Source organism: Paenibacillus sp. FSL P4-0176 (genome assembly GCF_037975265.1).
GTDB classification, from domain to species: Bacteria; Bacillota; Bacilli; order Paenibacillales; family Paenibacillaceae; genus Paenibacillus; species Paenibacillus amylolyticus.
Genome location: NZ_CP150242.1, coordinates 2,191,520 through 2,249,190 on the forward strand (window position 1 = coordinate 2,191,520; position 57,671 = coordinate 2,249,190).

At 44.3% G+C, this 57,671-nt stretch carries 54 protein-coding genes and 1 pseudogene (2 of these 55 running past the window's edge); 41 read left to right on the top strand and 14 right to left on the bottom strand.

Annotated features, from left to right (window positions below; genetic code table 11):
• The 10 genes from MKY95_RS10225 to MKY95_RS10270 all read left to right on the top strand — a co-directional run.
• On the top strand, positions 1–2,222 hold the 3' portion of the coding sequence (locus MKY95_RS10225) for a hypothetical protein (protein ID WP_339198622.1). The gene continues 733 nt to the left of window position 1, outside the view; only the last 2,222 of its 2,955 coding nucleotides appear in the window; the start codon falls outside the window, past its left edge; the stop codon is at positions 2,220–2,222.
• A 17-nt stretch (positions 2,223–2,239) separates the two neighbouring features.
• Positions 2,240–3,196: a hypothetical protein gene (locus MKY95_RS10230; RefSeq protein WP_339198624.1), complete on the top strand. Its 957-nt coding sequence runs from the start codon at positions 2,240–2,242 to the stop codon at positions 3,194–3,196.
• Positions 3,196–6,537: a hypothetical protein gene (locus MKY95_RS10235; protein WP_339198626.1), complete on the top strand. Its 3,342-nt coding sequence runs from the start codon at positions 3,196–3,198 to the stop codon at positions 6,535–6,537. Before MKY95_RS10230 ends, MKY95_RS10235 begins: the two co-directional genes overlap by 1 nt.
• The gene (locus MKY95_RS10240) at positions 6,537–6,695 is read left to right on the top strand and encodes a hypothetical protein (RefSeq protein ID WP_339198628.1); all 159 of its coding nucleotides are present in this window, start codon (positions 6,537–6,539) and stop codon (positions 6,693–6,695) included. Before MKY95_RS10235 ends, MKY95_RS10240 begins: the two co-directional genes overlap by 1 nt.
• A 2-nt stretch (positions 6,696–6,697) precedes the next feature.
• Positions 6,698–6,832: a hypothetical protein gene (locus MKY95_RS10245; protein WP_339198631.1), complete on the top strand. Its 135-nt coding sequence runs from the start codon at positions 6,698–6,700 to the stop codon at positions 6,830–6,832.
• Positions 6,833–6,900: 68 nt separating this feature from the next.
• The gene (locus MKY95_RS10250) at positions 6,901–7,362 is read left to right on the top strand and encodes a phage holin family protein (RefSeq protein ID WP_339198633.1); all 462 of its coding nucleotides are present in this window, start codon (positions 6,901–6,903) and stop codon (positions 7,360–7,362) included.
• A 4-nt stretch (positions 7,363–7,366) separates the two neighbouring features.
• The gene (locus MKY95_RS10255; protein ID WP_339198636.1) at positions 7,367–8,185 is read left to right on the top strand and encodes an N-acetylmuramoyl-L-alanine amidase; all 819 of its coding nucleotides are present in this window, start codon (positions 7,367–7,369) and stop codon (positions 8,183–8,185) included.
• A 28-nt stretch (positions 8,186–8,213) separates the two neighbouring features.
• On the top strand, positions 8,214–8,585 hold the full coding sequence (locus MKY95_RS10260; RefSeq protein ID WP_339198639.1) for a hypothetical protein: 372 nt from the start codon (positions 8,214–8,216) through the stop codon (positions 8,583–8,585).
• A 166-nt stretch (positions 8,586–8,751) separates the two neighbouring features.
• Positions 8,752–9,246 carry a type II toxin-antitoxin system PemK/MazF family toxin gene (locus MKY95_RS10265; RefSeq protein ID WP_339198642.1) on the top strand — a complete coding sequence of 165 codons (495 nt, stop codon included), beginning with the start codon at positions 8,752–8,754 and terminating at the stop codon, positions 9,244–9,246.
• 336 nt (positions 9,247–9,582) lie between these two features.
• Positions 9,583–9,891, top strand: a complete 309-nt coding sequence (locus MKY95_RS10270; RefSeq protein ID WP_339198645.1) for a hypothetical protein — start codon at positions 9,583–9,585, stop codon at positions 9,889–9,891.
• Between the two features lie 232 nt (positions 9,892–10,123).
• On the opposite strand, the gene MKY95_RS10275 is transcribed toward MKY95_RS10270, so the two are convergent.
• Positions 10,124–10,480, bottom strand: a complete 357-nt coding sequence (locus MKY95_RS10275) for a hypothetical protein (protein WP_339198648.1) — start codon at positions 10,478–10,480, stop codon at positions 10,124–10,126.
• A gap of 171 nt (positions 10,481–10,651) precedes the next feature.
• Between MKY95_RS10275 and MKY95_RS10280 the strand changes: the two genes are divergently transcribed.
• The 4 genes and pseudogenes from MKY95_RS10280 to MKY95_RS10295 all read left to right on the top strand — a co-directional run.
• Complete coding sequence (locus tag MKY95_RS10280; RefSeq protein ID WP_339198651.1) at positions 10,652–10,954, top strand: hypothetical protein; 303 nt, start codon at positions 10,652–10,654, stop codon at positions 10,952–10,954.
• A 3-nt stretch (positions 10,955–10,957) separates the two neighbouring features.
• Entirely contained in the window at positions 10,958–11,467 is a 510-nt protein-coding gene (locus tag MKY95_RS10285; protein ID WP_339198654.1) for a phage antirepressor KilAC domain-containing protein, read from the top strand.
• A gap of 386 nt (positions 11,468–11,853) precedes the next feature.
• Positions 11,854–12,969, top strand: a complete 1,116-nt coding sequence (locus tag MKY95_RS10290) for a tyrosine-type recombinase/integrase (RefSeq protein ID WP_339198657.1) — start codon at positions 11,854–11,856, stop codon at positions 12,967–12,969.
• 69 nt (positions 12,970–13,038) lie between these two features.
• Positions 13,039–13,236 (top strand): annotated as a pseudogene (locus MKY95_RS10295) (YunC family protein); the annotation flags it as partial.
• Positions 13,237–13,344: 108 nt separating this feature from the next.
• Here the strand turns inward: MKY95_RS10295 and mtnA are convergent.
• Both mtnA and mtnK read right to left on the bottom strand, forming a co-directional pair.
• Positions 13,345–14,418, bottom strand: a complete 1,074-nt coding sequence (mtnA, locus tag MKY95_RS10300; RefSeq protein ID WP_036609936.1) for an S-methyl-5-thioribose-1-phosphate isomerase — start codon at positions 14,416–14,418, stop codon at positions 13,345–13,347.
• A gap of 23 nt (positions 14,419–14,441) precedes the next feature.
• Complete coding sequence (mtnK, locus tag MKY95_RS10305; protein WP_076318348.1) at positions 14,442–15,659, bottom strand: S-methyl-5-thioribose kinase; 1,218 nt, start codon at positions 15,657–15,659, stop codon at positions 14,442–14,444.
• A 296-nt stretch (positions 15,660–15,955) separates the two neighbouring features.
• Between mtnK and MKY95_RS10310 the strand changes: the two genes are divergently transcribed.
• The 10 genes from MKY95_RS10310 to MKY95_RS10355 all read left to right on the top strand — a co-directional run bounded on the left by MKY95_RS10310 (position 15,956) and on the right by MKY95_RS10355 (position 25,536).
• The gene (locus tag MKY95_RS10310; RefSeq protein ID WP_017689542.1) at positions 15,956–16,417 is read left to right on the top strand and encodes a Dps family protein; all 462 of its coding nucleotides are present in this window, start codon (positions 15,956–15,958) and stop codon (positions 16,415–16,417) included.
• A gap of 124 nt (positions 16,418–16,541) precedes the next feature.
• Positions 16,542–17,117 carry a DUF1802 family protein gene (locus MKY95_RS10315; RefSeq protein ID WP_076318349.1) on the top strand — a complete coding sequence of 192 codons (576 nt, stop codon included), beginning with the start codon at positions 16,542–16,544 and terminating at the stop codon, positions 17,115–17,117.
• A 378-nt stretch (positions 17,118–17,495) separates the two neighbouring features.
• The gene (sufC, locus tag MKY95_RS10320) at positions 17,496–18,278 is read left to right on the top strand and encodes a Fe-S cluster assembly ATPase SufC (protein WP_036609931.1); all 783 of its coding nucleotides are present in this window, start codon (positions 17,496–17,498) and stop codon (positions 18,276–18,278) included.
• A gap of 25 nt (positions 18,279–18,303) precedes the next feature.
• Positions 18,304–19,608, top strand: coding sequence for a Fe-S cluster assembly protein SufD (gene sufD, locus MKY95_RS10325; RefSeq protein ID WP_036609929.1), 1,305 nt, complete (start codon positions 18,304–18,306; stop codon positions 19,606–19,608).
• Complete coding sequence (locus tag MKY95_RS10330) at positions 19,605–20,825, top strand: cysteine desulfurase (protein ID WP_076318350.1); 1,221 nt, start codon at positions 19,605–19,607, stop codon at positions 20,823–20,825. The genes sufD and MKY95_RS10330 overlap by 4 nt, the downstream gene beginning before the upstream one ends.
• Positions 20,815–21,246 (top strand): Fe-S cluster assembly sulfur transfer protein SufU, encoded by a 432-nt coding sequence (gene sufU, locus MKY95_RS10335; protein ID WP_017689537.1) that lies wholly within the window; start codon positions 20,815–20,817, stop codon positions 21,244–21,246. Before MKY95_RS10330 ends, sufU begins: the two co-directional genes overlap by 11 nt.
• Before the next feature lie 20 nt (positions 21,247–21,266).
• Entirely contained in the window at positions 21,267–22,664 is a 1,398-nt protein-coding gene (gene sufB / locus MKY95_RS10340) for a Fe-S cluster assembly protein SufB (protein ID WP_036669904.1), read from the top strand.
• A gap of 299 nt (positions 22,665–22,963) precedes the next feature.
• Positions 22,964–24,316 carry a jacalin-like lectin gene (locus MKY95_RS10345; protein ID WP_339198663.1) on the top strand — a complete coding sequence of 451 codons (1,353 nt, stop codon included), beginning with the start codon at positions 22,964–22,966 and terminating at the stop codon, positions 24,314–24,316.
• Positions 24,317–24,525: 209 nt separating this feature from the next.
• A complete protein-coding gene (locus MKY95_RS10350; protein WP_076318351.1) occupies positions 24,526–25,245 on the top strand; it encodes a M23 family metallopeptidase in 720 nt (239 codons plus the stop codon).
• A 150-nt stretch (positions 25,246–25,395) separates the two neighbouring features.
• On the top strand, positions 25,396–25,536 hold the full coding sequence (locus MKY95_RS10355; RefSeq protein WP_017689533.1) for a hypothetical protein: 141 nt from the start codon (positions 25,396–25,398) through the stop codon (positions 25,534–25,536).
• A gap of 132 nt (positions 25,537–25,668) precedes the next feature.
• Here MKY95_RS10355 and MKY95_RS10360 read toward each other — a convergent pair whose 3' ends face one another.
• The gene (locus MKY95_RS10360) at positions 25,669–26,718 is read right to left on the bottom strand and encodes an HD-GYP domain-containing protein (protein ID WP_076318352.1); all 1,050 of its coding nucleotides are present in this window, start codon (positions 26,716–26,718) and stop codon (positions 25,669–25,671) included.
• Positions 26,719–26,841: 123 nt separating this feature from the next.
• The gene (locus tag MKY95_RS10365; RefSeq protein ID WP_076318353.1) at positions 26,842–27,588 is read right to left on the bottom strand and encodes a molybdenum cofactor biosynthesis protein MoaE; all 747 of its coding nucleotides are present in this window, start codon (positions 27,586–27,588) and stop codon (positions 26,842–26,844) included.
• 120 nt (positions 27,589–27,708) lie between these two features.
• Between MKY95_RS10365 and MKY95_RS10370 the strand changes: the two genes are divergently transcribed.
• The 8 genes from MKY95_RS10370 (at position 27,709) to MKY95_RS10405 (ending at position 35,042) form a co-directional block, all read left to right on the top strand.
• Positions 27,709–29,139, top strand: a complete 1,431-nt coding sequence (locus MKY95_RS10370) for a 5'-nucleotidase C-terminal domain-containing protein (protein ID WP_076318354.1) — start codon at positions 27,709–27,711, stop codon at positions 29,137–29,139.
• A 73-nt stretch (positions 29,140–29,212) separates the two neighbouring features.
• Complete coding sequence (locus MKY95_RS10375; RefSeq protein ID WP_036609917.1) at positions 29,213–30,334, top strand: HD-GYP domain-containing protein; 1,122 nt, start codon at positions 29,213–29,215, stop codon at positions 30,332–30,334.
• A 220-nt stretch (positions 30,335–30,554) separates the two neighbouring features.
• On the top strand, positions 30,555–31,691 hold the full coding sequence (yfkAB, locus tag MKY95_RS10380; protein ID WP_143781025.1) for a radical SAM/CxCxxxxC motif protein YfkAB: 1,137 nt from the start codon (positions 30,555–30,557) through the stop codon (positions 31,689–31,691).
• Between the two features lie 46 nt (positions 31,692–31,737).
• Positions 31,738–33,090, top strand: coding sequence for a hemolysin family protein (locus MKY95_RS10385; RefSeq protein WP_076318355.1), 1,353 nt, complete (start codon positions 31,738–31,740; stop codon positions 33,088–33,090).
• Between the two features lie 277 nt (positions 33,091–33,367).
• Positions 33,368–33,607 carry a spore coat associated protein CotJA gene (locus tag MKY95_RS10390; protein ID WP_036609912.1) on the top strand — a complete coding sequence of 80 codons (240 nt, stop codon included), beginning with the start codon at positions 33,368–33,370 and terminating at the stop codon, positions 33,605–33,607.
• Positions 33,597–33,872, top strand: coding sequence for a spore coat protein CotJB (locus MKY95_RS10395; RefSeq protein WP_076318356.1), 276 nt, complete (start codon positions 33,597–33,599; stop codon positions 33,870–33,872). The genes MKY95_RS10390 and MKY95_RS10395 overlap by 11 nt, the downstream gene beginning before the upstream one ends.
• A 98-nt stretch (positions 33,873–33,970) precedes the next feature.
• Positions 33,971–34,540, top strand: a complete 570-nt coding sequence (locus MKY95_RS10400) for a manganese catalase family protein (protein WP_339198668.1) — start codon at positions 33,971–33,973, stop codon at positions 34,538–34,540.
• Between the two features lie 193 nt (positions 34,541–34,733).
• A complete protein-coding gene (locus tag MKY95_RS10405; protein WP_036609906.1) occupies positions 34,734–35,042 on the top strand; it encodes a hypothetical protein in 309 nt (102 codons plus the stop codon).
• 263 nt (positions 35,043–35,305) lie between these two features.
• Here the strand turns inward: MKY95_RS10405 and MKY95_RS10410 are convergent, their stop codons facing one another.
• The 4 genes from MKY95_RS10410 to MKY95_RS10425 all read right to left on the bottom strand — a co-directional run bounded on the left by MKY95_RS10410 (position 35,306) and on the right by MKY95_RS10425 (position 38,902).
• Positions 35,306–36,298, bottom strand: a complete 993-nt coding sequence (locus MKY95_RS10410; protein ID WP_076318357.1) for a 3-oxoacyl-[acyl-carrier-protein] synthase III C-terminal domain-containing protein — start codon at positions 36,296–36,298, stop codon at positions 35,306–35,308.
• 54 nt (positions 36,299–36,352) lie between these two features.
• Positions 36,353–36,703, bottom strand: coding sequence for a hypothetical protein (locus MKY95_RS10415; protein ID WP_036609902.1), 351 nt, complete (start codon positions 36,701–36,703; stop codon positions 36,353–36,355).
• Positions 36,704–36,889: 186 nt separating this feature from the next.
• Positions 36,890–37,258 carry a carboxymuconolactone decarboxylase family protein gene (locus MKY95_RS10420; protein WP_076318358.1) on the bottom strand — a complete coding sequence of 123 codons (369 nt, stop codon included), beginning with the start codon at positions 37,256–37,258 and terminating at the stop codon, positions 36,890–36,892.
• 12 nt (positions 37,259–37,270) lie between these two features.
• Positions 37,271–38,902, bottom strand: a complete 1,632-nt coding sequence (locus MKY95_RS10425; RefSeq protein ID WP_076318359.1) for a thiamine pyrophosphate-binding protein — start codon at positions 38,900–38,902, stop codon at positions 37,271–37,273.
• Between the two features lie 411 nt (positions 38,903–39,313).
• Between MKY95_RS10425 and MKY95_RS10430 the strand changes: the two genes are divergently transcribed.
• Positions 39,314–40,285 (top strand): Gfo/Idh/MocA family oxidoreductase, encoded by a 972-nt coding sequence (locus tag MKY95_RS10430; protein ID WP_076318360.1) that lies wholly within the window; start codon positions 39,314–39,316, stop codon positions 40,283–40,285.
• A 179-nt stretch (positions 40,286–40,464) separates the two neighbouring features.
• Here MKY95_RS10430 and MKY95_RS10435 read toward each other — a convergent pair whose 3' ends face one another.
• Positions 40,465–42,183 carry a methyl-accepting chemotaxis protein gene (locus MKY95_RS10435; RefSeq protein ID WP_076318361.1) on the bottom strand — a complete coding sequence of 573 codons (1,719 nt, stop codon included), beginning with the start codon at positions 42,181–42,183 and terminating at the stop codon, positions 40,465–40,467.
• 315 nt (positions 42,184–42,498) lie between these two features.
• Here MKY95_RS10435 and MKY95_RS10440 point away from each other — a divergent pair, with 315 nt between their 5' ends.
• The 8 genes from MKY95_RS10440 to MKY95_RS10475 all read left to right on the top strand — a co-directional run bounded on the left by MKY95_RS10440 (position 42,499) and on the right by MKY95_RS10475 (position 52,681).
• Positions 42,499–43,185 carry an HAD hydrolase-like protein gene (locus MKY95_RS10440; RefSeq protein WP_047844222.1) on the top strand — a complete coding sequence of 229 codons (687 nt, stop codon included), beginning with the start codon at positions 42,499–42,501 and terminating at the stop codon, positions 43,183–43,185.
• 205 nt (positions 43,186–43,390) lie between these two features.
• On the top strand, positions 43,391–44,281 hold the full coding sequence (locus tag MKY95_RS10445; RefSeq protein WP_076318362.1) for a sugar ABC transporter permease: 891 nt from the start codon (positions 43,391–43,393) through the stop codon (positions 44,279–44,281).
• A 202-nt stretch (positions 44,282–44,483) separates the two neighbouring features.
• Complete coding sequence (locus MKY95_RS10450) at positions 44,484–45,353, top strand: carbohydrate ABC transporter permease (RefSeq protein WP_051447142.1); 870 nt, start codon at positions 44,484–44,486, stop codon at positions 45,351–45,353.
• A gap of 104 nt (positions 45,354–45,457) precedes the next feature.
• A complete protein-coding gene (locus tag MKY95_RS10455; RefSeq protein ID WP_339198674.1) occupies positions 45,458–47,209 on the top strand; it encodes a sensor histidine kinase in 1,752 nt (583 codons plus the stop codon).
• Positions 47,210–47,220: 11 nt separating this feature from the next.
• Positions 47,221–48,825 (top strand): helix-turn-helix domain-containing protein, encoded by a 1,605-nt coding sequence (locus MKY95_RS10460; RefSeq protein ID WP_076318364.1) that lies wholly within the window; start codon positions 47,221–47,223, stop codon positions 48,823–48,825.
• Positions 48,826–48,960: 135 nt separating this feature from the next.
• Positions 48,961–50,358 (top strand): sugar ABC transporter substrate-binding protein, encoded by a 1,398-nt coding sequence (locus MKY95_RS10465; protein WP_076318365.1) that lies wholly within the window; start codon positions 48,961–48,963, stop codon positions 50,356–50,358.
• 68 nt (positions 50,359–50,426) lie between these two features.
• Positions 50,427–50,762: a cupin domain-containing protein gene (locus MKY95_RS10470; RefSeq protein WP_036669940.1), complete on the top strand. Its 336-nt coding sequence runs from the start codon at positions 50,427–50,429 to the stop codon at positions 50,760–50,762.
• Complete coding sequence (locus MKY95_RS10475; RefSeq protein ID WP_076318366.1) at positions 50,759–52,681, top strand: alginate lyase family protein; 1,923 nt, start codon at positions 50,759–50,761, stop codon at positions 52,679–52,681. The genes MKY95_RS10470 and MKY95_RS10475 overlap by 4 nt, the downstream gene beginning before the upstream one ends.
• 62 nt (positions 52,682–52,743) lie before the next feature.
• On the opposite strand, the gene MKY95_RS10480 is transcribed toward MKY95_RS10475, so the two are convergent.
• The 4 genes in view from MKY95_RS10480 to MKY95_RS10495 are tightly spaced (at most 60 nt apart) and all read right to left on the bottom strand, a layout consistent with a single transcriptional unit that may run on beyond the window.
• Positions 52,744–53,922 carry a YheC/YheD family protein gene (locus MKY95_RS10480; protein WP_143781026.1) on the bottom strand — a complete coding sequence of 393 codons (1,179 nt, stop codon included), beginning with the start codon at positions 53,920–53,922 and terminating at the stop codon, positions 52,744–52,746.
• A gap of 35 nt (positions 53,923–53,957) precedes the next feature.
• Positions 53,958–55,064, bottom strand: a complete 1,107-nt coding sequence (locus MKY95_RS10485; RefSeq protein WP_036669946.1) for a YheC/YheD family protein — start codon at positions 55,062–55,064, stop codon at positions 53,958–53,960.
• On the bottom strand, positions 55,064–56,437 hold the full coding sequence (locus tag MKY95_RS10490) for a YheC/YheD family protein (protein WP_036609869.1): 1,374 nt from the start codon (positions 56,435–56,437) through the stop codon (positions 55,064–55,066). Before MKY95_RS10490 ends, MKY95_RS10485 begins: the two co-directional genes overlap by 1 nt.
• A gap of 60 nt (positions 56,438–56,497) precedes the next feature.
• On the bottom strand, positions 56,498–57,671 hold the 3' portion of the coding sequence (locus tag MKY95_RS10495; protein ID WP_076318367.1) for a YheC/YheD family protein. Its footprint extends 17 nt past the window's final position; only the last 1,174 of its 1,191 coding nucleotides appear in the window; its start codon lies off the right edge, out of view; the stop codon is at positions 56,498–56,500.

Sequence of the window (57,671 nt, forward strand, 5' to 3'; positions counted from 1 at the left end):
CCAGACTAGTTGCTTTAGATGCAACCGAAAATGCCAACACACAAGCAGATAGAGCAAAGACAGCAGCGGAACATGCTACCTCTCAAGGAAATTATGCTAAAGAACAGGGCGATTTTGCCAAAGGGGAAGTTGAGGCTACAAGAAACTTTCTTACTGAAGTGAATCTTAAAGTTGAAGAATTAGAGGAAGTTCTAGGTAAGGCAAGCGATACAATCGGTGAAACTGAAGGGGCTATTAAGGAAGCACATGAAAGTGCTGAATACGCAAAATCTCAGGGCGATTATGCTAAGGAACAAGGTGAATTCTCAAAAGGTATAGCAGAATCTCTCGTACATAAAGGAAACTATTCTGATACAGCTTCCTACAAGACTAGAAATATTGTTTATTTCAATGGAGCAACATTTATGAGCATTAAAGATTCCATTGGTGAGACTCCTACAAATACAGAGTTCTGGAAAAAGATTACGAATACGACATGGCAAGGTACATATACACCTGTAAATACGTATCACTTCGGAGATATTGTTACAGATACAGTGAACGAAAATATATATATGTGTGTCGCAGATGACACGTTGAATGTAGATTTTACAAATGAAAACCATTGGACGCTAATGATAAGTATTAGTACTGTTCTTTCTTCGGCAAAAGTAGCCACTGAGGAAGCAATTGAAGCAATAGTTCAGACTGTTAATGCAACAGCAACCGCTATTGCAGCAGCTACAAATGCAGATGAGAAAGCTGGTCAAGCTGAAGCGCAGGCTTCATATGCAGAAATACAAGGCGATTACGCTAAAGCTCAAGGTGAATTAGCTTATGATCGTGGTACTTCATTAGCCAATAAGGGGATGTACAATTCTACAATTACATACAAACCACTAAACATTGTAGTGTACGAGAGTGGTGTATATCAGAACATTAAAGAATCCATTGATATTTTACCTACGGATACTACACACTGGTCGTTGCTTTTACAGACAAACACCTCTGTCACATGGGATTCCATAGCGGGTAAACCGAATGTCGAAACTGTTGAAGGATCACAAGAGAAAGCTACCTTAGCAGAAGAAAACTCTAAGAAATATGCGGATACTAAACAAACTGTAATCAAACTTGCAAACAACTTCGCTGACCCGAATGGAGTAATAGCACTTTATCCAGAGGGTTATTCGGTATTTTACGTTGGTGGAGGAACTGGAGGGCAGGGATCTGCTTGGAGAGTAGCATCAGGTGCAAGCGAAGCTTTTGGATATGTTGAAACAGTTAGAATAGGTGCTGGGGGCTATCAAACCTTTACAGAAATGTACTCTGGAACAGATTCAACGAACCAAACCAACAACAAACAATATAAACGAAACAAGCGTGACTCCAATAATTTCTGGCAGCCATTTAAACGAGTACTTGATATAAATGATTACAATATCATTGAGACGAATGTGAAAGCATACACAGACTCTAAATTTAGCGAAATTGAGGATACTGTCCAGTTAATAGACGGAGATGTTAAAGGCTTAAATGTATCGCTTAACGAACTGGCTGATTCTATAAATGACATCACATCAGATATTAACCAACACGTTAATAACGAAGATATACATATTACAAAAGAAGAGAAAACTGCTTGGAACAATAAGCAAGATGCTCTCTCTTATTTGCCCGAGTCAATCGAACACAAAGGTAAACCTAGTGGATATGCTTCATTAGATGAAGAGGGTAAAGTTCCATTGGAACAGCTACCATCCATTACTTCATCTGGTAGTGAACCAGCGAAAGTATTCAATAACCAATATAAAATGCCATCAGGTGGCACATTGCAACTAGGTCAGAGATATGGTTTCAACAACAGTATTAAAGCAATCGTAACAGGGATCACGATCTTTATTCCTGACGATGATGTCATTAATGACGGAAACGAAATAAAGCTAGATAAATTAAAAGACATACTTGATACTAATGACGAATTCACTCTAACATGGTTCGATAACACTCCATTAGGCAGAAAAGTGGCACGTGCCATAGCGATACTGGACGAAAGTGGGACAGTACAATTGACTGATCTAAGCTATGAAATGAATAACAACTACTGCTCAGTTTATGTAGATGGAGTGAGATTCTTTGAAGGAAGTGGAAATTTCACCTTCCAAGAACTGACGAGTACATCTATCAAGGTCAATGGTGATTTTTCAGGATCAGAAGTCCAAATTGAAGTTCTGACTAATTAAGAATGGAGAATCGAAAAATGAACAAATTGAATAAGAAGTTTTTGCCTCCTGTAACAACAGACATGATAGGTGAAGACTTATATGCGTTGATCAATCAGGAAAAGGGATATGACTTACTCGCCCTGTTGGTTAACAAATCGGTCATGGAGGGGTTCGAGATTAACTCGAACTATTTACTAGACGAGAGCAATAACCCAGCTCTAAGCATTGGAGAAGGAAAGTACATATATCTTGGTGCGTATTTTGACAGTCAGGACACAGAGACGAAAACAGTCAATGGTGATACGAGTTATCAAGTAACTAGTGGATTGGTCACAGAAACGAAATTTGGTAGACGAGATTATATGGTCGCGATCCAATGTACAACGAATTCAATTGTTGTGTTGGGTGGAGAACTTGCCAAACAAGGTGAGTCGCCTAAACGCATTCAACCTGATGAATTGCCAAGTGATCACATTGCCCTTTATTACTTTACAATTGATAAGACGGTAGTCAGTTCATCAAGAATTTTCGACTATACTCAATCTAACTCGAAGATTTGGGAAGAGTTGAATAACAAAGTCGATAAGGATTTTGTACAGCAATTCATTCTCCAATTGAACGAAATCAAGTCTACGTTGGACGAACAGGGAATTGCTGATTTCATCAACCAATATGAGAACGGGTACTACAATACTTTTAAAAACTCAACAGAGGTTGATACGGCTAAAACCACAGGATTTACCATCTCAGGCAGCTTAGCTAAGCTAGTAAGTACTCAAGGGAGTTTGAAGATTAAGGATATGATCATCAATGGTGGGTTTAAGGACTTGGATTTCTACGTGTACTTGAATTCCAACCTGACAGCATTGTCCAATGATGGCACAGTGGAAGATCAACCTGATGTGATAAAGTTGGCAAACATTACACTGACGAATGGAGATGTGATCTTCATAGACAATAAACCATTTAAGATAACGGAGGTACTGAATTAATGGCAACAAAATACGCAATTAAAAAATCGACGTTCATGACAACGAATTGGAAATACGAAGTGGGAGGGTGTTTTGCCCCAAGTGATTTACTAATGCAGCCGCTTCTGAGTGCTATTGATGATGATGTGTATTACGCGCTAACAAAAGGCGCAGAGGGGTCATTCTTTGTCGAGTATGAAGTAGACAAGCAGCAGCAAGGGTTTAAGATCAGAAAGATTTACCCCAACTTTGTTCCGAGTTCCGTAGGGTTGAATGATGTAAACACCTTTGGTGGATCAGTGTATATGCAAATAAACAGAAAGCATCTAGTGACGTATTTACTAGAGAGTAAAACTGTCATCGTTCTGAATCTGATTACGGGTGAGATAGACCAGAATATCGATCTATCTGCTATCTCAAACAATAATGAAATCGACTTTGTGGGTTATGACGACGAAGGAAAGTGGTTGATTTACAGAAAGAGTGACGCGATATTCAGATATGGAATCTCTGCAAAATCGGAATTTTCCGTTAAGACCTTTACGAGTACGACTTCGCTCAGTTATGGATCGTCGTATGCATACGTGCCCAAATCTTCTATCGTATTGTATGACTCTGCCAGAAGAATAATTATCTCCACTGTAAATTTCGCTACACTGAACAGTGCGACTTCCTCTTCGTTTTTGAGGTGGGTCACAGGAACAAGGCTTTATAGCCTTTCTACGAATGGAGTAGTTGGCGAAAAGAGTTTTAATACGAATAGCGCTTCCGAAGAGAGAGTTGTGAATCAAATCGGCAATTATAACAGCAGTGGCTCTTACTATTACTATGCCTCATATGTTACAAGGGGAACAATGTTAGGAACATTTGACGAGAAGAAGGGGATTTACTCTTCGACAACGTCCTTTTGTGCTAACAGGTATAATTACAGCTATTTGCCGAACGGAACAGGAAGTTATGGAACAGGGACATACCAAGAGGCAACTGCCGCTACAGTTATCTTAAACTATTCAAGGGAAGGGGTTTATAAGCAGAAGGTTTATTCGTCAACAGGCACACCTAATAACGCTGGAAACTTTTACGGCGGTACGCACATGCTCATACTTGGGTCAAATAAAGACAAGGTTATTGCCTTCATGAACAAATCGTGGGCAAACACAACCAATTATAACGTTAACACCTTAACAGAGGGGAACAGTCCAATCGTTACTCTTCAAGAAGTTAATTCTTCATCGTTTATAACGGGATATACAGAAATCGACAGTTTTACAATTTTCTCTAATCAAAAAATAGCCTCCACAGAGTTGATAGATGTAAAGTTCTCAGAAATAGAGGCTTGGGGAAGACAGTTGATGTACACAAGAAATGATTCAGACTTTCTGCTAACGACTTATATTGCAGGGTTACAGGGTGGCTATTCCACCTTATACAATATCGTGGGAGTTTCCACCCCTACGTCAGACACAACATATCCTGCAAGTGGTAACAATTTGGACGTGTACGAGAGCAGACACATCAACAAATTTAAAATCGGAAATCCTCTAAACGGAAAACTTCGAATTTTAGGGTTTGATTCAAGCAAGGCTTTGTATCACGACTACTATGAAACTTTGAACTCTGACCTCTATCTTTGGTACGATTCAAATAAGTTTATCAATGTATCTCTGTACAACAGAACAGAAGACACAGTCAAATCCATCAAAACCACGCTGTTGTATGATGCTGCCAGTTATGCATACGATGTTGGGATCGCGAGAGACGGAAGTAAGATTGTTTTGATTAGACATGTTATGGCTACAGCGAAATCAATTGAGTACTATGTGACAAACAAAGACATGACAGAATTCCAAACGGCTTACTACACACAATCGCAATACACAAGTACCAAACCCGTGGCAAATCCAGAATATTGGAATCGCTCCTGTCATGTTTTGGTTACCGACATTGGAGTTGCTGGAATGACCTCCATTAACGGGACAACTCCTGCTAATACTGGCATGTATGTGTATCACAGAGGTACGGATAACTATGGATACACTAGAGCGTATTTGGTCTTTGATTCCAACCAAGAGGTTCTGACCCCAAGCCTTTGCAGCATATATGCAAGCAGCAATCCAGTCTCGACTTGGTCTAGAAATAGCGTGATTGACGCCCTGTATGTTGAGAATAAATATAAGCTAAAGGAAAAGCCGACATATGGAGTTGTTGCAGGGTTCAGCACCGCTTCAACCGTTCCTGACGTTATTCGGAATGTCCCAGTGATTAACGGTGTGGGGACATCTTCATCAATTGATGTGACACTAAAGGTGGTTCACAACGCAAGTGTATGGGCTAGGTTGGGATTCTCCAACTATTACAACACTTATGACAAAACGTATACCTATACAAAGAGAATGGGTATGCGCCAGTATAGCGTGGTAGTGCGTGGCGAAACACATACGTTATTTGAAGATCACACAGACAACGCAGGCTCTTCCAGCTTTCAGCAGTCGGACATCAGGTTCTCTGGAATCACCATTCTGAACGAGGATAGAAACTATTATTTGTTGAAAGGGACGATTTATGGTCAAAACCCTCACCTGACAAATAATCAGCCGTTAAATGATGAAATGAACTTTGTTTTCCATAAGCATGCGACGGGAACGACAGTGTATTATGGTATTGGCATGGAAGCTGATCCGTTCGATGTAGCCGCAAACAAGATCAGGTACACCAACCTAGGAGGGACGTCAGCGGACACAGGGGTTCAAATTTACTCTTATCTAGCGCCTCCAGTTCAATTATCTCTGGACAGCAAGTACCCTAACAAGGAAACGTTCTACGTTCCTGACAACGTAAACTACGCACTCAAGATTCTTGATACGGACAACACTGGTGGAGCACTAACATCTCTTAAAATGTCTATTAATGGAACTGAGATTGTCAACAAAACTACAGGGTTGAAGGTCAATGAAGTAATAAATTTCTTGGTTGACTTACCCAACCTCTATGATACGAACAGATTGAATGATGGGCTGAATTCAGTTCAATTCAGGCTTGATGCTGGTGGAGACGTTACGTTCTTGGATGTTCCCCTATACAAAGGGAAAAGGTACAAGCTTGACGCGATCCCTGACATCATACCAACAACAGTCATTACCAAGGCGCACATCAAAGCCTACAATGGACAAGATGAATTGGTGCCAGTATCAGGCGTGAAGACACAAAGTAGTTCTGGTGAAGTTGAGTATGTCTATCATTACTCGAAGGATTATGCAAGTTCTATCAGGGATCTAATCCTGCAAATGGATGCCACGAAGAGTGCTGGAGACACAGTTGAGATTAAGAAAATTATTGCTGTCTTTGAAGGAGGAGATAATTAATGCCAATACTCAAAAACGAGTCAAAAATTAAAGAAAGACAAAAACAAGAAGAGATTCAAGCTCTGAAGTCAGACAATGAGATGTTGAAACTTGCTGACTTGGATAACAAAGAGATGATTGCATCTCTATATACTCTTCTGATGGCAGGAGGAGAATAAAAATGGCGATTAATAAAGAATTATTTGCAAAAGCGTTCTACGAATTGGTCAAAGCTAATCGTAAAACAGAAGATCAAGTTCCAAAAGAACTTCTCGAAGAATTTAACAAATTAAAAATGCAGGATATTGATAAATAGATTTACAAAGAATCTCTCTGAACACTTTGGAGAGGTTCTTTTCTATTTCTTAGTATGAAGAAAGAAGGATGAAGGAACTTTTGGATAAATATTTGAATTTCACCGTTGGTGTTGCTGGGTCTATTACGTCTTATGCTTTCGGTGGATGGAATAGTGCTCTCGAATTGTTGGCAGTACTCACAGTCTTAGATTTTATAACAGGTATGACGGCTTCTGCGTATGAGGGATATAAAAATCCCACTCGTAATGATAAAGGATTAAGTTCTAGAAAAGGATCATTTGGAATTGCTAAGAAAGCTTTGATGTTCACTGTCATATTCGTAATGTATCGTATTGATGCAATTCTTGGGTTGAATGGAGTACTAAGTTTGGCTGTAGGAACTACATATTTTTACATAGCTAATGAATTGTTAAGTTTGGCTGAAAATTACGGTCGGCTTCAGTTACCTATGCCAACGCAGATGAAAAGGGCTATCTCGATTTTAAAGGAGAAGAGCCAAACAGAAGACAGAGAAAAGAATAAGGAGTGATTAAATGATTCAAAAAGGGAATTTCCTTCTACTTGAAAAGGTTGAGTTTCGTCCATGGCTGAAGAAACAAGTTATTACTCGTAACATTGATCGACTACAAGTACACCACACAGCCTCTCCTAATTACACCACTCGTCAGATGATTAGTGGATTAGCTAAACAGGATGTTTGGAAGTGTCTTGAAGGCATGAGGACATATCATATATCTCAAGGATGGTCTGGTACTGGACAAAATATCACTGTGTTAGAGGACGGACGAATTGCAATTAGTCTCGATAGAGATCTTAACAAAACACCAGCAGGAATTGCAGGATCAAACACTGGTGCGATTTGTGTTGAGATTATTGGCAACTTTGATAAAGGTGGAGATACAATGACCGCTGTTCAAAAAGAGTCGGTAATCCATCTATATGCTTGCTTGGCTGAGAAGCAAAACCTATCCATTAATACAGACACCATTGTATATCACGCATGGTATGCGCCGAAAACAGGAATAAGACTCTCAGATTATATTCCCGGCAAATCAAGTAAGACATGCCCGGGTACAGCATTTTGGGGAGATGGTAACACTATAGCTGCTGCCCAAAAGAACTTTTTACCTCAGATTCAGGCTGAATTAAATAAATTAAAAGGAGTTAAGAATGTGAGTGATACTAAAACAACGACAACTAAGATAAATCTTATTACTGAAGGTAAGACGGAGACAGTGGACGGATTGATTGTAGATGGACTTTCATATGTCCCATTACGTAAAGCAGGAGATTTCTTCGGAGCAACAGTTGGTTATGACACTAAAACTAAAACGCCTAGCTTGACTAAGTAGGAATAATATAAACTTTAGGAGGTCTTGCGTGAGTGCCTACTATATACAACTGATCATCCTTGTTACAGTCGTAGGAGGGATGTTTGCAATTCCCCTTGCGAGGGACAGAGGTTGGATTAACATAGACAAAACTAAAGAAATGCAACAAAAACTGTTCATATTTCGATTCGTACTAGAAGTTATCAATGTCAAAAGGTTCGATAAAAACAGCACCACATTCGCATTGGATATAGCAGATGTTGTAACTGATTATGTAGATACAATGATGAATGACAGCATTGATAAGAAAGCTGTATCTCTCAAGATTATTGAAGACCTGCTAGTTAACAAGGAATTAACAATAACAGTATCTGAGTGGAGATTGATTGAGATAATCATTGACGAAACAATTAAGCGCTGATTTAAAAGAGTTATCATACTTCAAGAAGTTATAGTTCATAGTTGTTGATAAATAGGGATTGGTATATACAAATATATCAGTCCCTTATTTTTTCGTTTTTCCAAATGTCAAGAATTTTTAGTAGGGGGGTAAAATGTTGTAAGTTGTACTGATTTTATATTGACTTTTGAAATATCATTCTGAAAAAGAACAAGCGTTCGGTTGTGTAGTGATTTGTATAGTGTATAATAATATTATAAGAATAAAAATAAAATTTATATTGGATAAGGGGATGATTGTTATTGGTATGATGATAGAACGTAAAGGGGTTGGAGCAAAAACAGTTAAAAGACTTGAAGTTTGGGCCGTTGATTTAGGCAAGAGAGAAGGTTCTGTTCAAAGTGGAATCAGACCATTGTTAATTGTTTCAAATAATATTGGAAACCATCACGCACCAGTCGTAATGGGAGCGCCACTTACTACTAAACTTAAGAAAAGAACCATGCCCACGCATGTTTTTGTAAATGCAGATGATTGCGAAGTTTTCGAAGACAGTGTTGTAATGTTTGAGCAAATCTTTACTGTGGACAAAAGAAATCTAAGAGATAAACTATTTGAATTACCATCTACGTATATAGAGAAGGTCAACAAAGCAATGATGGTAAGTCTGGAATTAGCGTAATAACGTTTATTAAGAATAAAAATATGTATTGTAATTACAATAAAAATAAAATATAATGTGAATATCACATAAATCAAAGGAGAACTTAATGAGCATACAGTTGGAAATAACCACTAAATACGAAGAAGCAAAGTACGCAACTTTCAGAGGTAGGTTTATGAAACAACTTAATTTGACTGAAAATAAACTATACGAACTACATAAGAATAATACTACAGTAGGACTACCTGAAGACCTGTATGTTCATAACGACCAAGGTGGTATTTCCTTTAGCAGTGTAACACTATCAAAATGCACGTTCTATAGAATGGAATCTAATTGAAAAGAGGAGTAAACATGAAACCATGGCAAATTATCTTGGCACATTTTTATCTTGATGACTCTAAGCGCATCAATAGACAGCCTCGCCATTTTAATACGGAAGTCTTTGAATATGATAATAAAAATGAAGCAATACGGGAGTATACTAGGATCTTAAATGAATATGATGAAAAATCGTATGATATGAAAGGGCACTCCATGGCAGCACACAAAGCATATCATGAACTTGATGGAGACGGCATACTGACTAATATCCTTTTACATTTCAATGGTGAGGAATATGATCAGCTTTCTGACGAAGAAATAGGGGAAGCTACGAAGTAAATAAATTAGTACTTGGAAGGGAGGTGAAGAGTAGTCAGTGTTACTATTTTAAAGTGTAAAAATAATAGTATACACTTTTTTATGAATAAACCAAACAAAGAAGAGATACATAAGTTGATGACGAAGTTAAGCGATAAGTTTGAGCATATCAAGACAGAAAGATCACTATGAGACATTATGTCCTAGAGTGAAAAAAATAAGGTCGCTACCGTAACAGTAACGACCAGAATGACTACATTATCTCTACGTATTCTTGTTTAAGAGTATCTAAGAAAAATTCACAATCATATGGTGTAGGTGCAGTCTTGTATTTAAAAATAGTTCCATCTGAAGAAGTCATGGTGGTCTCAGGCCAAGGAACATCAGCATACATACGATTAATCACGTTTGCTTTAGCAGACCCAAGAAGTATCTTAGCAACGCCATTGGGTGTGGTGTGGAGAACATAGTTCATACTTTTATGAACAGTGCCTTGAGCAGTAAATACAGTACATTTCATTTGTGTAGCCATAATAGAAAGATTGGCGGGGTAATAGATTACCTCACCTAAAATACCACCATCAGCCAAACTTAAATCTGTAATTTCCATAGAAATTAGTTCCTCCTAGATATGAATTTGTCTATCTACCTACATTGTATACGGTATGGGGACAGATTATGACAAGCATTATTAAATTTTGATTTTTTTCGATAGTAAAGTTTGACAGAGACAAAATTACAGGGTGAGATAACCTGAACAATAAAAAGGAGATTAATATTATTGAATAAAGATTTGGAGCTAGTGTTTGATGGTCACGAAGTAGTGCTACTTACTAAGAAGTGTGTAAATTTTGAGTTTAAAGGTGATTTTATTATCGCAGCCAAAGACGTTGCAAGTGTATTGGAATATCGAGGGGATCGAGCAACGAACCATGTATTGAAGTTTTGCAAAGAGAATCATGTTTATCAAGTCAAGAATTCAGACATTCTGAATCGGAATGTCCGAAAGTTAAATAATGCAGGTGAGAAATTCATCTCTAATCTATCACTGAATAGAGTTATGGGACAGTCTGCTCAGCCCTAAGCAATGAAGTTTCAAGATTGGCTATACGAAGACATTGTTCCTTCAATTCAAAAGCATGGAATGTATGCAATTGACGACCTGCTAGACAATCCCGATTTGCTTATCTTAACAGCAACTAAATTAAAAGAAGAACGTGAATTGCGAATTGCAGCAGAAAATGAAAAGCGAAAACTAGAAGTACATATAGAAGAAAGTAAACCTAAAGTAGATTTTGCAGATACCATCCTAAAATCAGATGATAACATTCTTGTCCGAGAGATGTCTAAACTAATTCAGCAAAAAGGGATCAATATTGGAGAGAAGAAGTTGTACAAGTTTTTACGTGATTGGAACTATATCTTACGACACAAGAATGAGCCAACTCAGTATGCGATGAATCAGGGATTATTTGTAGTAGATGAACGAGTAGTAAGGACAGAGCATGGTAATAAAATCACTACAACACCAAAAGTGACACCTAAAGGTCAAATTAGAATTGTGAAGAAGATCAAGAAAGAATTAGCATTGGTATAGCAGTATTAGTAGTGTAGAGAGTTCATACATATAGGATGTTATTGTTCCGAAACAGATCTGAGTAATAAGACAAGATTTTAATTACATAAAAGTTAACGAGGTGATGAGTGTGAACGCACTTACAGAAAAGGAACTACTGTGTACGAAAGATATTATGCTTAGATTGAGATTAGGAAGAAATGCAGCAAGAGAAGTAATGGAAAAATTGAACCCTATTCAGATTGGAAAACGGTTGTATGTTCCTAGTCAAGTCCTAGAGGAATGGATCAAAACAGCAAAAGTTAATTAACTGAAAATGGAGCAAGTAATGTGATAAAATTGAGGTACAGTCACTTGCTTGGCTCCATTTTCTTATAAGTCACGATAAGAAAATAGGAGGATTTACAATGGCATCAGTAAAAAGGGATAAAAACACAAAGAAATGGTATTTCGTTTTTGATTACTATGAACCTACAGGTAAAAGAAAACAAATTAAGCGTGAAGGGTTTGAGTCAAAGCGCGAAGCCGACTTAGTTATGTCTAAATTACAACAAGAGGTCGAGAACGATGAATTCATAAAGAATGATAACTCAACCCTAGGTAGTTTTATTGCGTACTGGTTGGAGAATATCCGCAAGTTAGAATGTAGTGAAATAACACTTTATAATGATCGTCTGTATTATAAAAATCACATCAAAGATTCGATAGGTCTGATTAAACTACAAAGACTTGATATGAAAACTTGTCAGCAGTTTGTTACCAATTTACATTCCAAAGGATTCGCAAGAAATACAATTGAAAGAATAACTACGTTGGTTAAACGAGTTCTGGATAAAGCTATTGAATATGGGTTATGTAAATCAAATCCAATGAGGAAGTCCACCTTACCTAAAAAGATTAAAAATGAAGTCAACATTTGGTCAATCGATCAGGTGAATCAATTCCTAGAAGCAAATAGGAACCGAAGATACTTTTGTGTTTATGCATTGGCGCTTTTGACTGGCATGAGACAAGGAGAAATTTTAGGACTCAGATGGAAAGACATTGATTATGACAACAAGGTATTATACGTCAATCAAACTTTATCCAATTACGGAAAAACACTAAAGTCGGGAGCAAAGACATATGCAGGTGTTCGAAGAATATCTATTCCCAACCAATTGATTGAAGTACTCAAAGAGCAACAAGAAAAATATGAAGTGTTGAGAAATTCAGTGGGAAAAGGGTTCCTTGATCTCGATTTGGTTATATTCAATTTGAAAAATGGCGGTACTGTTTTTCCGAGTAATATGATGAAAATCTACCCAAAGGATGTTAAAAGAGCAAATTTACCACACATAAGATTTCATGATTTGCGACATACACATGCTACGTTGCTACTATCTAAAGATATCAACGTTAAAGTAATTTCCGAACGATTAGGGCACAGCAAGATTTCCGTTACACTGGATACGTACAGTCATGTGATACCGAGTATGCAACAAGAAGTAACAAACACTTTAGAAGAAATCGTATTTCTGTGACGCTTTTGTTACGCTTGGTATATTGAGAGCTTGAAAACGTTGATACACCAAGGTTTTTTGAGGAATAATATCATGTGCGGAGCACTCGACGTGGGATTACTTAATGAGAAGCTCGGGGATCGCAAAATTATTGCAGCTCGGGCGGTTGGTGTGCGTACACTGGAGCAATTGTTGCATGCACCTATGGAGTCGGTGACAACAGAAGCCGAGGCCATGGGCATTACGGTTGGCATGACGGGTGTAGAGGCTTTGTTGAAAATGATCTAATTACTAACAGAAGGGCTCCCCATTTGGGAAGCCCTTATTTAACGCCGTAATACAGAGCCTGGCACATCGTAGCTCCCACCTCTATACACACGAACGCTTTCTATTAAATTAAGCTTCTTCCTTCGCGAACAAGGCAGCCAGATTTTCTTGGAAAGGTGCGCGAACAACGCCTTTTTCCGTGATAATAGCTGTTACATATTCGTTAGGCGTTACGTCAAATGCTGGATTGTATACTTTAACACCTTGCGGTGCTGTACGTTTACCAAATCCTTCGGTCACTTCTTCCGCAGCACGTTCTTCAATCGGAATCAGGTCCCCGGATGGAGTGGACAAGTCGATGGTCGACAATGGGCTGGCTACATAGAACGGAATATTGTGAGCTTTGGCAAGCACAGCCACGCTGTATGTTCCGATTTTGTTAGCTACATCGCCATTGGCAGCAACACGATCTGTTCCGACGATAACGGCTTGAATCCAGCCTTTGGACATCACCATGCCTGCCATGTTATCACAGAGCAGCGTAACGTCAATGCCGGCTTGCTGTAACTCAAATGCAGTCAGGCGTGCACCCTGAAGTACAGGACGAGTTTCGTCTGCAAATACTTTCAGGTGAATGCCACGTTCCTGTGCGAGATACATTGGAGCAGTTGCCGTACCGTATTTCGCCGTAGCCAGTCCGCCTGCGTTGCAGTGAGTGAGTACACCCATACCATCTTCGAATAAAGGCAGTGCATTCTCGCCGATCATGCGGCATACTTCTTCGTCTTCCTTCTGAATCAACAGAGCTTCTACTTCAAGAGCATCATTGCCCTCATCTAGGCTAAGGCCGGATTCAACGACCTCATTTGCTTTTTGCATCATGCGATCCAGTGCCCAGAAAAGGTTCACCGCTGTTGGTCGGGAAGTAGCCAGATGAGCACATATGGATTTCACGTGGTCCAACCAACCTTGAACGGTTGTTCCGTCATATGATTTGGCACCCAATACAACACCAAATGCAGCAGCAATACCAATCGCCGGAGCACCGCGTACTTTCATGGAGTGGATGGATTCCCATACTTCCTCAGGAGTGTACAATTTCAGCATGAGGATGGTTTCGGGCAGCAGACGCTGGTCAAGCATTTCAAGCTTGTCCTTTTTCCAGATGAGAGAGGACAGAGGCTGATATTCAGGGGTTGTCATGGATGGTTCCTCCGTTCCTTATGTTAAGCCTTATTAGTTGAGACAGCTGTAGATACAATATCCAACACTTCACCGATGGTATTCAAGCGACGGTTGTTCTTGATCAATGCTTTACCAATGGACAATGCTTTACGCTGAGCATGTTCACGTTCAGTTGCATTTGGAATGGTATCTATATCCGCCACGTGAGCGAGCCCCACGATACGACGAACCATTTTGGCACCTGCAAAGCCGATCGAATCTCTGAACAATTGTTGCACATACAGATCCTGATACCTTGGCGTTTTTGCCATCGGATCAACGAGGTCATTAACCCAGAGGGCACGGAAACGAGATTCGAATTCAGTCCATACATCACGAACCATATTCAGCAAAAGCGTCTCACGCTCACGCAAAGCAGTCTCATCTTGAATCCATCCTGGCAGGGATGCGTAATTCAAGAGCAGGTTCGCAAGGACTGCACCGACATCAAATCCCATGGGGCCGTAATATGCAAATTCGGGATCGATGACCTTGGTTGATTCAGGTGTAACAAAAATACTGCCTGTATGCAGATCTCCATGAAGCAATGCCTGCCCATGTGTCAGGAATTTTTCCCGTAGTAATGCGACTTCAAGGTGAAGCACTCCATCTGTGCGGAGGGCTTCAGCCTCGTCCTCAATGGAAACATCATAATTATTTTTCTCAGCGATCCGGTAGGGTTCATCAAAGATCAGATCCTCCGTTATTTTGCATTGGTCCGGATTAATGAATCTGCCCTGTTGTTCCTTCTTCAATTGCTGATCCATGCCCAAGTCGGATGTGAAGAACAGCGTTCTTGCCATGAATTCCCCAATATGCTGTGCAAAAAGAGGATAGGAAACACCTTCGATCAGGCCTTTACGCATGATCACATGATCACTCAGATCTTCCATAACCGTTAACGCAAGGTCATCATCGTAATGATACACTTCAGGTACCATCCCTGGACACAGACGATACTCTTCCTGCAGAATCTCACGTTCAATGCGGGCACGTACCAGAGAGAGCGGCCACGATTCTCCAACCACTTTCGCATAAGGAAGCGCCTGTTTGATAATGATACTTTTATCGGAGTTCTGATCCGTGATGTGGAATACCAAATTCAGATTGCCATCGCCGATCTCGTGACAATCCAGATTCGCATCTGCCGCAAATGGACCCGGTAATGTTTTGGCCAGTTCAATTGCATCCTGGGGGGTAAACGGGCGATATTGGGACAAAGGTGCCACCTCCATATATATGAAGAAACAGGAAAACCCACTTCTTTGCTTGGTATATGTCAGTATATCGGAAATAACGCGGTTTTTGAACTTTTTTTTGAGACAAGTCAAGTCGATCCTGATTCGAACTTCCGGTTCAAGGGTAAAAACAAATAGGCCGGACGGTTGAGAGAAACGCCGTTAACAAGCCTCTCCACTACATGTGGTGACACATTATTAACTCTCTGTTATGCATTGCGGGACAACCTGCTTATCATGGCATGACAGACTAATTTTAAATAAAGGATGGGATTAATATGGCTACAAAAAACAAAACAGATCAAGCAAAATCGGTGGAACAAGTACTTAATCGTCAGGTAGCTAACCTGAACGTATTGTATGTTAAAATCCATAACTATCACTGGTACGTTAAAGGACCTAACTTCTTCACGTTGCATGTGAAATTCGAAGAGTTCTACAACGAAGTTACAGTACAAATGGATGAAATCGCAGAGCGTATCCTTACGCTGAAAGGTAGCCCGGCGGCTACAATGAAAGAGTATTTGGAGCTTTCCTCTATCCAGGAAGCAGCAGGCGGAGAAGACGCAAAAACAATGGTGCAAAACCTGATCGAGGACTTCGCTACACTTTCGAATGAATATCAGGAAGGTATCGAAGTTGCAGATGCAGCTGAAGATCAACCAACATCCGATATGCTGACAGGTTTCAAGGCTGACCTGGAGAAACACATGTGGATGCTTCGCTCTTTCCTGGGTTAATATAGGTAAGATTTTGCCTAATACAAATGGTCTCTTACGTAAGCTTTCTGAGCCCGGATCATGTTGTCAGAAACGCCCTGAGCGTCTATACTGCTGACAAGAACGATAGGGGAGGTGACCGCTTATGTTAGAACCAACGATACCGGCTTTAAAAGAATGGGCTTCTGCAATCAAAGCACTGGAAACGGGTCGCCAGATTATGGTGATGCGCAAAGGCGGGATTGTAGAGGAAACCCGACATTTTGAGCTGAAAAGTCCAGCGTTTTATCTGTATCCGACTTATGAACATCAGCGTAAAGAACTGATTAAGTCCTCGGATCAATCCTATGTTGAAGAATCACTGGCCGAATGGGTGCCCGAAGCTTCGACAATCCGTATTACTGCATATGCCGAAGTAACGCAGGATCTGGAGATACGAGATCAGGAGATGCTGGATCGACTTCTTGACTTTCATATGTGGACAGCGGATTTTGCCGAAGACCGTTTGAAATGGAAACGTAAAGATCCGCTCCATGTATTGATTTTACGTGTGTACCTTTTGAAAGAACCGATGGAAATCCCCGTACTGCCTGAATATAATGGTTGCCGTTCATGGATTTCTATTCCGAATGGTCCGGTGCCGCGCGAAATGACGCCGGTGGTGGACGTTGCGGATTTTGACGAAAGGGTACAGAAGATTAACGAGATGCTCAAATTGTAAATGGTAAAGTTATTTAACGGAGGGACTTGTCCATAATATGGATGAGTCCTTTTTTTAGATTAGTGTACAGCAGATGACATAAAAGCTTGAATTGCTGTGATTTTTCTCACTGTGCATTTGTGCTTAAGATGTTTTCTGATTTGATTCAATTTGTCTTTTACTATAGAATCAGAAAGGATAAGGTTTCATGCAATGGACAAAGGTTCTTAGGAAATGACTTGATTATCATTGAGAATCAGTTTAGAATTATTCTAAAGTGTTCTTGCTTTAAGAATCGAGTACAGGAGAAATTCAGGGGAAGCCCTGTTCAGATATAATAGGCGCTTTTTCGTTTTCGACAACTAACATCAATTTAATCAATGGAGGGAAACAATACACATGGCTACGAATTTCGTCATTGAAGGTCTGAAAGCGACGATCGAAGGTAAGGAAATCCTGAAAGGCATCAACCTGGAAATGAAAGGTGGAGAAATCCACGCAATCATGGGGCCAAACGGAACAGGTAAATCCACTCTGGCTTCTGCATTGATGGGTCACCCTAAATATGAAGTAACAGACGGTAAAATTACACTTGATGGTGAAGATGTATTGGATATGGCTGTAGATGAGCGCGCACGTGCAGGTCTCTTCCTGGCTATGCAATACCCAAGTGAAATTGCAGGTGTTACTAACTCCGACTTCTTGCGTAGTGCAATTAACGCACGTCGTGGCGAAGGTAACGAGATCTCCCTGATCAAGTTCATTCGTCAAATGGAAGGTAAAATGAAAGAACTCGACATGAACCCTGAGTTCGCTCACCGTTACCTGAATGAAGGTTTCTCCGGTGGTGAGAAAAAACGTAACGAGATTCTGCAAATGATGCTGCTTGATCCGAAAATCGTAGTACTTGATGAAATTGACTCCGGTCTGGACATCGATGCTTTGAAAATCGTGGCTGACGGTGTGAACGCTATGAAGAGCGAAGACCGTGGCTTCCTGATCATCACTCACTACCAACGTCTGTTGAACTACATTACGCCTGACTATGTTCACGTAATGATGCAAGGTCGTATCGTGAAATCCGGCGGACCTGAATTGGCTCACCGTTTGGAAGCGGAAGGGTATGACTGGGTAAAGGCAGAGCTGGGAATTACAGACGAAACTGTAGGCCAAGAAGCGTAAAGACAAAACGGAGGAGGATTAATTAATGACTACACAAACAATTCTTCCGGTTGAATCTGAAGCGCTTCGCGCCTTGTCGGAAAGCAACAATGAACCCGGCTGGTTGACCGAACAGCGGCTTGAAGCTTTAAAGCTTGCGAGCGGGCTTGCGCTTCCTAAACTGGAAAAACAAAAAATCGAACGCTGGAATGTCAGCGAGTACGGAACATATAAAACAAGTGAAGCTATTTCTTCTTTGACAGAAGTACCTGCTTCTATCAAAGATTTGGTTCAGGATCAAGCTGAAGGCAGTCTGGTTATCCAGCGCAATTCCGGTACGGTATACTCCAAGGTGTCTGCTGATCTGGCAGCAAAAGGAGTTATCTTCACGGATCTGGCTACAGCGGTTCGCGAACATGGCGATCTGGTAAAACAATATCTGAACACAGCAGTGAAAGCGGATGAGCATTCCCTCGCTGCATTGCATGCGGCACTTTGGAATGGCGGGGTCTTCCTGTATGTTCCGAAAAATGTCGAAATCGAAGTACCACTGCAAGCAGTGTTGCTTACGGATGACGCATCTGCAACGTTTGCACCTCACGTGCTTGTAGTTGCAGAAGCAAACAGTTCCGTAACTTATGTTGATAACTATGTATCTGGCGAATTGTCCGCACCTGTTTTCCATAATGGTGTTGTGGAAGTATTCGCAAAATCCGGTGCTAAAGTACGTTTCGCATCGGTTCATCAACTGAGTGTGAATGTAACTGACGTTTCATTCCGTCGTGCAGTGTTGGAGAATGATGCTTCCATCGAGTGGATTGTAGGCGAAATGAACAATGGCGACACAGCGAGCAACACGATGACCGTGCTGAAAGGCAATGGATCAAGTTCTGATTCCAAAGTCATCGCTGTAGGTTCCGGTTCGCAGAAAATCAACTACACCACAGAAGCTCGTCACTTCGGTAAGAATACGCCAAGCCAGATGATTACACGTGCAGTTATGCGTGAAGAAGCTTCTGCAATCATCAACGGGATCACGAAGATTGAGAAAGGCGCTACCAAAGCTGATGGACAGCAGACAGAGAAAGTGTTGATGCTGAGCCCTAAAGCACGTGGAGACGCCAATCCAATCCTTCTTATTGACGAGGATGATGTAACAGCAGGTCACGCGGCTTCTGTTGGTCAAGTCAATGCCGAGCAGATTCATTACTTGATGTCGCGCGGAATTAACCGTACGGATGCCGAACGCCTGATCATCTATGGCTTCCTGGCTCCGGTGGTGGCGGATATTCCTCTGGAAGCACTGCGCACCCAATTGCAGTCCCTGATTGAGAAGAAGCTGGGACAATGAACCCGTCCATTCGCGAGCAGTTCCCGATCCTCCACCAGGAAATTAACGGACACCCGCTCGTATATTTAGATAGTGCTGCAACTTCACAGAAGCCTCGTGCTGTGATTGAAGCAGTCAAACATTATTATGAGTATGAGAACTCCAACGTACACCGTGGTGTTCATACCCTTGGAAGCCGTGCAACGGACGCTTACGAAGGCGCACGTGAGAAGGTAGCCAAGTTTATCAATGCCCGCCGTACACAGGAGATTATCTTTACCCGCGGGACAACGACAGCCCTGAACCTGGTGGCTTCATCGTACGCCCGCGCCAATTGCAAAGAAGGCGATGAAATTGTTATCACGCAAATGGAGCACCATAGCAATCTGATTCCTTGGCAGCAAGTTGCCAAGGAGACAGGTGCAACATTGAAATACATTCCGCTTCAGCCTGACGGTCATATTGAATTGGCTGATGTTGAGAAGACGATTACGAACAATACTAAAATTGTAGCAATCGCTTATGTATCCAATGTTATGGGTCTGATCCATCCAGTGAAACAAATTGCTGAAATTGCACACCGCAATGGTGCTGTCATCGTTGTTGATGGCGCACAAAGCACACCTCACATGAAGGTGGACGTTCAGGATCTGGACTGTGATTTCTATGCATTATCCGGTCATAAAATGTGCGGACCAACCGGAATCGGTGCACTCTACGGCAAAAAGGCGCTGCTGGAGTCCATGGAACCCATTGAGTTCGGTGGTGAAATGATTGATGATGTGGGTCTGTACGAATCCAACTGGAAAGAGCTTCCCTGGAAGTTCGAAGGTGGAACCCCGATTATCGCAGGTGCGGTAGGGTTGGGAGCTGCCATTGATTTTCTGGAGCAGATTGGTATGGATGAGATCGCACATCATGAGAGTGTGCTGGCAGCTTATGCAACAGAACGACTGGCCGAGATCGATGGGTTAACCATCTATGGCCCAGCTAAGCGGCATGTGGGTGTTGTTACCTTTAATCTGGGGGATGTTCATCCACATGATGTGGCAACCGTGCTGGATGCGAGTGGCGTAGCCATTCGTGCCGGACACCATTGCTGTCAACCGCTAATGCGCTGGCTTGAAGTTAGCTCAACAGCTCGTGCCAGCTTCTATCTATACAATAACGAACAAGATGTAGATCGGCTTGTCAGCGCCTTAATCCAGACAAAGGAGTATTTTGGCGATGCAACTTGATGATCTGTACAGACGTGTTATAATGGACCACTACAAAAACCCGCGTAACCGCGGAACATTTGATAATGACGCTGTCACGGTGAATTTGAACAATCCAACGTGCGGCGACCGGATTTCACTGCAAATTTTGCTGAAAGACGGAATCGTCCAGGAAGCCAAATATACGGGTGAAGGCTGCTCCATCAGCATGTCCTCTGCATCGATGATGACAGAGGCCGTCAAAGGCAAAACGATGGAACAGGCACTCGATATCGCTAACCGTTTTTCCTCACTGATGAAAGGTGAAGAAGTCGATTTCGACGATTATGAAGATCTCGAAGCCCTATCCGGTGTGAACAAGTTCCCTGCACGCATCAAATGTGCCACTCTGGCCTGGAATGCATTACGCAAAGGGATTGACGAAGAGAACAAAGTACAATAACGATAGGGAGGTAGAGCAAGATGGCTAAAAAAGCACCAGAAATGGAAGAGTACAAATATGGTTTTCGCGACGAGCACAAATCCATCTTTCAAACCGGTAAAGGTCTGACTGCAGAAGTGGTTACCGAGATTTCCAAGATTAAGAATGAACCGGAATGGATGTTGGAATTCCGTTTGAAATCCTTGAAACAATTCGAAAAGATGCCAATGCCGAAATGGGGCGGAGATCTCGACGGATTGGATTTCAATGAGATTCAGTATTATGTACGTGCTTCGGAGAAACAAGGTAAAACATGGGAGGAAGTTCCTTCCGAAATCAAGGAAACCTTTGATAAATTGGGTATCCCTGAAGCAGAGCAAAAGTTCCTTGCAGGTGTATCGGCTCAGTATGAGTCCGAGGTTGTATACCACAACATGCAAAAGGAATTGGAAGACCAAGGTGTAATCTTCATGGATACGGATACGGCTCTCAGAGAGCATCCGGAAATCCTGCGTGAATATTTTGCAACGGTTATTCCGCCAGCAGATAACAAATTTGCTGCATTGAATAGTGCGGTATGGTCCGGAGGAAGCTTCATCTACGTGCCTAAGGGCGTTAAATGTGAAGTACCTCTGCAAGCCTACTTCCGGATTAACTCCGAGAATATGGGACAATTCGAGCGTACACTCATCATTGCCGACGAAGATAGTTTCGTTCACTATGTAGAGGGCTGTACAGCTCCAATCTACAGCACGAACTCACTGCATAGTGCGGTCGTTGAGATTATCTGTAAGAAAAATGCCCGTGTTCGTTACACAACGATCCAAAACTGGGCACCAAACATCTACAACCTCGTTACGAAACGTGCAGTTGCAGAAGAAAATGCAACAATGGAATGGGTCGATGGTAACATCGGTTCCAAACTGACAATGAAATATCCTGCGGTTGTATTGAAAGGCCGTGGAGCTAAAGGTTCCGTACTCTCCATCGCTGTAGCAGGTAAAAACCAGCATCAGGATGCAGGTGCGAAAATGATCCACTTGGCTCCGGATACAACATCTACGATCGTATCCAAATCCATCAGTAAACATGGTGGTAAAGTAACGTACCGTGGTTTGGCTTCCTTTGGACGTCAAGCTGAGGGCGCGAAATCCAACATCAAGTGTGATACACTCATTCTCGATAATGAGTCCACATCGGATACAATTCCTTACAATGAAATCATGAATGATAACATCATGCTGGAGCATGAAGCTACAGTATCCAAAGTGTCCGAGGATCAACTCTTCTATCTGATGAGCCGTGGTCTGACGGATGCAGAAGCAACACAGATGATTATCATGGGCTTCATCGAGCCATTCACGAAGGAATTGCCAATGGAATACGCTGTTGAGATGAATAGATTGATCAAATTCGAAATGGAGGGCTCCATTGGTTAATCCAATGCAGCGCCTTTCGAAGCCGTAAAGCTGAAGCTAGTTGCTGATGTTAAGCGGTAAATATCGTTTTATGTGATCGAATACCCTGTAGAGCAGACTCTTTAAAAAGTCTCTCTATGGGGTATTTTTATTACAAAAAATCTGGGGATAACAGCGATCAGAGGGTTATTCTGATATCGGAGTGGCAAGTGTAAATATACTTTAGTTCAAATTGTATATTTACAAATGAATAGACCAGCGTTATTCTTCCATTAATGAATATTACATATATTTGAATTGATTCAAATATGAGGAGGTATATGATGCGAAGAAGTATAGTTAAAAAAGGAGCAGCCTTGATATTGTCTGCTGTTGTTGCCTTAACGAGCTCCCCGTTATTTTTATCAACGGCGACTGCTGCAGAAGGTGGATCGGTATCGGGTTCATTCAACGTACTTAGTTACAATGTAGGTGGCCTTCCGGATCTGGTATCCAGCTCCAATCCCAAGGAGTACACCGTTCAGATTTCCCCAAAGTTAAATGACTATGACATCATTAATGTGCAAGAGGATTTTAATTATCATAATGAGCTGATATCTCAGGTCACTCTGCCGTATTTGACGACAACAAGCGGAATTGCGGGTTTTGGTAGTGGGTTGAACAGTCTGTCCAAATATCCATTCCGTGACTTGAAACGTATTACCTGGGATAAGCGATCTGGTCTTTTTGACAATGGAAGTGATGAATTGACTCCAAAAGGATTTACAGCAGCTACATATGAGATCACACCTCAGGTAAAATTGGACGTGTACAACTTGCATGCGGACGCAGGTAGCGATGATAAATCGCTTGAGGCCAGACGAGATAATATCAGACAACTCTCCAATTACATAAAGGAGCACTCGGACGGGAACGCAGTTATCGTATTTGGGGATACCAATACACGGTACACCCGTGCCGCTGACAATATAGAGCTACTCATGTCTGAGAATGGTTTAAGAGATCCGTGGATCGATTTGATTCGAGGTGGGAGTATTCCCGCTGATGGAGAAGCCCTTATGGATGCAAGCAATTTAAATGGACCCAACTATGAGATCGTGGACAAAATTTTGTATCGCGGAAGTAAAGCATTGTCCCTTAATGCACAGAGCTATCGGTTAGAAAATCAAACATTTGTTGATCCGAGTGGGAAGCAACTCTCCGATCATTATCCGATTACAGCGGAATTTGTGTATAGCACATCTTCTCAGTACCAACTAAGTTCAACAATCGGAGGATCTGGAGGAAGTGGGTTTAATGATCTAAATCATATTCCGGAGTCCAGACCTAGTTCAGTGGTACTTAACTCGGGCAACCGTGTAGACGGCATTTCAACGTTGTACAGGGATGGAACGAACCTAGCACATGGTGGTCAATCCAACATTGTCACACTGAACCTGGCAGACGGAGAGTACTTAACTCAGGCTACAATTGGTCAGGGGACACGTAATGGAGATAAACGGATCTTTTACGTGGAGTTGTCCACCAATCTTGGAAATAAAGTTGAAGGCGGACAAAAGACCTCGGATCAAATCAAACTTGAGGCACCAGCGGGGTGGTACATTGCCGGATTTTATGGAAGAGCAGGACAGGAATTGGATCAGCTAGGCGTCATATACAGACCTCTGAATTAGAAGTGAGCAGTGGTTAAAATGAAATAATAATATATACATCTCATAGAGTGTTCATATTAGCACAGCGCCGCTTGGAATATACGTTGGAGAGAGACCATAAGGTTTCCCTAATGATATTCTGAGCGGTATTTTTGTGGAATAAAATAAGACCAATAGCACAAGCCATTTCATAGATTTAAGCATTTAATGATAGAAAAGGATGTGAGTGTATGAGCGTGAACCCTTTCGAGGGATATCGGATTACAAGTTCATTCGGCTATCGAATTCATCCTATTCATGGTGGACAGACATTTCACCGCGGAATTGATCTCGTGACAGAGCCTTGGAATGGCCCCGTCTATGCCTTTATGGAAGGTAGGGTACGTTTTGCTTCCGAAGGAGTTACAGGCTCCGGATTCGGCGGTTATGGGCTTACAGTTGCCCTTCAAGATCATCGCGGTTACTTGCATTGTTATGCTCACCTTTCGCGGATTGCCGTAAACGTTGGGCAGCGGGTGAAGAGAGGCCAGCTTATCGGTAATCAGGGAAGCACGGGTCAGAGTACCGGCCCGCATGTACATTATGAGATCCGGAAAACCAGCGCGCCATCTTACGGATATACTGCCAGCGAAGATGGTGTGACAGAACCGGGTGCGTATCTACAGGCCGAATACGGAACTGCATCTCAGGAACAGGAGGCTCCGCCGATGACGACTGAGCAGAAGAAAATGTTTGAAGCCATGCAGAAAACGCTGGAGATTCAAGGGGGATGGATTCAGCAACAGGAGCAACTTTCCAATATGGCTTGTCCCGCATGGGCCAAGCAAGCGTTTGATTATTATCGACCGTTTATTATGAATGACAAAGGCAGTTATGAATTTTGGAGATTACTTGTTATCATGTACCGCAAGGAAAAAGGCATCCAAGTTCATTCGGATTCCGACATATAGATCCCTGCATAGGACAGGGAGTAACAAAAGGCTGATCCACTCAGGTAGATGCAGACAGACAACCATTTATCGAATGTTGCCTGTTCGCCCGGTTCATTCCAACGGAAACGTCATATGTTAGGGTATACCTGATGAAGAGGAGGCAATCACATGAGCGAAGTAGGATATGGCTGTGGTGGCAATGTAGGCGGAGTAGGCGGCGTTGGTGGATACAATATGTTCACAAACACTGGTGCAATCTTGGTACTGTTCATTCTGTTGGTTATCATCACAAAAGCATTCTGCGTGTAATCCAACATGATTGAATCGGAATAGACAAAAGGGAAGCCGATTATGGCTTCCCTTTTGTCATATGCCAACCTATAAGTTGGTTATTTCAGTTACTATGGGGTTCTTCGTATACATGCTGTGTACAATGAACAGTTATTGTACATAAATCTCAACGATAGCAATATCTCTTTCTTTCGCTAAATCGATAAAGGCCGTAGAGGTCTGAACGAGTGGTCGGAAATAATCCGCAGGATTATTCATGACAATGAGTCCCGTCTGACCCGTGGTGAGCAGAACCCTTTTACCGATAAAATTAGGTAGCATGTGCTTGATCAGTTCTTGTGTTGCTTCAGCATTTAACTGACCAAAGCTGAGGCTGTACAGTTCACACAGAACAGAGATCAGTTCCTGTTTGGTCTGGTACACCCGATTGGTCGTCATGGCGCTGTAAACGTCTGCTACAGCAGTTATACGGGAATAGGGGTGGATCTCGTCTCCTCGCAGTCCATGAGGATAACCACTTCCATCCTCGCGCTCATGATGTTGAAGTGCAACCGTTGCCAGAATTTCATCCTGCGTGGATTCTTTAATGATATCGTACCCATAGAATGTGTGTTTCTTCATTTCGTCAAATTCTTCCGTAGTCAATTTACCAGGTTTATGTAAAATCTCAGAAGGAATCTTGGACTTGCCGATATCATGAAGATATCCTGCTTTGGCTACCGTTAGACATTCCTCGGGGTTGTAACCCATCCAGCCGGCGATATAAAAAGCGAGCATTCCGACTTGCAATGAATGGTTGTACGTATAATCGCTATCCCCGTCCAGCATAAGCAACAAGGAGACAACATCTTTTTGTTTTTCCAACTGTTCTGTTAGGGTAAACAAAATCTCATCGACCTGTGTCTCATCAATAAAACCCTTCTCCATCGCTTGTTGAAATAGAGATTCAGTACCTTTGATCGTATCGTTAAACAAGTTAGTTAACAGACGGGATTGATCGGAAGGTAAGGTTTGTGCATCAGAGTGTAGGTCGGATGTTGTGTGTTCTACATCTGCGTACTCGATTCCATGTTGCAACAGTTTGGATAGGTCATCTTCACTGAGGGTGGAACCTTTCATCAGCATGTGGAGACCCGAACTGTTGTATACATCATTTTTTAACAGGTCACCCGGTTTAAGATCAGTAACATGCACTCTCACGTATAAACCACCTTTTCTCGACTAATATCGACACATATAATTATAATAACAAGAAAAAAATGGGTTGACAACGACTTATTTACTATTAACCCACTCTATCTAAAAGGTGTAAAGGCTCATTATTTAGTTCTCCATGGGGTTCCATGGTCCTAATTGATGTCCCTTCCATTCAGATCCATCTTCCCAAATTTCCTTTTTCCAGATCGGAACGGTCTGTTTCAGTCTCTCTATGGCGTAACGGCTTGCATCATAACAGTCGTTGCGATGAGGCGAGGAAACGGCAATGACTACACTAATCTCTGCCACATCTACTTTGCCGATTCGGTGACTGATTGCACATAACACACCAGGCCAGCGATCGGAGATTTCCACACCAATGGCTGCCATCTGAGAAAGAGCCATCGGCACATAGGCCTCGTATTCAAGATGAACGGTGCGCTGTTCACCGGTCATTTCACGAGTTGTACCTACAAAAGTAAGAGCTGCCCCGTGATTCGGGGTAATCACTAGCGCCGTTGTTGCTTCCACGGACAAGGTGGACTCTGTAATCAGAAATAAGCCATCTGCAGTCCGATGCTCTGGAACGGTAGAGCGAAGTTGTTCATCGGATATATCCGTACCATCGCCTCCAGAGACGGGAGGGATCAACGCAAGTTCATCTTCTGAGCTAAGTATAGTATCGGCAGGAGCGTACTGCTGGTTAACTGCCAAAAAGGATGTCCTTATCTGAGAAGCTGCCTCTGGGTAGGCCAGACTCAGTTTTTCTTTTAAATCGGCAGCGGTTGGAATGTCTCCAATGTACTCAAACTCCAGAAGGGATGTATTTAAACGTTCTGCAATTCCTGCAAATAGTTGAATTGTCAATTTCATGGATATGACTCACCTCTTTTTGATCTCTAAACCCTATAAATATATCATAACGACGCGGAAAATGTTATGCTTATCCATTAGAAGAATGAACGTTTATTGAAGAGCAGGGGAGGCGGTGTGATGAGCACCAGGGAGAACCAAACGTTAACGATTCTGCACACCAACGACATTCATAGCCACTTCGGCTCCATGAGCACCATCGCCGCTATGATCAATGAGGAACGTGACCAAGGTGGCAACTTCCTTGTATTGGATATCGGCGATCATATGGACCGTATGGCCGTTGAGACAGAAGGGACGCTGGGGACGGCTAATGTTGATGTTATTAACCTGACGGGCTACGATGCCATTACAATCGGCAACAACGAAGGACTAACCTTTACGCCAGATCAGCTCTCACAGTCCTACGCTGGACTTCTGTGTCCTGTGGTATGCAGCAATGTTGTGGAGCAAGATACTGGACTTGCGCCAGTGTGGATGAAACCTTCTCTGATTGTGGAGAAAGGTCCATTTCGCGTTGGTCTGCTGGGGGCAACGGCCCCTTTTACCACGTTTTACGAATTGCTCGGGTGGGATGTTCTGGACCCTGTGGAGTCATTAAGAGCTCAAGTGGAAGCATTACGTGATGAAGTGGATGTGGTGGTTATTCTTTCACATCTGGGGCTTTCGACAGATCGGAGACTGGCAGAGCAGATTACGGGAATTGATGTTATTCTCGGTGGACATACCCATCATGTTCTCGAAGAACCCTTAGTCATTGGTCAGACCGTGCTGGGTGCAGCTGGAAAATTTGGCCAATGGCTTGGGAAAGTGGTTCTGGAACGAACAAGTGTGGGAGAGCCCCTCCAACTGGTAAGTAGCGGTTGTATGGCTGCCAAGAGTATATTACTGGATGATCAGGTCGCGCTGGCAATCGCTACGAATCGTACGGAGGCTGAAAGGACACTCAATCAGACGGCAGTGATAACGGATCGGGTGCTGCCCATCACGTACGACCGGGAATCCCCGTTTGCTACCTTGCTTGCACAAGCTGTTCGTCATTTCACGGGGGCACAGCTGTCTCTGGTGAATGCAGGTCAGCTTCTCGGAGATCTTCCACAAGGTAATATTACAAAAGGAATGTTGCATTCCCTATGTCCATCTCCTATAAATGCTTGTACAATATGCTTGAGTGGAAGTCATATTCGTGAAGCACTTGAGCAGTCCTTGTTGGACGAGTTTTCAGGTAAGCCCATTGTGGGATTTGGTTTTCGTGGTCATATTCTAGGCACGTTATGTATGGACGGAATGGAAGTTCAATACAATCCAGATGCGCCAGCCTATGAGAAAATCCAGACCATATCCATCAATGGGGAGCCTATGGACGAACAATGTGAGTATATCGTTGGGACACTGGACATGTTTACGTTCAATGTGGGGTATCCTCCTCTTGCTCATGGAACCCGTACGCTCTATCATCTTCCGGAATTCATACGCGATTTGCTGGAAACGGAAATAAAACGACCAGGGGCTCTGGACGACAGCCTGCGAGCCCGCTGGCATCAAAGCTAAATTTAAAGTGCTTGCCTTCTGCTGAAGCGGCGGCTAGTGGTAATTACATCTACGGAGCGGGAGAGGATAGGCTGTGCGTTTAGTACATATAAACTTATTGCAGCCTGGCATGAAGCTGGGGAAACGTATTTATAGTGAAGAAGGCCTTGTATTACTTAGTGAGGATGTAGAGCTAACCAGTCGATTGATTGGACGCCTTAAGGATCTCGGAGTCGGTTATGTGTATATTAAAGATGCTGCGACAGAGGACATCATTGTTCCTGAAATGTTGCAGGAAGAGACCCGAAGGAAAGCACTGGTCGAGATTAAACAGCAATTTCAGAGCATGTCAGGACTGAAAACCAAAAATCGGATTCCTCATTTCGGTAAAGCGCTTAGTGGTGTGATGAATGCGATTCTGGAAGACATCGGCAGTCAGAAGGAAGCCATGATTATGCTGATGGACATGAACTCCAGTGATTTTGACCTGTATAATCATTCGCTGAATGTATGTGTGTATACACTGGTTCTTGGTGTCGCTTCGGGTTACACACGCCAGCAATTAATGGAGATTGGTCTGGGTGCCTTATTGCATGATATTGGCAAGACACAGATTGCACCAGAAATTCTGCATAAGCCTTCCAGATTAAGTGACGAGGAATTCAAAATCATTCAGCAGCACACTACATATGGACATCGTATTCTCAAAGACGAACCAGGTATACCGCTTCTATCTGCACATTGTGCATTGCAGCACCATGAGCGAATTGATGGCAGCGGATATCCCTTTGGGCTGAAGGATAAAGAGATTCATGAGTATGCCAAGTGGATTGCTCTTGCTGATTCGTATGATGCCATGACAACGAATCGAGTCTACAAGCAAGCCTTGCTGCCACATCAGGCCGTAGAGGTGCTGTATACGGGCTCAGGAACGCTTTATGAACAACGAATGCTGGAGAGATTCAGGGATTGTGTAGCGATCTACCCCGTGGGTCTATCGGTCACGCTCAGTACGGGAGAGGTTGGGGTAGTTGCAGCGATTCATCCACGTGTTCCTCAACGTCCACTTATCCGGGTGCTCAAGGATGCCGACGGCCAGACCTTATCTTCGCCCTACGAAATTAACCTGTCTACAGCACTGTCTGTGATGATCACAGGTGTAGAGGGTCTGGAGGATACACCTTCATCTGCCCAAAGTGAACGGTTGGAAAGCTGAATAAGCTTAGAAATGATTAGCGCTCATGTCGTAATATCGGGGCCGTTTCGTGATTCGGCCCGGAGTTACCTGAGTGTTTTTTGTCATGTAATGGACAGGGTCTACGTATGCCGGAGCATTCAAAATTGTGCTATGATAAAAGATAACTCCAAAAAGAGAAACACAAGGTATGATGTAAATAAAACTTTTTAGGTTAATAAAAGGAATAAGGTGAAGAACAATGACCATGCTAAACTCAGGATCGGTACAACCGATGCCTTTATCGCCAACGAATGATCCGTGGGATCCGATTGGCTCTCTGCGTACATATGGACGCCATGTGTTGACCAGTGTAGAAATGACTGTGACACATCTGTGCAACATGCGGTGTGAGCACTGTGCCGTAGGAGATATGCTTACGATGCGTGAAGCGCCGGCTCTTCCATTACCGCTGATGCTGAAACGATTGGATGAAGTGGAGCATCTGCAGACGATTAGTCTGACGGGTGGCGAGCCAAGCTTTAGCCAGAAAACAGTGGATGAGATGATCATCCCGCTGCTCAAATATGCCAAGGAACGTGGAATTCGTTCCCAGATCAATTCGAATTTAACGCTGGATATCAGCCGATATGAGCAACTTTTGCCGTATCTGGACGTTATGCATATCTCATTCAACTACCTGAATGCTGACGATTTCCATCAAGTCGGATTTGCGAATAGTGGCAGACCTGTGAAACGTGAAGTCGCGGTGAAGATGTATGAGAAAATGATTGAAAATTCCCGCAAATTAAGTGAAGCAGGCATGTTTATCTCTGCCGAGTCCATGATTAACTTCCGTACACACGACAAGCTGGATGGTATTCATCAATTGATTCGTGAGATGGGCTGTGTTCGTCACGAAGTGCATCCAATGTATAATTCGAACTTTGCTTCGTCGTTGCCCGTGTTATCACTGGACCATATGAGAGCAGCGATTCATCGTTTGCTTGATGCACGTGACAAAGATATGTGGATGCTCTTCGGTACTCTGCCATTCTTCGCGTGCAGTGCAGCACAGCAGGATCGGGAACTGATCAACCGTTTATACAGCGAACCAAATGTGACGGTACGTAATGATCCGGACGGACGCAACCGCGTTAACGTCAACATGTTCACGGGTAATGTGTATGTGACCGATTTTGCCGATATCCCGGAATTTGGTAATATTCGTGATCGTAAACTGGATGATGTGTTCCATGAATGGTCAGCTGAACATCCGTTGAATCAAACGGTCAATTGCCATTGCGATATTGCATCCTGTTGCGGACCAAACCTGCTAGTGGCAGATATGTATTACAAAGGTGTGGATTTCAAATCGAGAAAGGCAATCACACGTTGATATTCCAGGTGTATTCCTGAAATAGATAGAAAAGGGGAGTTTCAACTTGGATATTCATACCGAATTTCATCTTGGGCAACTGGTATTTAATCTGGTCTGTGTCTTTTTGCTCGTATTTTTGAATGGCGTATTTGTCGCAGCGGAATTTTCCCTTGTGAAAGTAAGGCAGACACGCTTAACTCAATTGCAGAGTGAAGGAAATCGTATGGCTGGTTATGCACTGAAGGTGAATAGTAAACTGGATTCCTATCTATCGGCAACTCAGTTCGGGATTACGCTGACATCGCTTGGACTCGGGTGGCTGGGAGAACCGGCCATCTCCGAATTGCTCGTTGAGCCACTCATGTTTAAACTTGGTGTAGGAGATACAGGGCTTATTTCGACCGTGTCGGTCATTATCGGTTTTTGTATCATTACGTTTCTGCATATTGTGCTGGGTGAGCTTGCACCTAAATCGTTGGCAATTCAAAAAACAGACGGAGTGGCATTGTTTTTATCTGCGCCCTTGCTGTTGTTCTACAAAATCTTCTTCCCGTTCATCTGGCTACTGAATGTATCGGCCAATGCATTGCTGCGTCTAGCGGGTATCGAACCTGCCAGTGAAGGCGAAGCTCACTCGGAAGATGAACTTCGTATTCTGATGAAGCAGAGCGCCAAAAGTGGTGTCATCGATAAAGATGAGATCAAACTGATGGACAACATCTTTGATTTCTCCGATATGCTGGCACGTGAAGTGATGCTGCCACGTACAGACATGGATTGTTTGTACACGCATATGTCTTTGGAAGAGAACTTGGAGATCATTAACGCAACCAAACATTCCCGGTATCCCGTAGCAGTAGAAGACAAGGATGAGATCATTGGATTTATACACATCACCGATCTGTTGCTGGCTAAACCGGAGCAACAACATGATCTGGCTTCACTTGTCCGTCCAATCTTAAACGTTCCTGAATCGATGGAAATCAGCCATGTGCTGCGTCTCATGCAGAAGAAACATTCACAGATGACGCTGGTTGTGGATGAATATGGCGGCACAGCTGGATTGCTGACCGCGGAAGAAATTCTGGAAGAGATCGTTGGAGACTTGTATGACGAGTTTGAGGATGAGCGTCCGCATATGGAACGGAGTGGAGATTCATTTTCCGTTGATGGTCGTTCGCTTATTGAAGAAGTTCATAAGTGGACTGGAGCCATCATTGAGGATGAAGAAGTGGATACAATCGGCGGATGGTTGTTTAAAGAGCTTGGGGGCAATCCAACCAAAGGGAAAACGAAGGAGCTGAATGGGTACGTTTTTGAAGTGGAAGAATCGACTCGCTTGCGAATTACCCGGGTTCGAGTGTACAAGAAATCTGTCCCTCAAGACATGAATTCGGAAGAAAATCCAGCAGAATAGTTCTCTTTGCAGGAGCAAGATGAGATGAACAAGAGCGAGTCATGACGCAGATTACGGAAATCTGCAAGGATAGAGACCTTCGGAAGTTACCTGAACGGGGAACGAACCGAAGGTCTTTTTTTATTTTAAAGAAGAATTTGGAGAAATTCTGCACATAGTTGAAACGAATTTCGGATTAACTTCGGGGACAGCGTCATATGGATATAGAGACGGGAAGCGGGAAAGAACTCAGTGTTATTCAATATGCACCAACGATGTAATAAGGAGGCGTTGTTTTGTGAAAGATCCGCAGCTTCGTGCTTACGCCCCTTTTGTGGGGCCGTTTGATCCTTGTCCGCCGGTAGCTATTCGGACGTATCTGGTACCTCCGCAATTATTTATTCCATTTCAGCCTATGGGCTGGCCGCAGTACAGCCCGGCGGAAGCGTTGAGATTGGGAACCTTATGGCCTGCATTATACAGCCCTTATACACCAGCCAGATCGAAGGGAAGGAAGGTGGAAGTGGATGGAACCTGAAGTGCCGAAACCCTGTGACACTAAATACTACGAATTGCTTGAAGAACTTCAGGCGCTGGATTTCGTGTTAGTGGAACTGAATCTGTACCTGGACACCCATCCGGGAGACTTCCAAAGCATTGAGCAGTACAACAAGTTCAGCCAGGAGCGAATGCGGGTAGCCCATGAATTTCAGCAGTTGTACGGACCGTTGATGAACTTTGGGCATGCCTTCTCCAAGTATCCGTGGGAATGGTCTCAGACGCCCTGGCCATGGCAAGTGTGACACATCAGCCTCAGGCTTCCTTGCAGGACTTTAAGGACAGGAAGCCCGAGGGTTAGAAGAAGGGCTGTATTTTAATAACGTAGAGGGAGGCGGCTTACATGTGGGTGTATGAGAAAAAACTGCAATATCCCGTAAGGGTTAGTAAATGTGATCCTCGTATGGCGAAATTGCTGATGGAACAATATGGCGGTGCCGATGGGGAGTTGGCCGCTGCCCTTCGATATCTGAATCAGCGTTATACGATTCCAGACAAGATTATCGGTCTGCTGACGGATATTGCTACAGAGGAATTTTCTCATCTGGAGATGATTGCCACCATGATCTACAAGTTGACCAAGGACGCGTCGGTGGATCAATTGGAAGAAGCGGGACTTGGGCCGAACTATGCTCAACGCGATTATGCCTTGTTTTATACCAATTCCTCTGGTGTACCCTTTACAGCTGCCTACATTGCTGCAAAGGGTGATCCAATTGCGGATCTGTACGAGGACATTGCAGCAGAAGAGAAAGCCCGGGCTACATATCAATGGTTGATCGACCTGACTGATGACGTGGATCTGCAGGATAGTCTGAAGTTTCTGCGGGAACGGGAGATCGTGCATTCCTTACGTTTCCGGGAGGCTGTAGAGATTCTGAAAGACGATCGGGAGACAAAGAAGATTTTCTGAACGTTTGGTATAAAGGCAGAAATTTGGCAGTCCATAAGGGCTGCTTTTTTGTATGAAAAGATAGTATTATTAAATAATTAAATTTAAAATAAAATTACATATAATTATATAATTTACAAATATTGTTGTAAAATACACTCGCATATTATACAATGAAATGGTAGTTAAAAACTCTATTTAGGAGATGATCATTTTGAGACTTAGTAAAGTTCTTATTTTGACTGCATGTTCCTTTATTCTGACCACTTCAATTTCAAGTGCAGGCGTGTCCGCGGCAAATATTCAACCCAATACCAGTACAAGTGTATCAGACGTAGTATCTGCTAGGCTTGAAAGTAAACCTTTTTCTGTAGTGCATTATTACCCTGTAGGTTTTGGAGTACCGAAATATCTTACGGACTATATTACGCCAGATGGCTATGTAGGAACCTTGGTGTTGGTTAGTTATCATACTGTGGATGGAATTGTTGCTGCAAGATACGAAGGGACCGTTTACAGATAATCAGAAATGGTAGATTAAACCTTCTAGTATTTAAATTCTTATAACAACGCATTTATAATAAAATTGAAAGTATCAGTTCCAAGATAAAATAATTTGGACTGCTACTTTTCACTTTTAAATCATATTTATTGTGTAATAATATGTAAGTGGTACTTTTCACAATTATAGATGTTTAATCTCCAATGATAAGGGAGAAAAAGGAAAAAATAAAACCATCCCCGGTATACTACTGGGATGGTTTTATCGGATTTTGAAGTGTATACCTAATATTCAACTACCATGGCAACATTTTGCCACCCGGCTCCAACGGTCCAGAACAGAACTTTGTCACCACGCTGAATCTGACCGGTTGTAACCGCTCGATGTAATGCGATAAATGGACTGCTGGTTGAGGTGTATCCGAACTCATCTCCGATATAGACGGCAATATCATCACCAATGCCGACGTTCTCGGATACAGCCCGAATGTTACTAATGGATAGCTGGGAGAAGCAGGCGGCTTTGATCTCGTCTGGTCTAATCTCGTTGCGAGTCAGCAACGTACGAATGGACTCGGAAGCAGCATCCACACAGATGGAATCATCAAATGGGATGAAATTCACATGAAAGGCACCCGCATCTACACCCGTATTGCCCAGCTTCGCCAAGCCTTCTGCAGGAAAAAGAGAATTACCATACACACAGGTATCCGTCTGATAGATTGAATCAATGAAACCGACAGCATGTTCATCCCGCTCTACAATGACCGCCGCTGCTGCATCACCGAAATTGGCGAAGTACACGGGATCATCGGGACTGGCGTGAGGAGCCACGTAATCCGAGCCGATGATTAATGCGCGGCGAATTCGAGGATTGCCCAGCATCTGTCGGCTAACTTGTTCGAAAGCAGCAGTCATACCCGCGCAGTTGGCGTTGCTGTCAATACAGATCGTGTGAGAAGCTCCGTTAATCAGGCGATGGATCATCAGGGAATTCGTAGGAAAGATGTATTCTGGCGTTTGGCTTGCATAAGCAATCAGATCAATATCTGCACCGGTTAGTCCAGTTTTCTCCAGTAGGTTACTGGCTGCCTCATAGGCCATGCTTAGTGAATTTTCGTCATCGTTGTCAATTTTATAACGTGTATCACGACCAAGTGCCTGTAACAATCCACGAATATCTACACCTCTTGCATCAAAATGTTCAATATAAAAATCATTGTGCACCTTGGTTGCTGGATGATAGATATCGATATCTACAATACGAATTCCGGCCATCTTCATTCTCCTCTTGAGCGGAAGGGTGAATTCACAGCTTGTCCGCCTGGTTTATTAAGTGGTAACGGTAGATATGATTTCGAGATTGTCCAGACCGACTGACCGACCGAGCCGGGACAATTGCATTTTTAGAATCGCGTTGTTCTCGAGGGTCAACACAACTTTTTTATATTCATCTTTTTTGAACAGTTGAAGGCAGCCTTCCAGAAGAGGAACAATCTCCGGAGCAGTAACATTCAACTTTTTGCAATCGATGTTCAGGTCATACTCCTTGGTGTTAATAGAAGCGATCGTATCCTGATAGGCCGAGATGGAACGCAAACCGTCTTCTTGAGAGAAAGAACCCTCCAGTTCAATGTTTAACACCTTGTTTGGAACGTCAGTCTTCAGAATGAAATTTCCCATGCTTGATCTCTCTCCTTTAAATGAGTTAAGGCTATCCTGTTAGTGGATACACAGCCCATTGGGCCTCCGCCGAAAGCTTCTAAGATGCGAGCTGGTTCGAAGGATAATTTAACCATATTATAAAGGTAGGAATGTAAAAAGATCAATAAAAAAGTCGAATCATGTATAAAAATGTAGAAAAGTGAATTACTGTATTTCGTCCAAGGTGGCAAGCAAAATATTAAATGCACTTATAATGCGTGGAGCACCCACACATGGCGCCAGATGTAGCAATATTCCCTTGAGTTGATTCACAGTCATTCCCACGCTCAGAGCCATCGTGTAATGTACGCCCAATTGTTCATACTGTCCTTGGGTGATCAACGAAGAGATGATAGCAACTTCCTTCCATTGATCCGTAATCGTGGTGCGCTGAAAAATATCCCCGTATGCCGTCCCCATAATAAATTCCGACAATTCGGGAAAATGTTCTTTGATGGGGGCGAGGGCTCTTGCACCGTACTCCCCAGAAAGTTTGGCGAAACGGTCTAGTCCCTGAGCTACATGTTCACTCATGATCTACTCCTCCTAATTCAAAGTTACGGTGCGGTGAGCTGTGGGTGGAATTTCATCTCGATCGGTCAGAAGCTCAATAACAGTTACCTGATTCAACGTTTGGGCTGTGTTCAGCGCAGATGAGAATTCAGCAAGGGTTTCTGCTCGAAACGCAACCGCACCGAGAGATTCGGCAAATTTGGCAGCATCCATAGGAACTTCATATAATGTGCCATCAATTCTGCCTGTTGTTTTTTCCATTCCTTTGAGTGCCATGTCCAGTTGTTTGTTGTTAACGACAATGAAAATGACGTTCAGATTGTTGCATACCGCGGTATTGATCTCCGTCCCCAGCATCATGAAACATCCATCCCCGGTGATACATACAACGGTCTCTTCAGGTGAGGCGGCCTTTGCTCCTATCGCCATACCAATGGCGTTCCCCATGCAGGCAAAGTAAGCGTCAAACACAAAGCTGCCTGGTTTCTTGACTTTATATCGCTGAACCGCATGAAATCCATGGCTGCCATCATCAACAAACAGCTTATGATCGTACGGAAGCAGATCGCTCATTCCGTCTAGTACAGAAGCCAGAGACAGTTGGGGGAGATCTGGTAAAGGGACAGTGTAATCCATCGGTGCCGTGGTTCTCACAGGAGTAGGGAGGTCTTCTAATGTGCCCAGCAAATATTGCAGGTTGTCCTTCAAATCACCGGTGATATGTAAGGTTTGAGCGCTCAGAATCTTGCCTACAAATGTAGGATCAGCGTCAAACTGAATGAGGTGTGCCGGGTGATGTTCAGGCTTCAGATTGCAGAGGGTCATGTCACTTAGACGTGAACCGAGTACGATATAAAGGTCACTTTGGTTCAACATGTCGTCTGCATGTGGGAAACCTCCAACACCACAAGGTCCATGGTACAGGGGATGGTCCCACGCAATCGCTCCTTTTCCACCAGGAGTAGTAATGACGGGAATGTTGAACGATTCGGCCAATTGAAGCAATTCATCATGGGCTCTGGCGCGACTTACACCTTTACCAGCAATAATTAAAGGGCGATTGGATTGTTGAATGAGAGGAAAAATGCGATTCAGATTAGATACGCTAAGCAGAGGTTCCGGTTCGGGAATGACAATCCGGCATTGGGATAACAATTCGGTCTGTACGTCAAAAGGAATACAGAGGTGAACAGGGCCTTTATTAGGGCCGAGTGCAATGGAAAGGGCATGATTCAACAGTGTTCCGAAGTGATCTCCACGCTCAACCAGTTTGCTGAATAGCGTAGCAGGCCTGAACATTTCAGCCAGATCAGCCAGATAGGAAGAGGAATCCTGACACTGGGGTAGCCCCAGTTCCTGAATGGATTGATGACCCGTAATAAACAGTACAGGCAGATTGTTGGCCTTTGCATGGGCTGCTGCAGTAAGCAGATTGGTTCCGCCTGGACCGGATGTGGCAAAGGCAACGCCGAGTTTACCTGTCTGTAATGCATAACCGGATGCGGCAAAACCTGAGCTGGATTCATGACGGCCTGGAATGAACTCTAATCCGTAATCCACCATTTTCAGTACAGCAGGACAGATGGATTTACCAATAATACCAAAGACATGAGTAACGCCTAGATTACGCAGAGTTTCTGCCAAATAGTCCGCAACTGTTCTCATGCGGGACACCTCGCTTCATGAAATAGGTTATTAGAACCATACGCATATTCCATTTATTGAATGCAAGTTACAGTCTAAGGTTGTAAGAGGAAATATTCATTGTTATTAGGAAGAGTATCTTTTTTTGTGGTTTTTTGTCAACCTGTTTTTGTGAGTCTGAATTCCTAATTCTTAAGTTGGTAACGCTTTAAGTATTGCTGGATAAAGTAAAAATAATTGGTTATATATCCCTGCAACGAATTACCCAATCACAACGAAGTTACAAATAATGTAAAAAAATGACTGTAAATGATGAATTTCAGCTTCTAATAGCGACTTGAAAGCTAGAGGTTTATTTTTTTTCGTATCAATGCATCGCATTTGCAATTCTTTGCTTTCTGCTATACTGGAAAGGAATTGGGAGGGGATGGAATGACAGTCATCAAGATGGCTCTGATTGGGCTGGGTAAAATGGGATTACATATGGTTCATCTAATCGAGAATACCAAGATGGACACGGAGATTGAGATTGTAGCGGTGTGTGATGCGAATGAGGAAGGTTTGGCGTCTTTTGCAGCTTCTCATCGGGGAGTTAAGACGTATACGGACTACCAGCAATTGATGAATGAACATCAGATTGATCTGCTGTATATTGCAGTTCCGCCGAAATTTCATTACCCGGTTGTCATGGAAGCACTGGAGCGCAAAATTCATGTATTCTGCGAGAAACCGCTTGCCAATAGTGTAGAAGAAGCCAAAAAAATGCTGGATGCAGCAGAGCAGGCGGACGTTGTTCATGCCATCCACTTCTCTATGCCGCATGAACCTTCCGTGCTGAAGTTGCAAGAGATGATTGAGCAGGGTACTGTTGGGACAATTCGCAAAATAGATCTCATTTTGCAATTCCCGCAGTGGCCACGATCATGGCAACAGAATGCATGGATTACGAGCCGGGAACAGGGTGGATTTATTCTTGAAGTGGGGATTCACTGGATTCATATGATTCAAAAGGTGTTTGGTGCCGTCCGGGTAGTAAGTACTCAGGTTCAATATCCTGAGAATGGAGAATGTGAACTTGAAGTACAGGCTGCAATGGAACTGGAAGACGGGACTCGAATTCAGCTGAACGGCATCTCTCAATTTGCGGGGGAAGAACGTGTATCCATGGTGGTGTACGGTGCGAAGGGCACGATTGCCTTGGAAAATTGGGAAGAATTGAAGACGGGCCTGGTGGGACAGCCACTTTCTCCAGTGGAAGTACTTGAATCCGCCAGTGAATTGCCGGTTCTTAAACATGTCATTGCCCGTATACAAGGCAAACCAGCTAAGATATATGATTTTAACGATGGGTATCAGGCACAATTGGTACTGGAAGCACTACGGAACACAGAACAATCGAGATAAGAAAAGGAGTGCTTAGGTTTTTTCATATGAGGTGCCCGGTGCACCTTTTACTGATTCAGCTCTCCCTAACACAAAGAAGCATCGCAGAGGCTCGGGTGAGTCTGTCTGCGATGCTTTTTTCCTTTGATATATGCTCATGATACAGCTATTTAGATACTCGATCAGTATGTTGATTCAGTTCAAGCCAGCTTGAATTGCTTAACCAGCTGATCAAGTGCATCGGACATTTCATTCAACTGCTTGGACGTGTCAGACATTTCCTGCAGAGAAGCAAGTTGTTCCTCCGTCATCGCAGATACTTCTTCTGTAGCTGATGCAGTATCTTCCACAACAGCCGATACTTCATTAATGGACTTCATTACAGCCTCACTACCGGAAGTTAACTCCTCGACAACAGCAGATACCTCCAGAACTTCACCACTGAGGTTATGAATATGCTGAGTAATGGTTGAAAAAGCATTACCTGCATCCTCAATGGTCCGCAACCCTTCATTCACATGTAGCGTGCTCTCATCAACCACCTGCACCGTACTTTGAACACCTGCTACCACGGTTTCCAATATACTTGTAATCTCTTTGGCTGATGTTGCACTTTGGTCTGCGAGATTACGGATTTCCGCGGCAACGACAGCGAAGCCACGTCCATTTTCCCCAGCGCGGGCAGCTTCAATTCCGGCGTTAAGTGCAAGCAGATTGGTTTGTCTCGCAATACCTGACATTGAATCTGCAATGTTGATCACTTGATCAGACATCTTCGAAATTTCATTAATGGCTTCCTGTACAGAGAGGAAGGATTGCTCAATGGAACTCATTTTACCCACAGCATTATCAATGCGCTGTTGCCCATCCACGGCAATGGATTCGGTACGAACTGCACGGCCTGCCACGTCACTTGCCGAGGAGGCGACACGATTAAGCCCGTTGAGGGATTGCTGCATCGCAGCTACCATGGTTTGCGTAAGAGCAACCTGTTCATCAGCGCCTTCAGCGACACGTTCCATGGCTGTGGCAACTTCTTTTCCTGCAAGATGGCTATCGGCAACCCCTTTATCCAATCGATCCGAAGCTGTGCTCAGAATCATGGCATTGCTCTGAACGTCCAGCATCATTTGCTGCAAACCAGTGAGCATTGTATTGGCTGCCTCCGCGAGTTCACGAGTTTCGTCTTTCATTGGCGTAGCGATTCTCAGTGTCAGGTCACCATTGGAAGAACCAATGTCATTTAATGCCTGTTTTACGGTACGAATATTTCTAACAATGGCACGGGAAAGGATCAAAGCAGTGATGAACGAGATAATGGCGACAACGATAAGTGCCCCATACAGTTCCAGGTTCAGTAGTGTGTTTTTTTGCTTCAGTGCTTCTGTACGGTTATCGGTTAACGTATGCTCGTTGGTTCGAAACGTATCGAGAGCAGTGCGAATCTGGTCCATGTCTCTTTTACCTGGATCATCTGCGAAAAAATCTCGAATGGCCTGTGTATTATTGGCTTGGCGAAGGGCGACCATAGGTTCACCAGCGACCTGGACCCAGTTCTCCATATTAGTATGTATGTCTTCCAAAAGTGCAAGTTGAGCCGGATTATCCGAAATTAGAGCAGCAAGTTCATCTCTGAGTGTAATAAGTTGCTCTTTTCCTTGGGTGTAGGGATCGAGATAATTGTCCTGACCGGTGATGATGTAACCGCGTTGACCTGTCTCCATATCTACCATGTTTCTTTCGAGTTCATAAGTGAGGGCGTGTACCCTCATATCGTGATCGACCAGAAAATCCAGTTCCCGTTGGAGCTGACTTGTGCTGTTCTGAATCAGCAGGATGCAACCAGCCAGTACAGCCAGTACGAGTAAATATCCTAATCCGATCTTATAAAAAATCTTAAAGGTCTTTCGCTTTTTCATGTTTGTTATTCCTCTCTATGGGGTATATGTAGTTGTCGAAAAAAACGGAAATGTGATAATTGTAGGTCTTTAGATTAGGTGTCTAAAGAACTATTTTTAGTATTATACGTAAAGGAACTTCTTTTGTATATAGTTTGTTTAACTGCAATATAACGTTTGTTTAACTGCAATATAACGTTTGGTTGATGCTGTATAAGGTTGGGGTTGATGATGTTTTACAATCGTTGGTTTACACGCTCAAACGTTATGTTTATCATGGGAAGGGAACGATTCCAATTACATATACAATATCCCAATCCGAAAGGAACATTGGACATGAATAAAGAGAAGGTATTGCTCAAACCGGAAGCGATGATTTTTGACATGGATGGTACGCTGTTCCAGACAGAGACCCTGTTGTTGCCAGCTTACCAGCAACTATTTGATACATTGCGTGCCGAAGGGCATTTTGAAGGAGAAACTCCACCCGAGGAACGGATGCTGGGAAGTTTGGGCATGTTGCTCGAAGATATATGGAAAGTGGTTATGCCTGAGGCATCGGAAGCGGCACATCGCCGTGCAGACGAACTGTTGCTTCAACTGGAGATTGAGGGGCTTGATCAAGGAAGTTCTCAATTGTATCCTGGGGTGAAAGAAACGCTGCAAGCATTAAAACAACAAGGAGTGCGTCTTTTTGTCGCAAGTAATGGGCTGGAGGACTATGTGAAGGGTGTGGCGTTTGCACACGAGATTATGCCTTTCTTTGAAGGGGTATACAGTGCAGGCCAGTACAAGACTCCTTCCAAAATTAATCTGGTGCAGATCCTGCTTGAGAAACATCGTATTCAGGACGCATGGATGGTAGGGGATCGCTCTTCTGATGTGGAAGCGGGTAAAATGAACGGTCAGGCGGTCATCGGCTGTGCCTATGCCGGGTTTGGTCGTGATGAGGAGCTTGCAGGCTCAGATGTGCTCATCTCTGATTTTACAGAACTGCTGCGTCTGTATGATGAAGCAGAGTAGCCTCTACGCTGTATACGTTTAATGAGATTTAAGATTACGAACCGCATGATATGAACCTGTAGACTCAACGGAAATTCGTTGAATACAGGTTTTTTTGTTTAGTCATGCAGTCACATTCTCCCCTGCAGAAAGTTGATTTCCCTATCCCGCTTTCCTCCATATTCCCTCTATACTTCATTCAAAAGCTATAGGGGGTCCGATTCTGGTGAAACCATCCAAAATACATGCCTATATGTTCATCTTTCCAAGTCTTTTTTTAACTGTTGTATTCGGGATCTATCCGCTGTTATGGGCGCTGCGTTACATGTTCTATGATTATCAAGGCATCGGGACGCCTGTCTTCATCGGGCTTGATAATTTTGGACGCATTTTGCGTGACGGGCAATTCTGGGATTCAGTAGGCAACACGGGTGTGTATGCCCTGGGCAAACTCGTCGTTACGATTCCACTGTCGTTAACTTTGGCGATTATTCTGAATCGCAAATGGAGAGGGCGATCCCTCTTTAGGGCGATCTATTATCTTCCCACTATTTTTAGCGCTTCGGTCATGGCGATTGTATTCTTTATTATTTTCAACTCCTATAACGGAATATTGAACCAATTGCTGCTTAAGTATCATGTGATCTCCGAACCTATTAGCTGGCTGGGGGCTGAACATGCCATGCTAACAACCATCATCATCGCCATCTGGGGGGCTGTGGGCAACTATATGTTGTTGTTCATTGCGGGTCTTCAGAGCATTCCTGAAGAGCTTTATGAGGCGGCATCCCTGGATGGAGCGAGTGAGTTTCAGAAACTGCGGAATGTAACGATTCCGTTGCTGGGTCCTGTCTTGCAGATGATCATCATGCTGGCAATTACCACGGCGCTGAAAGGTTACGAGAGTATTATGGTGCTGACCGAAGGGGGGCCGTATGGCAAAACAGAGGTGATGTATCTGTATTTGTTCAAACTGTTGTTTCCCGTGTCGGCTGACACCCAATCACTCCAGCAGCTCGGTTATGGCAGTGCAGTCGGTTTCACAACGGCTCTCATCGTAGGGGCAGTGACGCTTATTTACTTCCAGATATCCAAAAAGCTCAACGATGTCTATTAAAAGGTTGTTCAAAAAGTCCGCTTTTGATTACGAATCATGCTTAGCAGCATCATCAGCATCGAATATGAAATTCAGCCGAAATGTCCGTTGCTCACGTAGTTTTCCCTACGCTCTGCTACTCCATTTCTAGCTTCATTCCATCTTCTCGGTACTGAAAAACAGACTTTTTGAACACGTATAAAATTATCAGGAGGAAACGATGATGACTCAAAACGTGCTTGCGCCCTCAGGGTCTCCCCAACTCATTCGCTGGACCAAACGAACGGTACTTTGGTTGTTTTTGATCGCAATCGCTCTGCTGTCGCTGTTCCCCATCATACTTGTATTGCTCGGTTCCTTCAAAACAAACCAGGAATTGACCGGAGGAGCTACCATCTGGCCGAAGATTTGGCAGTTCTCCAACTATGCTCAGGCTTGGAAAACCGCCAATTTTTCGGGTTTTACCATTAACAGCGTGTTTGTTAGCATCAGTACAACAGTTGGCACACTGCTGGTAGCTTCGATGTCAGCCTACGCTGTGGATCGAGTGAATTTCAAAGGGAAAAAGGGGTACACCCTGCTCATGGCATCTACTCTGTTTATTTCCATAGGCGCGGTTGTGCTGCGTCCGCAATTTGACCTCATGGTCAAGCTGGGGCTGAATACCACGTTGTGGGGCGTTATTATTATACTGATCAGCGCACACGCTGCCACATATTTTATTCTGATTGGTTTCTTCAAGAGCATCCCGCGCGAACTGGATGAAGCGGCGATGATTGATGGCTGTAATTTTTTCACCACATACTGGCGAATTATTCTTCCACTCCTGCGCCCCGGACTCGCCGTTGCAGGTCTGGGTGTATTTCAGAGTTCATGGAATGAATATATTCTTCCTTTTGTGTTCACCATGAGCAATCCGGACTTGCAGACTTTGCCGGTTGGGCTGGCTAATCTGCGATATGGCATCGGAGCTGCGGCTGAGGTCCAACTGATGATGGCCGGAGCCTGTCTGTCCATTTTGCCGCTGCTCATCGTTTATATTTTTGCCAACAAATCATTCATGCAGGTGACCTTGGGAGCTGTGAAAGGATAGGCGTGAGCACAATCATGGAAACGGTTTTACGGGTTATTCCACTGTGCTATACTCATTTTAATTCACAGCGGACGGGCCAAGCCGTGTTCAAGGAGTGAGCGCCGATGATATTCGACTTTTATAAAATGTCCCTGAAAAAAAGAATACAGCTGCTGTACATTTTTCTCGTTGTCTTATGCATCAGTGTGACCGGGATATGCTCTTATCTCTTTGCTGCACGAAGCATTGAGCAGAATGCACTTGAACTGAAACAAAGCATTCTGAACAAATCAGTGCAGGTTATGGATGAACATCTAAGGCACATTGTTGTATCCTCTTTTTCTTTTATGCTCAATGAAACGTTCACCCAGGTCATGAAGGACGTGGGAAAAAATAACACATCTCATTATTATCAGAATCTCTCGCTGCTGCAAACATCGTTTGCTCAATTGAAGCTCGTAGAGCCACTGATTGATACTGCATATCTGACAACACCCATCGGTGATTTTTTCTCGACCAAAGACTTTCCGAATCGCAATAACTCATTCGACAGGGAATACGGACGCTACGTGAAGCTGCAAGGCTGGAATACGATGTGGTTTGGTTCACATCAGAGTCAATTGTTCCAATCCCAAGGAAATGTGTTATCTCTGTTGCTCAAACCTATTGTGATCGATAATCATACCTATTCGAATGTATATATGGTCGTCAATATGAAGGAAGAGGCGATGCGAGACATTCTGACGCAGGATCTCATGAATAACCAGATTCAACTGTTTTTGTTGCACAAAAACGGAAATGAAGTCATTCGGCCCAGGTCCCGAAATTACGATTTCATTATGGAGCCTGACTTTACCCAACAGTTTAGCCGTGGCGATGCTGGGGATTTTACCTACAGGAACGATCAGGGGGAGGACATGCTTGTTAACTATTCGGCATTGTCGATGAACGAGGATTGGGTCATGGTAAGTGTACAGTCCAAGGCTGACTTGTTGTCCCCCCTCCAAAAGATACGCTGGCTGATTATCCTGATCATGTTGTTTTGCATTTTGCTTGCACTCGGGTTGTCCAGCCTGGTGGCCTCCGCTCTGCTGAAGCCACTGAACAAACTGCGACGCCTGATGGTTGAGGTGGAGTCCAATGACCTGGATGTGCGGTTTCGCAGCAAGTATGACGATGAAGTCAGCGCTGTAGGGCATCGTTTCAATCGGATGTTGGACCAGATTCAGATTCTGTTTGAAGAAGTACGGACAACGGAGCAAGACAAACGGCGGTTTGAAGTTAAGGCGCTTCAGGCGCAGGTTGATCCTCATTTCCTCTACAATACCCTTAATACGATGTTCTGGAAAAGTGAGAGCGGAGAGAAGAAGGATGTAAGTGAGATGATCGTCTCCTTATCCTTATTATTCCGTCTGGGACTGAATGATGGGAAAGACATCACCAGTGTGGAGCAGGAGATCAAACATGTCGAACAATACATGCAGCTTCAGCAAAAATGTTACGAGGATCTGTTCGTTTATCGGATTGAGGTGGGGGACCCCTCTTGTTACGCTGTTGATATTTTAAAAATATTGCTTCAGCCCTTGGTGGAGAATTCCATCCTGCATGGATTCAAGGACAAAGAAGATTTGGGCGTTATCCTGATCCGCATTGATCGTCAGGGTGACACACTACGGCTGGAGGTGGCTGACAATGGATGTGGGATGGATGTAGCCAGTATCTATGCTGAGGATGTTCCTGACGGGGGACGCAAAGGTTATGCCCTATCCAATCTCCATGGCAGACTAAGCCTGCACTACGGGGATGTGGCCTCGATTGTGTTTCATAGCAGTACAGATGTGGGAACAACAGTTGTTATCAAGATTCCGATCACCTGAGGAGGGGCAGTATGGGCCAATTGACGATGTGTGTTATGGATGATATCCAGGCAGTTGTAAAGGGCATATCTTCAACTATTCCGTGGGAAGATCATCAGGTTCGGATTGTAGGCACGGCGGGCAATGGAGAGCGCGGTTGGTCCTTGTTGCTGGAGCAGCAACCCGACATCGTGATTAGTGATATCAGGATGCCCAAGCTGAGCGGGCTGGAGCTAATGAAGCGGGCATTGGATGCCGGACTGCGAGCCAAATTTATTTTCATCAGTGGTTATTCGGATTTCCAATATGCACAGGAGGCCATTAAGCTTGGTGCATCCGATTATTTACTCAAACCGTTTACCCCTGAAGAAATACTCGGTGCGGTGTTGAAGGTAAGACAGGTAATTACGGAAGAGCAGGCACAGTGCAAGCAGTTGGAACAGTTGGAGCAGAAGGTGGAGAGCAGTAGCCAGTATGAGCGTCACAGCTATCTACTGGGCTTGTTGCGTCATGAAATCGGGGGATTCCTGAATGAAAGTCGCTGGAATGAGCTGCAGATTGATCTCGATTCCTCCAATCTTCTCGTCATGGTCATTGAGGTGGATGGTTATACGCGATATGGATACACGATGCATCTGGATGCCGAAATCGTTCCTTTTGCGGTCCAAAATATTGTGGGAGAAACCATAAACCGTTATACCAAGGGCGTTGTTTTACGGGAAAACCGATACCGGCTTGCAGCCATATTGAACACACCAAGCCAGATCGACGTCTCCGAGCTACTGGAGCAATGCCGCCAAAATGTGGAGCGATTCAGCAAAAAAACAGTCTCGATTGGTGTGGGTACGATTGCCCGCAGACCACAGGAAATTTGGACGTCCTACGCACATGCAGATCAGGCGATATCCTATCGTTTTTACAGTGAAGGCAATTGCATCCTCCAGTATGCTGAACTGGAGAATCAGGCCTGTGTGGCTCCGATATATCCTCTGGAGAAGGAAAAAGAGCTCTTTTATGCACTGAAATGTGGTAATGAGAGCACCTGTCACCGCATCATTGATGAAATTCTCGAAGAATGGCAGGTCTCCGAATGTTTTCCCGAGCCACTCACGATGATTCGTTTGCTGTCTGGACTTGCTTTTGCCATCTACCGTGCCTTTTGTGATGAGATTACAGCAGAGGAACGCTTGCGTCTGGAGGCCGACCTGACAGTGCTTGAGGCGATGCGTTCCTTGACGTTTGAGGGCTGGAGGGGATATATCAAACATTTTAGCAGTATGGGTTGCGAGATTATGGACAAAAAACGACTCACCGATGTCAAACAGGCGATTAGCAAGGCGCAGGAATATATCAGTTTGAATCTTGCAGAAAATCTGACGTTGCATGCCTGTGCCCAATCCGTACATTTAAGTCCGAGTTACTTTGCCAATGCCTTCAAAAAGGAAACGGGCATAACGCCGATTCAATATATTACTAAGATGAGGATGGAAAAGGCAAAAGAGTTGCTGGTTGCAGGTGTACAGGTGCAAGAGATCTGCCAGAGGCTGGGTTATGAGGACAGGCCTTATTTCAGCGGTTTGTTCAAGAAATATTGCGGCATGACGCCAACCTGCTTCCGGCAAATGTATGAGAACTGAAAACAGATACGGATCGTCATTTTTCCCACCATGCAAAGTTAGAATGTCCCTCACCTCCATGAAAGCGTAGCGATTATCATTACGTTAACGGATAACTCAAACAGGTTGTCCAGACAAGCATAAGGGGGCATATCAATGGTTAAAAAGTGGATGGTGACTACGCTAAGTGCATTGCTGGCGCTAAGTTTGGCAGGTTGTTCTGCTGACAGTGGTACTTCGGCAAATAGCGAATCGGGGACCAGCGGGGAGAATGCCGGAGGGAAAACCAAAATCATATATTGGACACCGGACCGCCATGATGCTGATTTTATGAAATCCAAGATCGATGAGTTCAACCGGACGAACAAGGACAACATTGAAGTGGAGATGACCGTGATGGGGGACAACTATCCACAGGCGGTCGATATTGCTTTTGCCAGCAAGCAGGCACCCGATGTGCTGCAAGTTAATGATTTTCAGACGTATTATCAGAAGGGGTATCTCGCCCCGATCGATGGATACATGAGTGATGAGATGAAGGCCGTATTTAAAGACAGCTTGATTGAAAATAAAAACACGATTGATGGAAAAATATATTCCCTCCCCAATACAGGGCAGGTCTGGCGGCTTGTGTATAACAAAGATATTTTCAAAAAGGCAGGGATCGAGAGTCCGCCAAAAACGTTGGCTGAGATGGTTGCGGATGCCAAAAAAATTACCGAAGTTGGTAAAAGTGAAGGCATCTATGGCTTTGCCAGCCCATTCAAGAGCAGCAGCGGCTTCTGGAGAGCAGCCAATACGATTGCAGGTGCAAGCAATAATGTTGGTATTGATGGTTACAACTACAAGACAGGCCAATTTGATTTTGGGATGTACAAGGATATCGCAATGGCGCTTCGTCAGATGAATCAGGATGGCAGCATGTTGCCAGGAGTTGAAAGTCTGGACATCGATCCGCTCAGAGCCCAGTTTGCTCAAGGCAAAATCGGAATGTACATTAACCACTCCGGTGAACCAGGTGTATATAAAGATCAGTTTCCTACAAAAGAAAATTGGGCAGCCGCTCCTGTACCAACTAATGATGGAACGATCAAGGGCGCTTCACAAGTCATCGGGGGCTCCTACATCGGCATCAATGCAGATTCTGCCAACAAGGAAGCGGCATGGAAGTTTATGGAGTATGTGTACAGCACAGATCTTCAGAGTGAGTATTACGAAAAAGGATACGGAATCTCACTGATTCCTGCTGTATTAAGCTCTGACAAAAAACCAAGCATTCCGGGCATTGAAGGTTTCCTGCCCAAACGTTATGATGCCATTTTCCCGGCAAATCCAAGTGTGGTAACTGAGAGTTCACTGGAAGGCACCAAATGGAGTGAGGCTTTTTCAATCTTTGTATTCACGGGTGGCGATCTCGATGCTGTGATCAAGGATCTGGATACAAGGTACAAAGCAGCTCTGGAGAAAACCAAAGCGGCAGGGCTGACCAACATAACTGCTGATCCTTCGTTTGATTCTTCCAAACTTCAGGGTAAATTGTCCACAGAAGACTAATAAACGTTCATAGCGGCCGTGGTTTAACTACTTCGGTCGCTTATTCACAAGGAAAGGGGAAAAGCAAAATGATTATTAATCATGCGTCTATCGATGCACATATCGTGAACGAAACGAGTTCCCGCAAGATCTTGGGTATGGGCGGTACATTAATGATGGTGGAGGTTACCTTTGCTAAAGGTGGTATTGGAGAAGTTCACTCCCATGATGCGCACGAGCAGGTCAGTTATATCGTCAAAGGCAGCTTTGAGGTTCAGGTCGGTGAAGAAACTCGCATCTTAAAAGCAGGTGACAGCTTTTATGCCGGTTTTAACGTCCCGCATGGGGTTAAGGCACTGGAGGACTCCGTCATTCTGGATGTGTTTACCCCGTTCCGTCAGGATTTCCTTGAGGCGTCCCAATGAGCTATTTTTACCTTTCGGCAACGGACCTGCAACGGGCTGCCCAATATTATGAAAAACATTTTCAGGAAGAAGCCCGAAATTCGCTCACGATTGCCAATCGTGCCATCCTGAATGAATTTATCGTTCCTTATACCAACGATCTGAATCGCTGGATTCCGATGGGGACACCCGTGGACTGGCTTCACAACCCGACCAATGATCTGGAGTTCACATGGGGCATCAATCGACACTGGCATATGCTCGATCTGGGCAAGGCGTATCTGATGAAGGGCAATCCGCTATATGTAACAGCATTTATTGACCACTTCCGTAGCTGGAGACAGCAAAACCCGGTACCTGTAAATCTGGTTTACGACGAGGCTGTGTTCTTTCAAAAACCCGGTCCGTGGCGCCTGCTGGAGACGGGACTACGTGTGCAGTCCTGGATATCGGCATATAAATATATGGAAGCGAGTTCACTGATAGACGAAGGCTTTCAGGCGGAGTTTCGACAAGGTCTGGACGAGCACGCCGAGTTTTTGACCCGTTACCTCGGCAGCACGGAAATCAATCATGCCATTATGCATATGCAAGGGTTGTTCATGATCGCTACGTTCTACCACCAGCACCCGCGAAGTCCATACTGGCGTCAAGTGGCGATGGAACGTCTTGAGCTGTGTTTGCTGCATCAGTTGGGTGAAGAGGGAATACAGGTTGAACTGACAACACATTACCACAATGCCAGCATCGAAATGTTTGGCACCCCTTATCGGTTGGGTGAGATTTCAGGACATCCTTTCTCGGCATGGTATGCCCGCTGTCTACGCCAAATGGCCGCATTTACTGAGGCGCTGATCCGACCAGATCATCAGTCTACCGGTATTGGTGATTCGGATTGGGTTGGCGATGGGCGACAACGACTGACCCTGCTTGGCGCGATCCTGGACGATGATGATTTGATGGCTCGCGGAACGGATAGCTCGGAGTGTCTCTGGTTGCTGGGTGTGGAGAAATATGAGCGATGCCTCCGACTACAGGCTGCTTCTTCTCCGGTGTTGTCGAGCCGAGCCTTTCCGCAGACAGGATATTATGTCATGAGGGACAAGTATCAATATCTTTTTTTTGATGCGGCTGCCATGGGCGGAGCACACGGACATGCGGATGCGCTGAATGTGGAGTGGATGTGGAAGAACCAGCTTTTCTTCACGGACACCGGACGTTATACGTATGAAGAAGGGAAATGGCGTCGGTATTTCAAAAGTACGCGGGCGCACAATACCGTCACGGTGGATGGTCTAGATCAGACACCTTATCTCTCCACACAGCAATGGGGTGAACCGGAGGCTCAGGCCACAACGTTACGTTGGGAGAGCAATGACAGCTATCACTTCATTGATGCTTCACAGGATGGATATACACATTTGCCAGATCCAGTTACACATCGTCGGTGGATGCTGGCAGGGGTGGAGATCCCTATACTACTAATTGTGGATTGGCTGGAGGCAGAAGCAGAGCATACTCTGGAGCAACGTTTTCACCTGCATCCGCAAGCGGATATTGCGTTGAGAATGAATGAAGCTGGAGAAATGACGGCGGATATGAGCTATGAGGCATCTTCCATAACGCTGACGATGCAATGGGTTACGGCAGGCATCGGGAAGGGAGCCTTCGCGTTGACGGAGCAGCCCGGCTGGGTATCTGAGGTGTATGGTTCCAAGTCGGAAACATCGGTCATCCAGGGCAAGACTGATTTCTCGGGTAAAGTGGGTATTCTGACGTTGTGCCTCCCCGCGGATCATACAGACCAGGTTACACGTGTAACCACATGCCTACTGGAACCTGACCTGATGAGATTGGCATTATCTTATGTGCAAGGTGAGGAAAAAGGGTATATTGTGATTGACCACGACACGCTGCAATGGTCGAAAGAACAGAAATAAAAACAGTGAAGCAGGAGCAGATGCTCGCACTTGGCGAACATAGACTCCTGCTTTTTCTTCACTCACTTGGCTTTATTTTTTCTTTTTACTCTGGGTGATTTTTGCGAAACGGGCTTGGGACTGGCTGGCTTTCTGGCCGTTCCGGGAGGTCTGTTGCGATATACCCATAAGGCATACTCCAGCGGCTGAGTGATGGCTTTATAATAGATATCCCGCTCCCCGATGCGAGCGAATACTTCACGTGCAGGTTTGGGGTTAACTTCAAGCAGGTAGATACGCCCGCTTCTGTCAATCGCCAAATCCAGTGCCAACTCACATAGGTCCCCATACGTATCTTCCAGAAACGAAGCAACATCAATGCCGAATTTCTCTGCAGTTGTGTTAATTTCTGCCCGGAGGTCGTCATCTTCGATCCATTGCTTCATGAGTCGGTCCATCGCTATTGCCTGACCGCCGCCATGCAGATTGGAGGTTACGCTTTTTTCTGCACCCATGCGTCCAGCACATCCAGTAAGCTCCCATTGTCCTTCTCCGTTCTTCTGAACGAGCATGCGATAATCATGCACACGTCCATTCGGAAGCTGAAGTTGAATGCCCTTTTGTACAAGATACTTGTCTTTCATGTTCCAGTGCTGGAGCAACGCGCCAAGTCGTGATAAATGAACTTTACGTGGAGTGATGATACGACGCTTCTGATCCCGCCCTTGAACAAGCACTGTATTAGCCTCGCTACTGCTGCGTTCAATGCGCAGAATACCACGTCCGCCTGTTCCATTAATGGGTTTGAGATAGACCAGAGAAGAAACTTTAAGCATCCGGTTTACATCGGACATATCCTGAAATAGAGCGGTTTCCGGCAGGTGTTCACGAAAGTTGGCTTTTTGCAAAAGGGTCTGGTGGATGGTCCATTTATTGCGCAGTGGCCTGTTCAGAAAGAGCAGATGCCCATATTTCTCACGAAAAGCAAGCAATTGCTGGAACCTTCGGTTACGCTGAATCCGGCAACGATCAAAGATCAGGTCCGGGAATGATCGCCACTCCCTGGACCAGCCTTTTCCTTCATGAAAAACCATGGCTTCAATTTGTTTGCCGCCGGGGTGTACGTCGGCTGGTGTGAATACATAGATATCGAGTCCCCGCTTGCGCCCTTCAAGAATCATTCTGCGATAAACGCTTCGTTCTTCAAGAGCGCGATGTTCATTTAAGTACAACGTCATAATGCCCAGAACAGGTGAGGACACAAACAATCACCTTCTTTTTGCAGTATTCCTGTCTATCATCGTTTGGACTGACGGGCAAGATAAGCGCTGTAGTGAAATATACGTTCCAATGACCGCCGTCTGATCTGTGGTTCATCAAACTTCATGGGCTTTGCATTGGCTTCGAAGAACCAGAGTTCCCCCAGGTCATCAATGCCCAGATCCATGGACATTTCTCCGAGCGTGTAACCTGATCCCCGTTCTACCTGTCTTGCGATCATTAATGAAGTGGATTTCACACGTTTCATCAGGGTTGTTGACATTTCTTCGCCAAAAAGCTCGGTCAGCAGCTTCTCAGGGTCTTCTACGCTCCCGCCGCGCGGCACATGAGTTGTAATGCTACGGGAGCCAGCAAGTCTCGCTCCTACACCGGTTACGCTCCATTGGCCCTTGGTGTTCTTTTGTACAAGAACACGCAAATCGAAGGGGCGTTTACGAGAGGATGCCAGTTCAATGCCTTGTTGCATGATATAGGGCGTATGTCCGGTTTCTTTGCGAATTCGTGCCCATAACTTGGCAAGTGTAGATGCTTTATAGGTCGTGCTTCTACGTGTGGTTTGTATTTTGAGACGATAGGGAAGCCGTTCTTTTTCCTGAAATTTAAGCATCATGATTCCTTTACCAGCTTTGCCGCTCTCGGGCTTAAGGTACAGATAAGGATACGCCCGTAGAACGGCACCCAGAGAAGAAGCACTTCGCATCCGCCGAGTATAAGGGATCAGTTGCTGAGTCGATTTGGATTTCCTGAGCCATTCGAACAGATCCCATTTGTTGAAAAAGAATGGGTTATACAGTTCGATTCCTGATTGCATGCATTCGTCAATTTTACGCTGCACGGAAGGTTTTCCTTCGTCTTCCCGGTTGGGAATACGATTGTACAGAACATGGGGAAGGGGGAAAGGTTGTGAAACCCACTTTCCACTCCCCTTGTTGTACGTATATCCTTTCACGGTGGGGCCACTCACGTTCAGATCCCGTACAGTTACAATGTACACCACGTATCCCATGCTCTCGCCTGTCTGTAAGATATCCTGAAAATTTTGATGATTTCCCCTGAACATACGCTGTTTATCATGCATGGTCAAAACAGCAATGACAGGTTTGAAATCATCATGAAGGGTCATCAAATCTCTTCCTTCTTCCGGAACTTGCTCAAATACAGGCAGTGTTCCAAGATGTGCTCCACCGACGATTTGCCCTCCACCCGGAGTGAAGGGTGACGGAAAATGGAGCGCCCGGGTTTGGCGTTCGCTTCGAACATCCATACATGTTCCTCCTGATCAATGCCCAGATCAAAGCCAATCTCACCAATCAGATGCTGGTGCTGGGTTTCAATCGCCTGGGCCAGTGTAATAGCGACGGATTTGGCATGCTGAAGAACTTCTCCCGCACGATCGCCGAAGTTGCGACTGAGCGCCTGCTCAGGAGTCATTAGGGAGCCGCCATTTTTGATGTGTGTTGTGACGCTGCCACGTCCTGCCTTTTTGGCTCCAATTCCGACAACAACCCATTGATTGTTACCATTTTTGTGCATGTGAAAACGGAAATCAATTGGACATTCATCAATCTCAATTAGGCGTATTCCCTGCTGAACTACATATCCGCGTAGCTGCTTACCATGTCTTCCCTGAAGCATGCGCATCAGACTGTTGAAGGACCCAAAACGCAGGAGTGCATTACCGCCTTTTTTGCGATAACGTGCGAAATATCCACGTTTGGGCGAATAAGTCAGGCGGTAGATCCCGTTCCCCAGACTTCCTGCAGTAGGCTTATAGTAGACGAACTGATGGCGTTCCAACATTTCCTTCATCTGTTCAACAGAAGGATTGGTAATCGATTCAGGGATATACCGTCCTGCTGCCGGCTCGTTCTCCAGCAACGTATAGATATCCGATTTGTTGAAGAAGCTCCAGTTGAAGAACGGAATTTTTCGGCGAACAAATCGTTCCCGCAGCTGGTTGATTGCTGGTGAGAAGTCTGAACGACGGCTTGGTAACCGGTTGTAGACAACATCGGGCAGAGGTACGGTTCTGCGGGTAAAGCTTCCGTTATCATTCAGGAAAAAACCCGATACAGTCTCGTTCTGCCAATTGATATCCCGAGGAGTAAATGCGTAAATGTAGGATTTACGGCTGCCTTCACGGAGTAACTGTTTGATGAAACCAGTACGGGAACCGAATGGATTCGTGCTCGTCGCAGGCCCATCAGAGAGTACGCCGATCAGTGGACCTAACTGGACCTCATCATTTTGCAAATTCCGGAGATAAATACTGCCCCGTTTGGGAACGTTCATCATATTACGGATACCTGAAGCGAGATACAGATGTTTACCTGCTTTTTTGATTGGTTTGATCGTTGCAGGTACCCGGTCACGCCCGAAGCGAAGGTGCACCGTTTTTTTGCCGGACAGGTTGAGGCTCTTCATTAAAGCGTTGGATACATAAACCACTTTATCCGGTTGCTTGGTGAAATGCAGATTGCAAAAGGTCAAACTCATGATTTATCCTCCTATCCTGAAAAGATCCTTGGGCTCCATGGCAAGCGGGCGCTGCGGGCCTCAGCCGCCGTGAATCGGGATGGGTTTCAGGCCAGCTTTGCTGGATGTATTCGGCAATTTCATTGGACGAAAGACGTCCGTGAGAACATGTTGTTGCAACAGATAACGGGCATAGGCAAGCGGCCGGGTATAAGTCAGGGTATGCATGCGTCGGTCGCCCGCTTCTGCAAATGAGGTGCGGCCTGGTTTGGAGTTGACTTCAATTAGCCAGAGTTGGCCCTCTGCATCTGCTCCGAAATCAAGCCCCAATTCGGCTAACCTGCCGAAACGGCTTTCCAGCAGGGTGGGGATAAGAGTAGCAGTCTGCCGGATGCTCTTCAGCAGAGTTTCCGTGCGGTTCGTTCCATATCGCTGGAGCAGATATGCGTGGGCAGGATATGCTTTACCCCCACCGTGAAGATTGGACGTGAGTGAACCTTCGGGTCCTTCCCGTACCATACATCCGGTAAGCGTCCAGCGACCTTGCCCATTCTTTTGCATTAGAGCCCGTATGTCGAATGCTCTTCCATGATGGCTAAGCTCCAGATATGGCTGCACGATCATCTTACGCTCAGCCTGATGTAATGCTAGCCAGGAAGATACAGCCTGGGTATGGTTGAATGTAAGAAAAAAGTTTTCATTGTCCTCGTTACGCCCCTCCACGACCCATGTTGATGGAGTCGCTCCCTGAGACAGGCGAAAGGTATTCTTGCCATGAGTCCCGGATACCGGTTTGAAGAACAGTCCTTTGGGCCAACGGTCCAGCCATGTTTCCCAAGGAATATGCGATCCGATCCGGGTTGTGGGAGCAAGTTGTGACCTCAATTCAGGATTTCGGGACAACACACGATGTACCTCCCATTTTCCTGGAAGGGAAGCAGACCAATAACGGTGTTGATCTGTGCCGTTGGTTGGTATCCATTCCTTAAGCTGTTGTCTGACGTACCTGGAGATAGGGCGAAGACAACGATCCATAATGAGATCGACTGCAGGAACAGGTACCGAATTCCACTTCCCTTGATGATAGACATATCCCCATTGAAGAGGGAGATGGACTGTATCATTTGATATCGGGATCACAATAATCTGAAGGGCGTATTTCATGCTCCCCAAACTGAGACGACGGCAGAAAAGTTCATCCGTAAAGGGAGGTGAGCCTTCGGTTGCACGTACCAGAATGGCCAGTGTCTTGGTC

Bases quoted from the DNA above. Each gene is read 5' to 3' on its own strand.
- MKY95_RS10230 (WP_339198624.1), top strand. From the start codon at position 2,240: ATGAACAAATTGAATAAGAAGTTTTTGCCTCCTGTAACAACAGACATG.
- MKY95_RS10235 (WP_339198626.1), top strand. From the start codon at position 3,196: ATGGCAACAAAATACGCAATTAAAAAATCGACGTTCATGACAACGAAT.
- MKY95_RS10240 (WP_339198628.1), top strand. From the start codon at position 6,537: ATGCCAATACTCAAAAACGAGTCAAAAATTAAAGAAAGACAAAAACAA.
- MKY95_RS10245 (WP_339198631.1), top strand. From the start codon at position 6,698: ATGGCGATTAATAAAGAATTATTTGCAAAAGCGTTCTACGAATTGGTC.
- MKY95_RS10250 (WP_339198633.1), top strand. From the start codon at position 6,901: ATGAAGGAACTTTTGGATAAATATTTGAATTTCACCGTTGGTGTTGCT.
- MKY95_RS10255 (WP_339198636.1), top strand. From the start codon at position 7,367: ATGATTCAAAAAGGGAATTTCCTTCTACTTGAAAAGGTTGAGTTTCGT.
- MKY95_RS10270 (WP_339198645.1), top strand. From the start codon at position 9,583: ATGAAACCATGGCAAATTATCTTGGCACATTTTTATCTTGATGACTCT.
- MKY95_RS10275 (WP_339198648.1), bottom strand. From the start codon at position 10,480: ATGGAAATTACAGATTTAAGTTTGGCTGATGGTGGTATTTTAGGTGAG.
- MKY95_RS10285 (WP_339198654.1), top strand. From the start codon at position 10,958: ATGAAGTTTCAAGATTGGCTATACGAAGACATTGTTCCTTCAATTCAA.
- MKY95_RS10290 (WP_339198657.1), top strand. From the start codon at position 11,854: ATGGCATCAGTAAAAAGGGATAAAAACACAAAGAAATGGTATTTCGTT.
- mtnA (WP_036609936.1), bottom strand. From the start codon at position 14,418: ATGACAACCCCTGAATATCAGCCTCTGTCCTCTCTCATCTGGAAAAAG.
- MKY95_RS10310 (WP_017689542.1), top strand. From the start codon at position 15,956: ATGGCTACAAAAAACAAAACAGATCAAGCAAAATCGGTGGAACAAGTA.
- MKY95_RS10315 (WP_076318349.1), top strand. From the start codon at position 16,542: ATGTTAGAACCAACGATACCGGCTTTAAAAGAATGGGCTTCTGCAATC.
- sufC (WP_036609931.1), top strand. From the start codon at position 17,496: ATGGCTACGAATTTCGTCATTGAAGGTCTGAAAGCGACGATCGAAGGT.
- sufD (WP_036609929.1), top strand. From the start codon at position 18,304: ATGACTACACAAACAATTCTTCCGGTTGAATCTGAAGCGCTTCGCGCC.
- MKY95_RS10330 (WP_076318350.1), top strand. From the start codon at position 19,605: ATGAACCCGTCCATTCGCGAGCAGTTCCCGATCCTCCACCAGGAAATT.
- sufU (WP_017689537.1), top strand. From the start codon at position 20,815: ATGCAACTTGATGATCTGTACAGACGTGTTATAATGGACCACTACAAA.
- sufB (WP_036669904.1), top strand. From the start codon at position 21,267: ATGGCTAAAAAAGCACCAGAAATGGAAGAGTACAAATATGGTTTTCGC.
- MKY95_RS10345 (WP_339198663.1), top strand. From the start codon at position 22,964: ATGATGCGAAGAAGTATAGTTAAAAAAGGAGCAGCCTTGATATTGTCT.
- MKY95_RS10350 (WP_076318351.1), top strand. From the start codon at position 24,526: ATGAGCGTGAACCCTTTCGAGGGATATCGGATTACAAGTTCATTCGGC.
- MKY95_RS10355 (WP_017689533.1), top strand. From the start codon at position 25,396: ATGAGCGAAGTAGGATATGGCTGTGGTGGCAATGTAGGCGGAGTAGGC.
- MKY95_RS10365 (WP_076318353.1), bottom strand. From the start codon at position 27,588: ATGAAATTGACAATTCAACTATTTGCAGGAATTGCAGAACGTTTAAAT.
- MKY95_RS10370 (WP_076318354.1), top strand. From the start codon at position 27,709: ATGAGCACCAGGGAGAACCAAACGTTAACGATTCTGCACACCAACGAC.
- yfkAB (WP_143781025.1), top strand. From the start codon at position 30,555: ATGACCATGCTAAACTCAGGATCGGTACAACCGATGCCTTTATCGCCA.
- MKY95_RS10395 (WP_076318356.1), top strand. From the start codon at position 33,597: ATGGAACCTGAAGTGCCGAAACCCTGTGACACTAAATACTACGAATTG.
- MKY95_RS10400 (WP_339198668.1), top strand. From the start codon at position 33,971: ATGTGGGTGTATGAGAAAAAACTGCAATATCCCGTAAGGGTTAGTAAA.
- MKY95_RS10410 (WP_076318357.1), bottom strand. From the start codon at position 36,298: ATGGCCGGAATTCGTATTGTAGATATCGATATCTATCATCCAGCAACC.
- MKY95_RS10415 (WP_036609902.1), bottom strand. From the start codon at position 36,703: ATGGGAAATTTCATTCTGAAGACTGACGTTCCAAACAAGGTGTTAAAC.
- MKY95_RS10420 (WP_076318358.1), bottom strand. From the start codon at position 37,258: ATGAGTGAACATGTAGCTCAGGGACTAGACCGTTTCGCCAAACTTTCT.
- MKY95_RS10425 (WP_076318359.1), bottom strand. From the start codon at position 38,902: ATGAGAACAGTTGCGGACTATTTGGCAGAAACTCTGCGTAATCTAGGC.
- MKY95_RS10430 (WP_076318360.1), top strand. From the start codon at position 39,314: ATGACAGTCATCAAGATGGCTCTGATTGGGCTGGGTAAAATGGGATTA.
- MKY95_RS10435 (WP_076318361.1), bottom strand. From the start codon at position 42,183: ATGAAAAAGCGAAAGACCTTTAAGATTTTTTATAAGATCGGATTAGGA.
- MKY95_RS10440 (WP_047844222.1), top strand. From the start codon at position 42,499: ATGAATAAAGAGAAGGTATTGCTCAAACCGGAAGCGATGATTTTTGAC.
- MKY95_RS10450 (WP_051447142.1), top strand. From the start codon at position 44,484: ATGACTCAAAACGTGCTTGCGCCCTCAGGGTCTCCCCAACTCATTCGC.
- MKY95_RS10455 (WP_339198674.1), top strand. From the start codon at position 45,458: ATGATATTCGACTTTTATAAAATGTCCCTGAAAAAAAGAATACAGCTG.
- MKY95_RS10460 (WP_076318364.1), top strand. From the start codon at position 47,221: ATGGGCCAATTGACGATGTGTGTTATGGATGATATCCAGGCAGTTGTA.
- MKY95_RS10465 (WP_076318365.1), top strand. From the start codon at position 48,961: ATGGTTAAAAAGTGGATGGTGACTACGCTAAGTGCATTGCTGGCGCTA.
- MKY95_RS10470 (WP_036669940.1), top strand. From the start codon at position 50,427: ATGATTATTAATCATGCGTCTATCGATGCACATATCGTGAACGAAACG.
- MKY95_RS10475 (WP_076318366.1), top strand. From the start codon at position 50,759: ATGAGCTATTTTTACCTTTCGGCAACGGACCTGCAACGGGCTGCCCAA.
- MKY95_RS10485 (WP_036669946.1), bottom strand. From the start codon at position 55,064: ATGACCCTTCATGATGATTTCAAACCTGTCATTGCTGTTTTGACCATG.
- MKY95_RS10490 (WP_036609869.1), bottom strand. From the start codon at position 56,437: ATGAGTTTGACCTTTTGCAATCTGCATTTCACCAAGCAACCGGATAAA.